We start from the raw sequence: 57,671 nt of genomic DNA on the forward strand, positions 1-57,671 counted from the left end.
TATCCGGTCTAAAGTGTTACCCATGTTTCCGGTTCATACCCTGCGCTTACCGGGCCTACCGATCCCGTCGGTCGGGTAAGGCGAAGCCGCCACCCGACAACAAACTACACCTGCCCCACATACAAATAAATTGCCAAAAAATGGCACACGCTGCCGCCCAGTACAAAACCATGCCAGATGGCATGATTGTATGGAATGCGCTTGCAGACGTAGAAAATGACGCCCAGCGAGTACACTACGCCTCCCACTGCCAGCAACGTAACCCCGCCAACCGCCAGCTTAATCGCCAGTTGATACACCACAATCAGCGACAACCACCCCATGGTCAGATAGGTCACCAGTGACAACACTTTAAACCGGTGTGCAATGGTTAGCTTGAAGAGGATCCCCAGCAGCGCCAGACTCCAGATGACAATCATCAGTCCGCGCGACAGCGGCGAGTTGAGCCCCACCAGCAGAAAAGGCGTATAGGTTCCTGCAATAAGCAGATAGATAGCACAGTGGTCAAATTTCTTGAGCCATATCTTGGCCCGTTGATGCGGAATCGCGTGATAGAGCGTCGACGCCAGGAATAACAGGATCATGCTTCCGCCATACAGGCTATAGCTGGTAATCGCCATCGCGCTGGCATTGGTATCAACCGCCTGTACCAGCAATAACACTAAACCGACTATCCCAAACACCAGGCCAATGCCATGGCTGATGCTGTTGGCTACTTCCTCCGCCAGTGAATATCCCTGTGCGATTAATGGTCTGCTCGCCATACAAAACTCCGGGAAACTAAAGATGATTATTCATCGCATGTCTATGCTAACTGAGAATGATTCCAGTGAACACCTGTTAGCTAAAATATTTTCAATGTGATTTTTTTACAATAAAAATCAAAAACATAGATATATTTTTCACCTGACATTTGTTCACATTAAAATTTATGCTTTACGAATCAATAGCATAAAATTAGATCCTGCCGTCTGGCTGCATGTTATGATGGTTAAACGAGGTCTGAATGAGAGTTTTGCCACTGTGAGTATGTTCACCCACTCCGCCATTGCCAGTCTCAATAACCTGGAGATGATGGTCTACAACTATGTCATTAAAAACCGTGACAAAGTGATGTACATGACCATCCGCGAACTGGCGGATGCGGCGGGCGTCTCAACCACCACCATCCTGCGCTTTTGCCGTAAGCTCAACTGTGAAGGGTATTCTGAGTTTCGCGTGCGCTTTAAGCTCTATCTTGAACAGAACGAACCTCAGCAGGCGAATTTCGGCGCCAGCGAAATTATCAGTTTCTTTAAAAGCGTGAATAATGAAGAGTTCGACGCTTTACTGGATGACGCGGTAAATATCATTCTCTCTTCGGAGCGAATTATATTTGTCGGCGCAGGGACATCAGGATCGCTGGCAAAATACGGTGCCCGTTTCTTTTCGAATATCGGAAAATTCAGCAACCATATTGATGATCCTTATTTCCCGGTCACCAATGATATGGCGAAAAATGCACTGGCAATTGTGCTCTCTGTGTCGGGCGAGACCGAGGAGATCCTGCGCTTCGCCAGCCAGTTCAGCCTGCATCACTGCAAGGTTCTCTCCATTACCAGCCATGAACACTCGCGCCTGGCAAAACTGGCGGACTTTAATCTCTCCTGGCACGTTCCCCAGACGCGTATTGCAGGCGTCTACGACATCACCACACAAATCCCCGTTATCTATATTCTGGAATCTCTCGGACGCAAACTGGCGAAGAAACTGGCGGAATAAAACATCCTGTTTTTTTGATGTGACAAATCACAATTTCCGCGAATTGTTATATCGTGACATTCAATTTCGCTTTGCTAGACTCAAAACCAATACGTCATTTATTGAGAATAGCAGCGATGAAAAAATTGACCTTACCGAAAGATTTTCTATGGGGCGGTGCCGTTGCGGCGCATCAGGTTGAAGGCGGCTGGGACAAAGGCGGCAAAGGGCCGAGCATCTGCGACGTACTGACCGGCGGGGCGCACGGCGTGCCGCGCGAAATCACGCAGGACGTAGTGCCGGGTAAATACTACCCAAATCACGAGGCCATCGATTTCCACGGCCACTACAAAGAAGATATCAAGCTGTTTGCCGAGATGGGCTTCAAATGTTTCCGCACCTCGATTGCCTGGACGCGCATCTTCCCGAAAGGAGACGAAACGCAGCCAAACGAGGAAGGGCTGAAGTTCTATGACGACATGTTCGATGAGCTGCTGAAATACAACATCGAGCCGGTGATCACCCTCTCCCACTTCGAAATGCCGCTGCACCTGGTGCAGGAGTACGGCAGCTGGACCAACCGTAAAGTGGTCGATTTCTTTGTACGCTTCGCGGAAGTGGTTTTTGAGCGCTACAAGCACAAGGTCAAATACTGGATGACCTTCAATGAAATCAACAACCAGCGTAACTGGCGTGCGCCGCTCTTTGGTTATTGCTGCTCAGGCGTGGTCTATACCGAACATGAAAATCCGGAAGAGACCATGTACCAGGTGCTGCACCACCAGTTTGTGGCGAGTGCCCTGGCGGTGAAAGTCGCGCGCCGTATCAATCCGGAGATGAAAGTCGGCTGCATGTTGGCCATGGTGGCGCTCTATCCGTTCTCCTGCAAACCGGAAGACGTGATGTTCGCCCAGGAATCCATGCGCGAGCGCTATGTCTTTACCGATGTTCAGCTGCGTGGCTACTATCCGTCTTACGTACTGAATGAATGGGAGCGCCGCGGTTTCTCCATCAAAATGGACGCAGGCGATGAGCAGATCCTCCGCGAAGGTACCTGCGACTACCTGGGCTTCAGCTACTACATGACCAATGCGGTGAAAGCGGAAGGTGGCACCGGTGACGCGATTTCTGGCTTCGAGGGCAGCGTACCTAATCCGCACGTCAAGGCGTCCGACTGGGGCTGGCAGATTGACCCGGTGGGCCTGCGTTATTCCCTGTGCGAACTGTACGAACGCTATCAGAAGCCGCTGTTTATCGTGGAAAACGGCTTCGGTGCCTACGATAAGGTGGAAGAGGATGGCAGCATCAACGATGACTATCGTATCGACTACCTGCTCGCCCACGTTGAAGAGATGATCAAAGCCGTCACCCACGATGGCGTGGATCTGATGGGTTATACGCCATGGGGCTGCATTGACTGCGTGTCATTCACTACCGGCCAGTACAGCAAGCGCTACGGTTTTATCTACGTCAATAAACACGACGACGGCACCGGCGACATGTCGCGTTCCCGTAAGAAAAGCTTCGAATGGTATAAAGGCGTGATTGCCAGCAACGGCGAGCAACTTTAACGCCATAACGCCGGGCGGCGCTACGCTTGCACCGGCCTACAAAACCTGCGAATCGTAGGCCGGGTAAGGCGAAGCCGCCACCCGGCGTTTATTTCCCGCCCGCCAGTTCAATAAAACTGCCCGTCACGTATGACGCCTTCTCGCTCAGCAGCCAGACTATCGCCTGCGCGACCTCTTCCGGCTGGCCGCCGCGCTGCATCGGCAGTAACGATTTCACGCGATCCACCCGCCCCGGCTCCCCACCAGACGCGTGAATATCGGTATAAATCAGCCCGGGCCGCACGCAGTTTACGCGGATACCCTGCGCCGCGACCTCCAGCGATAATCCGGTAGTCAGGGAATCTACCGCGCCTTTGGAGGCCGCGTAATCGACATACTCCCCCGGCGCGCCCAGACGAGACGCGGCAGAGGAGACATTGACAATCGCGCCACCCTTGCCGCCATGTTTGTGCGACATGCGCTTTACCGCCTCACGGCAGCAGAGAAAATAGCCCGTGACGTTGGTGCTCAGCACGCGATTAATGCGTTCAGCGGACAGATTTTCAATAGTGGATTGCTCAAACAGAATGCCTGCATTATTGACCAGCGCGGTAAGGGGCTCACCTTCGCGATCGAGGCTGTCAAACATGGCCATGACCTGCGCTTCATCGCTAATGTCTGCACGCAGGGCAAATGCTTTTCCACCCGCCTCAACGATCTGATTGATGACGTCCTTTGCGGCTTTGATATTGTGGTGATAGTTCACCGCCACGGTATAACCTTCGCGAGCCAGTTGCAGCGCGGTGGCTTTGCCAATGCCGCGGCTGGCGCCGGTGACCAGTGCAATTGCCATTGTCTTCTCCCAATAAAAAAGCCGGGTGGCGGCTTCGCCTTACCCGGCTTACGTTACTACAGCAAAACAATTACTGGTATTCGCTCATCGGCACACAGGAGCAGAACAGGTTACGGTCGCCGTATACGTCATCAAGACGCTTCACGGTCGGCCAGTATTTATTCGCCACGCCTGCCGGGAAGACAGCCAGTTCACGGGAATAACCGTGATTCCACTCGGCCACCATCTCGTGCTGGGTGTGCGGAGCGTTAATCAACGGGTTATCTTCCAGCGTCCATTCGCCGTCCTGCACGCGGTCTATCTCCATGCGGATGGCCAGCATCGCGTCAATAAAGCGGTCCAGCTCGGCTTTGCTTTCAGACTCCGTTGGCTCCACCATCAGCGTACCCGCAACCGGGAACGACATGGTTGGCGCGTGGAAGCCGTAGTCGATCAGACGCTTGGCGATATCCAGTTCGCTGATACCCGTCGCTTCTTTCAGCGGACGAATATCGAGGATGCACTCGTGCGCCACACGCCCATCGCGACCGGTGTAAAGCACCGGGAAGGCCGACTTCAGGCGAGTCGCAATATAGTTAGCATTCAGGATCGCGACCTGGCTTGCCTGTTTCAGCCCTTCCGCGCCCATCATGCGGATGTACATCCAGCTGATTGGCAGGATTGAAGCGCTACCGAACGGTGCAGCAGAGACCGCGCCCTGACGGGTCAGCATACCTTCTATCTGCACGACGCTGTGACCCGGCACGAACGGCGCCAGATGCGCTTTCACGCCGATAGGCCCCATGCCCGGACCGCCACCACCGTGTGGGATGCAGAAGGTTTTGTGCAGGTTCAGGTGCGACACGTCCGCGCCGATGAAGCCCGGAGAGGTAATGCCCACCTGAGCATTCATGTTCGCGCCGTCGAGGTACACCTGACCGCCGAACTGATGCACCACTTCACACACTTCGCGGATGGTTTCTTCGTACACGCCGTGAGTCGACGGGTAGGTCACCATGATGCAGGAGAGCTTATCGCCCGCCTGCTCGGCTTTCGCGCGCAGGTCGGCCAGGTCGATGTTACCGTTCTTATCACACGCCACGACCACCACTTCCATGCCCGCCATCTGGGCAGACGCCGGGTTGGTGCCGTGGGCAGAGCTCGGGATCAGGCAGATATCACGGTGGCCTTCGTTACGGCTTTCGTGATAGTGACGGATTGCCAGCAGCCCCGCATATTCACCCTGCGCGCCGGAGTTCGGCTGCATACAGAGCGCGTCATAACCGGTCAGTTTCACCAGCCAGTCGGAAAGCTGGTTGATCATGACATGATATCCTTCCGCCTGCTCTGGCGGGCAGAACGGGTGCAGCTCGGAGAACTCAGGCCAGGTGATAGGGATCATTTCTGCCGCGGCGTTCAGCTTCATGGTGCACGAGCCCAGCGGGATCATCGCCTGGTTCAGCGCCAGATCTTTGCGCTCCAGAGAGTGCATATAACGCATCATCTCGGTTTCGCTGTGATAACGGTTGAACACAGGATGCGTCAGGATAGCGTCATTGCGCAGCATGCTCTCCTGAATAGAGCGGCTGTCATGCGCGACCTCTTTGTCCAGCGCATCAATATCCAGACCGTGCGCATCGCCCAGCACGACATTAAACAGGTTGACGATATCGTCGCGCGTGGTGGATTCATCAAGGGTGATGCCCACGGCGTGATGAATGTCGCTACGCAGGTTAATTTGTGCGGCATCCGCACGTGCCAGCACCGCCGCTTTATCTGCGACGTCAACGCACAGCGTGTCGAAGTAGTGCTCATGACGCAGCTTCAGGCCTTTCTGCTGCAGGCCACAGGCCAGAATATCAGCCAGACGGTGGATGCGGCTGGCAATGCGTTTCAGCCCAACCGGGCCGTGGAAGACGGCGTACAGGCTGGCGATGTTTGCCAGCAGAACCTGAGAAGTACAGATATTAGAGTTCGCTTTCTCGCGGCGGATATGCTGCTCGCGAGTCTGCATCGCCATGCGCAGCGCGGTGTTACCGGCGGCATCTTTCGATACGCCAATAATGCGGCCCGGCATGGAACGTTTAAATTCATCTTTCGCGCCAAAGAATGCCGCGTGCGGTCCGCCGTAGCCCATCGGCACGCCGAAACGCTGGGCCGAGCCGAATACAATATCCGCACCCTGTTTGCCCGGAGCCGTCAGCAGCACCAGCGCCATAAAATCAGCGGCAACGCTGACCACCACTTTGCGGGATTTCAGCTCGGCAATCAGTGCGCTGTAATCATGCACTTCGCCGGTGGTACCCACCTGCTGTAACAGCACACCAAAGACGTCCTGGTGATCCAGCACTTTGTCAGCGTCGTCGACAATCACGTCAAAACCAAAGGTTTCCGCACGGGTACGCACCACGTCCAGCGTCTGCGGATGCACGTCCGCCGCCACGAAGAAGCGGTTGGCATTTTTCAGCTTGCTGACGCGTTTTGCCATCGCCATGGCTTCAGCTGCCGCGGTCGCTTCATCCAGCAACGAGGCGGAAGCGATATCCATCCCGGTCAGGTCGAGCGTCACCTGCTGGAAGTTCAGCAGCGCTTCCAGACGGCCCTGGGACACTTCCGGCTGATACGGGGTATAGGCGGTGTACCAGCCCGGGTTTTCCAGCATATTACGCAGGATAACCGGCGGTAACTGCACGTTGGTGTAGCCCATGCCAATGTAAGACTTATAGCGCTTGTTAAGGCCAGCGATGGCCTTCAGCTCCGCCAGTGCGGCGAATTCCGTGGTGGCTTCTCCCACCTGAGGCGGCGTGGCAAGCTGGATGTCTTTTGGCACGATCTGGCCGATCAGTGCGTTTAATGAATCCGCGCCAACCGTTTTCAGCATCTCCTGCTGTTGCTGAGCATCCGGCCCAATGTGACGTTCAATGAAAGCGCCACGGTTTTCAAGCTGGCTTAAAGTCTGTGTCATGAGCGATGGTTCCTGAAACGTGCAGTGAATTTAAGTTCCCTCTCCCCTCGGGAGAGGGTTAGGGTGAGGGGAAGATGGGCACCCTCACCCCTGCCCTCTCCCCAATGGGGAGAGGGATAATGGCTTACTCGTCTTCTAACAGGGCTTCGTACGCGGTCGCATCCAGCAGCGCGGCAACCTGAGATTCGTCACTGGCTTTGATCTTGAAGATCCAGCCACCTTCATAAGGCTCGCTGTTCACCAGCTCCGGCGAATCGCTCAGCGCGTCGTTCACGGCCACAATTTCACCGCTTACCGGTGCGTAGATATCGGATGCTGCTTTAACGGACTCCGCCACGGCGCAGTCATCGCCCGCGCTCACGGTTGCGCCCACTTCCGGCAGGTCAACAAACACCATGTCGCCCAGCAGCTCCTGCGCATGCTCGGTGATCCCTACGGTGTAAGTGCCGTCCGCCTCTTTGCGCAGCCACTCGTGTTCTTTGCTGTATTTCAGTTCTGCTGGCACATTGCTCATTGAAGTTCTCCTGATAAAAATAGTTAGGCGACCGGCTTACCGGCGCGAACAAAAATCGGTTTGGTCACGTTGACCGGCATTTCGCGGTTGCGGATTTGCACCACCGCCGTCTCGCCAATGCCCGCCGGCACGCGAGCCAGTGCAATACTGTAGCCCAGCGTCGGGGAGAAGGACCCGCTGGTGATCACGCCTTCGCGCGGATTGCCGTCGGCATCGGTAAAACGCACCGGCAGTTCTCCGCGCAGCACGCCTTTTTCCTTCATCACCAGACCAACCAGCTGTTCAGTGCCCTTCTCGCGCTGCATTTCCAGCGCTTCGCGGCCAATAAACTCACGGTCAGCGGGTTCCCATGCGATGGTCCAGCCCATGTTGGCCGCCAGCGGAGAGACGCCTTCGTCCATCTCCTGACCGTAGAGGTTCATCCCCGCTTCAAGGCGCAGCGTATCGCGCGCGCCCAGGCCAGCCGGCTTCACGCCCGCTTCCACCAGCGCACGCCAGAAATCAGCTGCTTTCTCGTTTGGCATGGCAATTTCATAGCCCGCTTCACCGGTATAGCCGGTCGTGGCAATAAACAGATCGCCCGCCTGCACGCCAAAGAAGGGCTTCATCCCTTCGGTGGCTTTACGCTGCTCGTCGCTGAACAGAGACGCGGCTTTCGCCTGCGCGTTCGGCCCCTGCACGGCAATCAGCGACAGATCGTCACGGACGGTGATGTCGATGGCATAAGGTTCGGCGTGTTGGGTGATCCAGGAGAGGTCTTTTTCGCGGGTGGCGGAGTTTACAACGAGGCGGAAGAAGTCTTCGGTGAAGTAGTAGACGATAAGGTCATCAATCACGCCACCCGAGGCGTTCAGCATACCGGTATAGAGCGCTTTCCCCGGTGTCTTCAGCTTCGCGACATCGTTCGCCAGCAGATAACGTAGAAACTCCCGGGTGCGGCTACCGCGCAGATCGACAATTGTCATGTGGGACACGTCGAACATACCGGCATCGGTGCGCACCGCGTGGTGCTCATCAATTTGCGAGCCGTAGTGCAGCGGCATCATCCAGCCATGGAAATCCACCATGCGGGCGCCGCATAACACGTGCTGTTCGTACAAAGGAGTCTGTTGAGCCATCTTGTCCTCGTTGAAAAATTCACCGTGAAACCCGGTATCGGCCTCGTTTCCGAATGCCGACGCAAACGTTCTCTTTTACCTGAACTTACCACCGAAACCGGCGGTTAACCATAAGGTAAAACGGGTCATCACATTAGCTTATGACCAAAAAACGCTGAAAAGCCTACAGAGTTATTCACTGGAAAAATGCGATTAACCCCGCACAAAATTAACAATAATCTAACAGGATTTAGCACATGGTGATATTTCATGCGGAAAAACGGGCCGAATTTCCGTCACATAAAAATCATGACATTAGATTATCTAATGCGAAAAATGACGTGGAATTAGAATATTTCAAACGAGGGAATTTTCCCGGCACAGAGGCCGGGAAAAGAAAGTGTGACGGGGGTCTATTTTATTTCAGCCAGTCCGGCAGGTCGTTAAGACCCATCGCCTGACGCAGGAGTTGAGGTTTGACGCCAGGGAGGGTATCGGCGAGCTTGAGCCCAATATCACGCAGCAGTTTTTTCGCCGGATTTGCCCCGGCAAACAGCTCACGGAAGCCCTGCATGCCTGCAAGCATCATCGCCGCACTGTGCTTGCGGCTGCGCTCGTAGCGACGCAGATACACATGCTGCCCAATATCTTTACCCTCTCGCTGCAGACGACGCAGCTCTTCTACCAGCTCCGCCGCATCCATAAAGCCGAGATTAACGCCCTGCCCGGCCAGCGGATGAATGGTATGGGCCGCGTCGCCCACCAGCGCCAGACGGTGCGCGGCAAACTGACGCGCATAGCGTCCGGTTAAGGGGAAGACCTGACGCTCGCTCTCAAGAGTACAAAGCCCCAGACGGTTATCAAACGCCACGCACAGTGCCTGGTTAAAGGCCTCTGGCGTCGCCTCCTGCATCTGCTGCGCTTTTTCCGGCACCAGAGACCAGACAATTGAGCAGAGATGCGGATCGCTTAACGGCAGGAATGCCAGAATGCCGTCGTTGTGGAAAATCTGGCGCGCCACGCCGCCGTGCGGCTCTTGGGTACGGATCGTCGCCACCATGGCATGATGGCGGTAATCCCAGTAGGTCAGCGGAATATCCGCTTTATTGCGCAGCCAGGAGTTAGCGCCATCGGCACCGACCACCAGACGCGCGGTGAGCATATCGCCACTTTGCAGGGTGATAAACGCCTCGTTTTCGCCCCACGCAACCTGCTGGATTTGCGCAGGCGCAACCAGCGTTACGTCGCTGCACTGCTGAGCTTTCTGCCACAGCGCGTGGTGGATCACCGCATTCTCAATGATGTGACCCAGATGGCTATAGCCCATGCTTTCGTCATCAAAAGCAATATGACCAAAGCTGTCTTTGTCCCATACCTCCATGCCGTGATAGCAGCTCGCACGCTGGGCTACGATATCTGACCAGACGCCAAGGCGCGTCAGCAGCTTTTCGCTGGCCGCATTTATTGCCGACACGCGGAGTTCCGGCGGGGCATCAGGTGCGACGGGCTGAGGCTGCTTTTGCTCCAGCACGGCCACACGCAGGCCGCTGCCTTGTAATCCGCAGGCCAGGGCCAGTCCAACCATTCCGCCGCCAACGATGGCAACATCAACATTTTGCACAGTGATAACTCCTTAACGCGCGACCCAACCCAGGGTCCGCTGCGCCAGCACGTCGCGTGCCGGAATGAACAGTTCCATCGCCATCAGCCCGAGGTTGCGACCGGCAACCAGCGGCGCCCAGCGATTGGCAAAGAGATGGACTAAACCATCGGTAACGCCGATTGTCGCCTCTTTATCGGCCTGACGTCGCTTCTGGTAATGGCTGAGTACCGGGTATGCGCCGCAATCTTTCTGTTCGCTCCACGCTTGCGAAAGCGCTTCGGCCAGGCTCATCACATCCCGCAGACCCAGATTAAAACCCTGACCCGCGATGGGGTGAAGCGTTTGCGCGGCGTTGCCGACCAGCGCCACGCGGTGCGAAACAGACTGTGATGCGGTAGTTAACGACAGCGGGTATACCGCACGTTTTCCCGCATGGGTAATGCGACCCAGCCGCCAGCCAAACGCTTTCTGCAGTTCACTGCAAAAACGTTCGTCGGACCAGGCCTTAACGTCTTCCGCCTTTTCCTGCGGATGGCACCAGACCAGCGAGCAGCGACCATCCGACATCGGCAGCATCGCCAGCGGACCGTGCTGCGTGAAGCGCTCAAACGCCCGGCCGTTGTGTTCTGCGGCAGTAGAGACGTTCGCAATGACCGCAACCTGCCCGTAAGGCTTCTGCTGCCACTCAACGCCGCACTGGGTTGCGAGCGCCGAGCGCGACCCGTCCGCCGCCACAAGAAGCTGGCCGTCGAGAACGGTGCCATTATCCAGCGTCACGCTGACCGTTTCTTCACTGCGGATAAAGCTCGCAACGCGTGACGGACAATGCAGGGTCACGCCTGGCGCGTCCTGCAACAGACGGAACAGGCGCAGGCCAACATCATGGAGTTCAACGACCTGACCCAGGGCGTCAATACGATAATCATGGGCATCCAGCGTCACAAACCCGGCATGGCCGCGATCGCTCACATGCACGGTATGAATGGCGGTGGCGCAGTCGGCAATCGCCTGCCAGATGCCAATTCGGGAAAGCTGTTGGCAGGTTCCCTGCGCCAGGGCAATGGCGCGAGAATCAAAGCCGGGGTGATTCTTCGTTTGTGGTGCAACCGCCTCAACGAGATGCACCGGAAGCCGCCCCTTCGTCAAATGCGAGATCGCCAGTGCCAGGGTGGCACCGGTCATGCCGCCGCCAACGATAATCACGCTCATACGCGTGCCGCTGCCATCAGCGCCTCGATATCGTCTGCGTGTTTCACCACGCTCGCGGTCAGGTTTTCGTTACCGGTTTCGGTGATGACGATGTCATCTTCAATACGAATGCCAATTCCGCGGTACGCTTCGGGCACATCGGCATCCGGCGCGATATACAGCCCCGGCTCGACGGTCAGCACCATGCCCGGTTCCAGCACGCGTGAACGGTCGGTACCGTACGCCCCCACATCATGCACATCCAGCCCCAGCCAGTGGCTCAGGCCGTGCATAAAGTACGGACGATGCGCATTTTCGGCGATCAGGGTGTCCACGTCGCCTTTCAGGATGCCAAGCTTCACCAGTCCGGTGATCATGATGCGCACAACTTCGCCGGTCACCTCCTGAATGGACGTGCCCGGGCGATACAGCGTGAGCGCCGTTTCAAGTGATTCGAGAACGATGTCATAAATTGCTCGTTGCGCGGGCGAGAACTTACCGTTCACCGGGAAAGTACGGGTGATGTCACCCGCGTAGCCCTGATATTCGCAACCGGCGTCAATCAGCACCAGATCGCCATCGCGCAGCGCACTTTCGTTTTCGGTGTAATGCAGAATGCAGCCGTTCTCCCCGCCGCCGACAATGGTGTTGTATGACGGGAAGCGCGCGCCGTGACGGTTAAATTCGTGGTGAATTTCGCCTTCCAGCTGGTATTCGAACAGACCAGGACGGCATTTTTCCATGGCGCGGGTGTGTGCCAGGGCGCTGATTTCGCCAGCGCGGCGCATCACGTTCAGCTCTTCTTCAGATTTGAACAGGCGCATCTCATGCACCACCGGACGCCAGTCCGTCAGCGTGGCCGGCGCGGACAGATTCTGACGCGAGCCTTTGCGCAGCTTATCCAGAGCGGTGAAAACAATCTCATCGGCGTACGCATATTCGCCCTGCGCGTGATAAAGCACGTCGAGGCCGTTGAGCAACTGATAGAGCTGCTGATTGATTTCGCTAAACGCCAGCGCGCGGTCGACGCCCAGCTTCTCCGGTGCGGCCTCTTGCCCTAAGCGGCGGCCAAACCAGATTTCAGCGGTTAAATCGCGTACGCGGTTAAAAATCACGCTGTGGTTGTGGGTGTCATTACTCTTAATCAGCACCAGGACCGCTTCCGGCTCGTTAAAGCCGGTGAAGTACCAGAAATCGCTATTCTGGCGATAGGGGTATTCGCTGTCGGCACTGCGCGTCACTTCCGGCGCGGCAAAAATCAGCGCCGCACTGCCGGGCTGCATTTTTGCCAGCAGCGCCTGACGACGGCGCAAATACTCTTGTTGCGAGATAACCATGACACCCTCCTGTGCGTTATTTTTCTTAATGTAAGGTTGGCTTACGAACTTCCGGCGCGGTCGGCTGTGAGCGCGTAAAGTTGTCGTGGCACAGCAGCGCCGCCACGCGCACGTACTCAATAATCTCTTCGAGGGACATTTCCAGCTCTTCCTGGTCTTCCTCTTCATCGTAGCCGAGCTGGGCGATGTTACGCAGATCGTCGATCGCTTCACCCGCTTCGCCGGTCACTTTATCAAGCTTAGGCTGGGTTACGCCCAGGCCAAGCAGATAGTGGTTTACCCAACCCGCGAGCGCATCGGCACGATCGAAGACGCTGACGTCATCACCTTCAGGCAGATAAAGCTGAAAAAGGAAGCCATCGTCCTCCAGCGAATCACTGGTTGCCGCATGCATTTTACGCAGCGATTCTGCCAGCTCGTGGCCAAACGCCAGCCCTTCGTTCGTGAGGTCGTGGATCAGCGGCTGCCATGAGCTGTCGCTGTTTCCGCCGCACAGTATGCCGCTGATCAGACCGTGCATTTCGGCAGGGGTAAGTCCGACTCCCTGCTGGTTCAGTAACTGGTTTAAATCCTTGTAACCAGGCATTTCGTTCTGTATAGACATACGCATTCGTCATCAAAGGGAGGATATTCATGATATGCTACCACTTTGGACCCTGGTGATACCAGAAAAGGGCTTGTATCTTCACATCAGGGTAGCTATAGTGTCGCCCCTTCGCAGCCCCCGGGGCAGTAAGCGAAGGCAGCGCAGTCAATCAGCAGGAAGGTGGCATGTCTGCACAACCCGTCGATCTCCAGATTTTTGGCCGTTCACTGCGAGTGAATTGTCCGCCTGAACAAAGGGATGCTTTGAATCAGGCTGCGGACGATTTGAATCAGCGGTTGCAAGATCTAAAAGAACGCACTAGAGTCACAAATACTGAGCAGCTGGTTTTCATCGCCGCGTTGAACATCAGCTATGAACTGACTCAGGAAAAAGCGAAGACCCGCGACTACGCGGCTAGCATGGAGCAGCGCATTAAAATGCTCCAGCAGACCATAGAACAGGCATTGCTTGATCAAGGTCGCAATCCCGAAAGACCGGGACCAAAGTTTGAATAACACTTCTCAGTTGACTATGGTAGAGTAACTGTGAAGACAAAATTTCTCTGAGATGTTCGCAAGCGGGCCAGTCCCCTGAGCCGATATTTCATACCACAAGAATGTGGCGCTCCATGGTTGGTGAGCATGCTCGGTCCGTCCGAGAAGCCTTAAAACTATGACGACACATTCACCTTGAACCAAGGGTTCAAGGGTTACAGCCTGCGGCGGCATCTCGGAGATTCCCTCTTTCTTCTTCTACCTACTACCATGACTCAATTCCCTGAAGTTTCTGCCTCACGCCAGGATATCCGTCAACTTATTCGCCAGCGTCGTCGTGCACTTACGGCTGAACAACAGTCGCATTTTGCCCAGCAGGCCGCCGCCCGCATGATGGCGTGGCCCCCGGTGGTTATGGCTAACACGGTCGCTCTGTTCCTGTCGTTTGATGGCGAGCTCGATACCCAACCACTTATCGACCAGCTCTGGCGCGCCGGGAAGAAGGTTTATCTGCCGGTGCTGCATCCTTTTAGCAAAGGCAATCTTCTGTTTCTGCACTACCATCCGCACAGCGAGCTGGTGGTGAATCGTCTGAAAATTACCGAGCCCAAACTCGACGTGCGCGACGTGCTCCCGCTGTCACAGCTGGACGTGCTGATTACGCCGCTGGTGGCGTTTGATGAACAGGGCCAGCGCTTAGGAATGGGCGGCGGTTTTTACGACCGGACGCTGCAAAACTGGCAGCAGTACGGGTTGCAGCCGGTGGGTTACGCGCATGATTGTCAGGGCGTGGAGGCGTTGCCCGTGGAGAAATGGGATGTGCCGTTGCCGGCGGTAGTGACGCCATCGACGTTGTGGGAGTGGTGAAACAGGCGTGCAGCCTGATGCCCTCACCCCAGCCCTCTCCCACAGGGAGAGGGTGAAAACAAAAAAAAACGGTAACGATAGTTACCGTTTTGCATTTACCTCGCCACCCGACACCATCAGTAAAGCAGACGCGCGCGAATCGTCCCCGGAATCGCTTTCATGCTCTGCAGCGCTTTCTCGGCAACATCTTCATCCGCTTCGATATCAATCACCACGTAACCCATCTGCGAGTTGGTTTGCAGGTACTGGGCGGCAATGTTGACGCTCTGCTCGGCAAAGATTTGGTTGATAGCCGTCAGCACGCCAGGACGGTTTTCGTGGATGTGCAGCAGACGGCGACCACCGTGCAGCGGCAGAGACACTTCCGGGAAGTTCACCGCAGAGAGCGTGGAACCGTTGTCGGAGTATTTGCTCAGCTTACCCGCCACTTCAAGGCCGATATTCTCCTGCGCTTCCTGAGTAGACCCGCCGATGTGTGGCGTCAGGATCACGTTGTCGAATTCGCAGAGCGGAGAGTTAAACGGATCGCTGTTGGTGGCAGGCTCCGTCGGGAACACGTCAATGGCCGCCCCCGCCAGATGCTTACGCTTCAGAGCATCGCACAGCGCAGGGATGTCGACCACAGTACCGCGTGCAGCGTTGATCAGCAGTGAGCCCGGTTTCATCAGCGCCAGCTCTTCTGTACCCATCATGTTTTTGGTGGACGCATTTTCCGGCACATGCAGGCTTACCACGTCGCTCATGTTCAGCAGGTCAGAGAGATGCTGCACCTGCGTCGCATTCCCTAGCGGCAGCTTGCTTTCGATATCGTAAAAGTAGACGTGCATCCCCAGAGATTCCGCCAGAATCCCCAGCTGAGTACCGATGTGGCCATAGCCGATGATACCCAGTTTTTTACCGCGCGCTTCGTATGAGCCCGCAGCCAGTTTGTTCCACACGCCGCGGTGCGCTTTGGCGTTAGCCTCCGGAATACCGCGCAGCAGCAGCAGTAATTCGCCAATCACCAGCTCCGCCACGGAACGGGTGTTGGAGAACGGGGCGTTAAATACCGGGATACCGCGTTTGGCGGCAGCATTCAGATCAACCTGGTTGGTACCGATGCAGAAACAGCCAATCGCAACCAGCTTCTCCGCCGCAGCAATAACGTCTTCCGTCAGTTGAGTACGGGATCGCAGGCCAATGAAATGGGCATCACGGATGGACGCTTTCAGCTCTTCGGTATCGAGCGCGCCCTTGTGAAATTCGATGTTGGTGTAACCCGCCGCACGAAGGCTATCAAGCGCTTTCTGATGCACGCCCTCGACCAGCAGGAATTTAATCTTGTCTTTCTCCAGTGATACCTTTGCCATTTCCCCGACCCTGTTTTTTATCTGAACTGATGTTGTGCTGGATTGAAATCCGCTGTAGCCAACATATCAAAAAAAACTATTGCAGCAATATGAACGTTTGCGTCGGCACTCTGAAGAAAAGTCATACAGGGCAAAATGGCAGAGCAAAATGCTAAGGAAATTTACAAACGTGGCAGGATCGGCAAAAGAGGTGGAAGAACGTGACACAAGTCACCGAATTTAGCTTTTCAAAAATTTTTTAGCGGGGGGAGCGCTCCCCCCGTCAGATCATTTTACGATGGTTTTCACACCGTCAGCGGTGCCGATCAGCGCCACATCCGCGCCACGGTTGGCGAACAGCCCTACGGTGACAACGCCTGGAATAGCGTTAATCGCATTTTCCAGGGCAATCGCGTCGAGAATTTCCAGGCCGTGCACGTCGAGGATCACGTTACCGTTATCAGTGACCACACCCTGACGGTATTCCGGACGACCACCCAGCTTCACCAGCTGACGGGCAACCGCACTACGCGCCATCGGGATCACTTCGACCGGCAGCGGGAAATTACCCAGAATATCGACCTGCTTGGAGGCGTCAGCGATGCAGATAAATTTGTCTGCAACGGAAGCGATGATCTTTTCACGGGTCAGCGCTGCGCCACCGCCTTTGATCATCTGCATGTGGCCGTTGATTTCGTCTGCGCCATCAACGTAAATCCCAAGACGATCCACTTCGTTGAGATCGAAAACGGTAATGCCGAGGCTTTTCAGCTTTTCCGTGGACGCATCAGAGCTCGAAACCGCGCCCTCGATCTGCCCCTTCATCGTGCCCAGCGCATCGATAAAGTGTGCCGCCGTTGACCCCGTACCAACACCGACAATGGTACCTGGCTGTACGTACTGGAGAGCGGCCCATCCTACTGCTTTTTTCAGTTCATCCTGCGTCATGATCGTTTTGCCTGTGGTGTGAAAACTCAGGGCGCATTATAGAACACGTCGAATGGATTTCGTCTGCCACAAAGGGAAAATTGTGTCATAGTGCAGATTAAGCAAAATTTAGGAGCCAGCCAGAGCAATGAAACGTCCGGACTACAGAACACTACAGGCACTTGATGCAGTTATTCGTGAACGCGGTTTTGAGCGCGCAGCGCAAAAGCTGTGTATCACCCAGTCCGCCGTATCACAGCGTATCAAACAGCTTGAAAACATGTTCGGGCAGCCGCTGCTGGTGCGTACCGTGCCGCCTCGCCCAACGGAGCAAGGTCAAAAGCTCCTCGCCCTGCTGCGCCAGGTTGAGCTGCTGGAAGACGAGTGGCTGGGTGACGAACAAACGGGCTCCACGCCGCTGCTGCTCTCTCTGGCGGTCAACGCCGACAGTCTGGCAACCTGGTTACTGCCCGCCCTTGCCCCGGTCCTGGCCGACTCCCCGATTCGCCTGAATCTACAGGTTGAAGATGAAACCCGTACCCAGGAACGTCTGCGTCGCGGTGAAGTTGTTGGGGCGGTCAGTATTCAGCCTCAGGCGCTGCCAAGCTGCCTGGTGGATCAACTGGGGGCGCTGGACTACCTGTTTGTAGGTTCAAAAGCCTTTGCGGAGCGCTACTTCCCTAACGGCGTCACCCGCGCCGCGCTGCTGAAGGCGCCTGCCGTGGCGTTTGACCATCTGGACGATATGCATCAGGCGTTCCTGCAGCAGAACTTTGACCTGCCGCCGGGCAGCGTGCCGTGCCATATCGTCAACTCGTCTGAAGCTTTTGTGCAGCTTGCGCGTCAGGGCACTACCTGCTGTATGATCCCGCATCTGCAGATTGAGAAAGAGTTGAAAAGCGGTGAGTTGATTGATTTAACGCCGGGGCTGTATCAGCGCCGGATGCTCTACTGGCATCGTTTTGCGCCGGAAAGCCGCATGATGCGCAACGTCACCGATGCACTGCTGGCGTATGGGCATAAGGTGTTGAGACAGGATTAAAAAGAAAAAGCCGGGTGGCGGCTACGCCTTACCCGGCCTACAGGTTACTGAGCCGGTTTCGGCTGTGCTGCAACGGGCTCCAGCTGGAACACCACATCCACCTGATCGTCGAACTGAATGGTTGGCTGCTCGTAAGTTTCCTGCGCAGAAACCGGTGCCGCGTCAGCCTTCATCATCCGTACCATCGGGCTTGGCTGATAGTTAGAGACGTGGTAACGCACGCTGTATACCGGGCCAAGCTTGCTCTTGAAGCCGGACGCCAGCTGTTCAGCCTGGTGAATGGCATCATCAATCGCCGCTTTACGCGCTTCGTCTTTGTATTTCTCCGGTTGCGCAACGCCCAGCGACACGGAACGGATTTCGTTCAGACCAGCCTTCAGCGCACCATCCAGCAGTGAATTCAGCTTGTCCAACTGACGCACGGTCACTTCAACCGTACGCACGGCACGGTAGCCTTTCAGGATGCTTTTGCCGTTCTGGTAGTCGTAATCCGGTTGGGTACGCAGGTTAGCAGAGCTGATGTCTTTCTTGGCGACACCGTTCTGTTCCAGGAAGGAGAGATATTGCGCAACGCGGTCGTCCGCCTGTTTTTTGGCAGAGGCGGCATCTTTTGCAGCCACGTTGACTTCAATTGCCAGGGTTGCAACATCCGGTACCGCGTCCACGCTTGCGGTGCCTGACGTGACAATGTGCGGGCCATCCGGCAGTTCACTCGCCTGCGCCGACACCGCACCTAAACTCACTAATGCCGCCAGGGCCATCACTTTAAACTTCACTGTCATTCCTCCATGTTGCGAAGAGTGCCCCAGAAACAGGGCGCATGCCAGCAAGCTTAGCGGGTCTGGCTCAGTTGTCCATAAGACAACGCTTAGTTGAACAAACCCTGAACATGATGAACGCCCTCTTTCGCCAGCTGGAAAGCGATAAACCACATCACCAGACCGACCAGCGTATTAATGATGCGCTGGGCTTTGGCGGTCCGCAGTCGTGGCGCCAGCCACGCCGCCAGAATCGCAAGACCGAAGAACCACAGGAACGACGCGCTGACGGTTCCCAACGCAAACCAGCGTTTAGGCTCAACGTCCAGCTGTCCGCCGAGGCTACCCAGCACCACGAAGGTATCCAGATAGACATGCGGGTTAAGCCAGGTCACCGCCAGCATGGTGACGATAATCTTCCAGCGCCCCTGCTTCATCACTTCAGCGCTTGCCAGTTCGAGGTTACTGCTCATCGCCGTTTTCAACGCACCGAATCCGTACCACAGCAGGAAGGCCACACCGCCCCAGGTCACCAGCGCCAGCAGCCACGGCGACTGCATCAGAAGTGCACTCCCGCCAAAAATCCCGGCGCAGATCAGCAGCAAATCGCTCACCGCGCACAACAGGGCAATCATCAGATGATACTGGCGGCGAATACCCTGGTTCATCACGAACGCATTCTGGGGACCGAGGGGAAGGATCATGGCCGCACCTAAAGCAAGCCCTTGAAAGTAATAGGATAACATGACGAAATTCTCACAGTAATGTTCTGGATGCAGACTATACTGCGCGAATCACATTAGAGGAAATGGATAATATTAATTGGGGATTAGCGGGGCTTATAAAAGTAAAGCCCGGTGGCGCTGACGCTTACCGGGCCTGGGTGTGACGTTACTCTGCTTCTTTGACTTTTTTGACGTTTACGTCCATCTGCGGATACGGGAAGCTGATGCCGTTGGCGTCAAACTCACGCTTAATACGTTCCAGCACGTCCCAGTATACGTTTTGCAGATCGCTGCTTTTGCTCCAGATACGCACCACGAAGTTGATAGAGGACGCGCCCAGTTCGTTCAGGCGTATAGTCTGCTCTTTATCCTTCAGAATACGATCGTCAGAGGCAATGATGTTGCTAATCAGTGACTTCACCTGATCGATATCAGAGTCGTACGCTACGCTGATAATCAGCTCGTTACGACGCACCGGTTCGCGGGAGAAGTTGATGATATTGCCTGCGATGATTTTGCCGTTCGGCACCACCACGATACGACCATCAACGGTACGCAGGGTGGTTGAGAAAATCTGCACTTGCAATACGGTCCCGGCTATTCCTCCAAGGTCAACGTATTCGCCAGAGCGGAATGGACGGAAAGTCACCAGCAGCACGCCAGCCGCGAGGTTTGACAGCGAACCCTGCAATGCCAGACCAATGGCCAGACCGGCGGCACCGAGCACGGCGATAACGGATGCCGTCTGTACGCCAACACGTCCCAGCGCCGCAATCAGCGTAAAGGCGATAATGCCGTAACGCACCAGCGCGGAGAGGAAATCAGCCACGGTAGCATCAATGTGTCGCGCGACCATCACACGGTTGACGGCGTTCGACACAATGCGCGCCACGATCATCCCGACGATGATGATGGCAATTGCCGCAACGATGTTCACCGCATAACTCAGCAGCAGTGCCTGGTTGCGCACCAGCCAGTTACCGGCGTTATTGATGCTGTCTACAACATCGAGTTGTTCCATTTATTCTTCCTTTTGTTAAACCAAAACACTAAATCCATCCCCCATGGAGACAGGCAGGTCAGTAAAGGGTAAACAAAAAGTACGCGTATTGCCAAGCAGATCACAAAAACAGGTATTGCAGGATATTGAAAAAGCATAAAAAAAGGCCCGCTATTGCGGGCCTTTTAACGCTTTCAGCAGCTCAAATTACAGAACGTCTACCGCGTTCAGTTCTTTGAATGCCTGCTCCAGACGAGTAATCATTGAAGTCTGTGCAGCGCGCAGCCATACGCGTGGATCGTAGTATTTCTTGTTCGGCTGGTCTTCGCCTTTCGGGTTGCCCAGCTGACCCTGCAGGTAAGCTTCGTTAGCTTTGTAGTACTGCAGGATACCGTCCCAGGTAGCCCACTGGGTGTCGGTATCGATGTTCATTTTCACAACACCGTAGCTGACGGAGTCTTTGATTTCCTGAGCAGAAGAACCGGAACCGCCGTGGAAGACGAAGTTCAGGCTGTTGTGAGGCAGGTTGTGTTTCTTAGAAACGTATTCCTGAGAATCACGCAGGATGGTTGGAGTCAGAACCACGTTACCTGGTTTGTAAACGCCGTGTACGTTACCGAAGGACGCTGCAATGGTGAAGCGTGGGCTGATTTTGCTCAGCTCGGTGTACGCGTAATCAACGTCTTCTGGCTGGGTGTACAGGGCAGAAGCGTCCATGTGGCTGTTGTCCACGCCGTCTTCTTCACCACCGGTGCAACCCAGTTCGATTTCCAGAGTCATGCCCATTTTGGCCATGCGCGCCAGGTACTTAGAGCAGATTTCGATGTTTTCGTGCAGTGACTCTTCAGACAGGTCGATCATGTGAGAAGAGAACAGTGGTTTACCGGTGGCTGCGAAGTGTTTTTCACCCGCGTCCAGCAGACCGTCGATCCACGGCAGCAGTTTCTTCGCGCAGTGGTCGGTGTGCAGGATAACAGGAACACCGTAGTGCTCAGCCATCTGGTGTACGTGGTGCGCACCAGAGATAGCGCCCAGGATAGCAGCCCCCTGAGGAATGTCAGTTTTCACGCCTTTGCCCGCGATGAACGCAGCACCACCGTTAGAGAACTGAACGATAACCGGTGCTTTAACTTTGGCAGCGGTTTCCAGTACGGCGTTGATGGAGTCGGTACCTACGCAGTTAACTGCTGGCAGAGCGAAGTTGTTTTCTTTAGCTACCTGGAACACTTTCTGTACGTCATCACCAGTGATCACGCCAGGTTTTACGAAATCAAAAATTTTAGACATGTTGCTTAGTCCTGTATCTTCGGCCGTTAGAAAAGGTGCGAGCTCTGATAAGCGCGCTGAAAATTGGGCAGGTTTCCCTGCCCTTGAATGGCTTACTTCTTAGCGCGCTCTTCGAGCATTGCTACTGCTGGCAGTACTTTGCCTTCCACGAATTCGAGGAATGCACCGCCACCAGTGGAGATGTAGGAGATCTTGTCAGCGATACCGAACAGATCGATAGCTGCCAGGGTGTCACCACCGCCTGCGATAGAGAACGCTTCGCTGTCTGCAATAGCGTTAGCCACGATTTCAGTCCCTTTGCGGAAGTTCGGGAATTCGAACACGCCAACAGGACCGTTCCACAGGATAGTTTTTGCGTTTTTCAGGATATCAGCCAGTTTCTGTGCAGAAACGTCGCCCAGGTCCAGAATCTGCTCTTCATCTTTGATGTCGTTAACAGATTTCAGGGTCGCGGTTGCGGTTTCGGAGAACTCGGTCGCCACGCGAACGTCAGTTGGAACCGGGATGTCACAGGTGCCCAGCAGGCGTTTCGCTTCGTCAACCAGGTCCGCTTCGTACAGGGATTTACCCACGTTGTGGCCTTGAGCAGCAACGAAGGTGTTCGCGATACCACCGCCAACGATCAGCTGGTCAGCGATTTTTGACAGGGAATCCAGCACGGTCAGTTTGGTAGACACTTTAGAACCACCAACGATAGCGACCATTGGACGAGCAGGTTCTTTCAGCGCTTTGCCCAGTGCTTCCAGTTCGTCAGCCAGCAGAGGACCCGCACATGCTACGTCTGCAAATTTACCGATACCGTGGGTAGAGGCCTGAGCACGGTGCGCCGTACCAAATGCATCCATCACGAAGACGTCGCACAGTGCAGCGTATTTCTTAGACAGGGTTTCGTCGTCTTTCTTTTCGCCTTTGTTGAAGCGAACGTTTTCCAGAACAACCAGCTCACCAGCAGCCACTTCAACGCCGTCCAGGTAATCTTTTACCAGGCGAACCGGGTTGGACAGTTTGTCTTTCAGGTAATTAACCACTGGCAGCAGAGAGAACTCTTCGTTGTACTCGCCTTCGGTAGGACGACCCAGGTGGGAGGTGACCATCACTTTCGCGCCCTGCTTCAGAGCCAGTTCGATGGTTGGCAGGGATGCACGGATACGCGCGTCGCTGGTCACTTTACCCTCTTTAACCGGTACGTTCAGATCAGCACGGATGAAAACGCGTTTACCAGCCAGATCCAGATCGGTCATCTTAATTACAGACATGGTGAATCCTCTCGTTGATTCTTAAAGTTTTGCAGACGCACGATGCGTCTTACCTGAAACCTTGAGCGGCCATTGCTAACGTGGTGTCGAGCATCCGGTTAGCAAAGCCCCATTCGTTATCACACCAGACCAGCGTCTTGATAAGGTGTGCGCCACTGACCCTCGTTTGCGTGCCATCAACAATAGCGCTGTGCGGGTCGTGGTTAAAATCTACTGAGACCAACGGTAATTCCGTATAGTCAACTATACCATGAAATGCTCCCTGTGCCGCTTTTTGCAGCAACAGGTTGACTTCACAGGCTTTTACCGGTTTTTTCACCGTCACGCTCAGGTCGATTGCGGTGACGTTAATCGTCGGGACACGCACGGCAATCGCTTCAAAACTGTCATTAAACTGCGGGAAAATTCGGGTGATCCCTGCCGCCAGTTTCGTATCTACCGGGATGATTGACTGGCTCGCCGCGCGAGTGCGTCGTAAATCCGGATGGTAGGCATCAATAACCTGCTGGTCGTGCATGGCGGAGTGAATCGTGGTCACGGTGCCGGACTCAATGCCATACGCATCGTCTAACAGTTTGATGACCGGAATAATGCAGTTGGTGGTACAGGAGGCGTTGGAAACGATGAGGTGTTCAGCCTGCAGCTCATGCTGGTTGACGCCAAACACGACGGTCGCGTCGAGGTCGTTACTGCCGGGATGAGAAAACAGGACTTTTTTCGCACCGGCTGCCAGGTGAGCTTCGCCATGTTCGCGATTGCCGTAAACCCCGGTACAGTCGAGCACCACATCCACGCCCAGCTCACGCCACGGTAGCCCTGCGATACTGCTTTCATGCAGCACGCGGATGGCATCGTCACCGACAAACAGCTGCTCTCTTTCCTGGCGAACATCCCAGGCAAAGCGGCCGTGGCTGGTGTCATATTTCAACAAATGCGCCATGCCCGCAGCATCCGCCAGTTCGTTGATTGCCACCACGGTTATTTCCGCACGACGCCCGGATTCATATAAAGCACGAACCACGTTGCGCCCGATGCGACCGAAGCCATTAATCGCTACGCGTACGGTCATAGATCTCCTGCAAAGCTATCCCTGAGTTTGAGGTGGCTGAAAGAGTAATCCAGCTACGCCCGAAGGGGAATCTTTGCTATCACAAACTGCGATTGATTGGTCAATTGTCGAACATTTAATCGACTGAAACGCTTCAGCAAGAATAAGCGAATCGAGGAATAAAAGGAATGGCTGTCCAGATGAATAAGCGTGCTATATGACATGCGTCACATTTTCGGTGGAATAATGCCGGGGAGGTAAAAGCAAAACGGTAACCCAAAGGTTACCGTTTTTAGTGTTTGCACCCTCTCCCTGTGGGAGAGGGCTGGGGTGAGGGCGTCAGCCCGCACCGTACAAGCAATTACAGCAGTTCTTTCGCCTTAGCGACAACGTTATCAACGGTGAAGCCGAACTCTTCGAACAGCAATTCTGCTGGCGCAGACTCACCGAAGGTGGTCATACCGACGATAGCGCCATTCAGGCCCACGTATTTGAACCAGTAGTCAGCGATACCCGCTTCCACTGCCACACGCGCAGAAACCGCTTTAGGCAGAACAGATTCACGGTAAGCCGCATCCTGTTTGTCGAACGCATCGGTAGACGGCATGGAGACCACGCGCGCCTTAACGCCTTCGGCAGTCAGTTTTTCCCATGCTGCAACCGCCAGTTCAACTTCAGAACCGGTCGCGATGAAGATCAGCTCAGGCTGGCCTGCACAGTCTTTCAGCACGTAACCACCGCGAGCGATGTTCGCCAGCTGCTCTGGCGTACGCTCCTGCTGTGCCAGGTTCTGACGGGAGAGGATCAGCGCAGTTGGGCCGTCCTGACGCTCAACGCCGTATTTCCACGCTACCGCAGATTCAACCTGGTCACATGGACGCCAGGTGCTCATGTTCGGAGTCACGCGCAGGGAAGCCACCTGCTCTACCGGCTGGTGAGTTGGGCCATCTTCGCCCAGACCGATGGAGTCGTGGGTGTAGACCATCACCTGACGCTGTTTCATCAGCGCAGCCATACGCACGGCGTTACGCGCATACTCTACGAACATCAGGAAGGTAGAGGTGTACGGCAGGAAACCGCCGTGCAGGGAGATACCGTTGGCAATCGCGGTCATCCCGAATTCACGTACACCGTAATGGATGTAGTTACCGGCAGTGTCTTCGTTAATTGGCTTAGAACCAGACCACAGAGTCAGGTTAGATGGCGCCAGGTCAGCGGAACCGCCGAGGAATTCAGGCAGCAATGGACCAAATGCTTCGATCGCATTCTGGGACGCTTTACGGCTGGCGATTTTAGATGGGTTCGCCTGCAGCTTAGCGATGAATTCGTTCGCTTTCGCGTCGAAGTCAGACGGCATTTCGCCTTTCATACGACGGGTAAACTCAGCCGCTTCCTGAGGGAAGGCTTTCGCATAGGCGGCGAATTTCTCGTTCCAGGCAGCTTCTTTCGCCTGGCCCACTTCTTTTGCATCCCACTGAGCATAGATCTCAGATGGAATTTCGAATGCAGGGTGTTTCCAGCCCAATGCTTCACGGGTCAATGCGATTTCCGCGTCGCCCAGCGGTGCGCCGTGGGAGTCATGCGTACCCGCTTTATTCGGAGAACCGAAGCCGATGATGGTTTTGCACATCAGCAGGGACGGTTTATCGGTGACCGCGCGCGCTTCTTCTACTGCACGTTTAATCGAGTCAGCATCGTGGCCATCAACGCCACGCACAACGTGCCAGCCGTAGGCTTCGAAACGTGCTGCGGTGTCGTCAGTGAACCAGCCCTCAACGTGACCGTCGATGGAGATGCCGTTGTCATCATAGAACGCAACCAGTTTACCCAGCTTCAGGGTACCTGCCAGGGAGCACACTTCATGAGAAATGCCTTCCATCATGCAGCCGTCGCCCATGAACGCGTAGGTGAAGTGGTCAACAATGTCATGACCAGGACGGTTGAACTGCGCCGCCAGCGTCTTCTCAGCAATCGCCATCCCCACTGCGTTAGCAATACCCTGACCCAGTGGGCCGGTGGTGGTTTCTACGCCAGCGGTGTAACCCACTTCCGGGTGACCTGGAGTTTTGGAGTGCAGTTGGCGGAAGTTTTTCAGCTCTTCAATAGGCAGATCGTAGCCAGTGAGGTGCAGCAGGCTATAGATCAGCATAGAGCCGTGGCCGTTAGACAGCACGAAACGGTCGCGGTCAGCCCATGCCGGGTTCTGCGGGTTGTGGTTAAGGAAATCACGCCACAGGACTTCGGCGATATCTGCCATACCCATAGGGGCACCCGGGTGGCCGGATTTGGCTTTCTGTACTGCATCCATGCTCAGCGCACGAATAGCATTAGCAAGCTCTTTACGTGAGGACATTTTAACTCCAGATCGGACTGTTAAAGGCCATGCCCTTGACGACAGCGCGTTTTGGGCTACGCCGGAAAAAAGTGCCAACAATGTAACCCAAGCCGCAGGGCATGTACATGGACCATTCTTTTGCAGCTTAAGAAATCTCTGGATCATGCTCGCATGTTGCGCAATCTGCTCGCCCGCGCCTGTAGATATTCCTTATACTTATCCCGGCCCCGGCTTCGTTGCGGGTGCACTTTTCGGATTTTATTGAGATTAACAAGTACGGAAGCAACTTCATGAAAATGCGTGCAATAGTGCTGGCCCTGGGTACAACGCTCATGCTGAGCGGCTGTCAGAATATGGATTCTAACGGTCTGATGACGTCAGGTGCAGAAGCCTTTCAGGCCTACTCCCTGAGCGATGCGCAGGTTAAAGCGCTGAGCGATCAGGCCTGTAAAGATATGGACGGAAAAGCCACGATTGCGCCGGCTAACAGTACCTACACACAGCGTCTGAATAAGATTGCTTCCGCGCTCGGCGATAACATCAACGGTCAGCCGGTGAACTATAAGGTTTACATGGCTAAAGACGTCAACGCCTTCGCGATGGCAAACGGCTGCATCCGCGTCTATAGCGGGCTGATGGATATGATGACCGACAACGAAGTGGAAGCGGTTATCGGCCATGAAATGGGTCACGTTGCGCTCGGCCACGTGAAAAAAGGGATGCAGGTTGCCTTAGGCACCAACGCCATCCGTGCGGCGGCTGCCTCTGCGGGCGGTATCGTGGGCAGCCTGTCTCAGTCACAGCTCGGCGATGTCGGAGAAAAGCTGGTCAATTCCCAGTTCTCCCAGCGCCAGGAGTCCGAAGCGGATGACTACTCTTACGATCTGTTGCGCAAACGCGGGATTAATCCGTCAGGTTTAGCCACCAGCTTCGAAAAACTGGCGAAGCTGGAAGCGGGACGCCAGAGCTCCATGTTTGACGATCACCCGGCCTCAGAAGAACGTGCACAACATATTCGCGACCGTATGGCCGCAGATGGAATTAAATAATTCTGGAAGGAGGCAAATTTGCCTCCTTTTTATTTCGCATGAATTGCCAACTTAATCGCACGTATCGGTAACTCCCGCAAAACCCTCTCCATATCCGGCTTTTAGCGCAGAAACGTCTGGACACATAATTATTGCAATCATTAACCATTCGGGTAATTATCCGACCTGCAGTAATTCATTTTAATATATTAAGACAGAGACGTTCCCTCCGTGAAAAAAGAATTATCGTTAATTGCTTTAGGTTTATTCGCCGCATTACCCGCCGCTGCAAGCCAGCAATCCGACAGTCAGGGTTTTATTGACGACAGCCATCTGGACCTGTTTTTACGCAATGCGTATATCAGTCGCGACTATCATCAGGGCCAGCAGGATAAAGCCGAATGGGGCCAGGGTATTATTGCCACCTTCACATCCGGTTATACCGAAGGGCTGGTGGGCTTTGGTGTAGACGGCATTGCACAGTATGGCGTTCGTCTGGACGGTGGCCGTGGAAAAAGCGGTGCGGGCGGTATCGACTTCTTTAAACAGGAAGAGGATGGCCGGGCAAAATCCGATTTAGCGAAATTTGGCGCAACCGCCAAAATGCGTATCTCAAATACCGTGCTGAGCTACGGTAGTCAGCGTCCTGAGCTGCCGATCGTGAATGCCGACAACTCCCGCCTGCTGTTTGAAAGCTACACCGGCACCCTGCTGACCTCAAAAGAGATCGACGGTCTGGAAGTCAACGCCGGTTACTTCACCGACGAGCAGCGCAAAAGTGATGACCGCCACGACAGCGGCCTGAAGAGCCTGACCTTCGGTGGCGCGAGCTACCAGTTTAACGAGCAGTTCAGCGGTGCGGTGTATGCCTCGCATAATGAAGAGGTAATGAACAAGCAGTACCTGGGCCTGAACTTCAAACAACCGTTCAGCACCGGGCAGCAGCTGGTGCTCGACTTTAACGGCTATAACTCGCGTCTGGAGCAGGGTTACGCCGACAGCCTCGACACGGGCCGCAGCAACACCATCTGGAGCCTGGCAGCGAGCTATATCTGGGACATTCACACGTTCAAGGTGGCATACCAGCAGAGCAGCGGCAGCACCGGCTACAACTACGGTGGCTACCGCGACCAGGGCGGTGTGGGTGACGGCGGCAACACCATCTGGCTGGCTAACTCCTACTGGTCTGATTTCAACGGCGAAGACGAACGCTCATGGCAGGCATCGTACGGTCTGGACTTTGGCGGACTCGGCCTGCCGGGCCTGAGCTGGACCACCGCCTACGTGCGTGGCGATAACATCAAAACCTCTGAAACCAGCAACGGCAAAGAGCATGAGTGGTTCAACCAGATCCAGTACCAGGTGCAGGATGGTCCGGCGAAAGATCTGAAGCTGAAGCTGCGCTATTCCGTGCTGCGTGTCTCCAGCAACGCCAGCGATTACAACGTGGGTGGGGATGAGATCCGTGCTTACGTGGAATACCCGTTTAACGTGTTCTGATGAAAAAAGCCGGGTGGCGGCTTCGTCTTACCCGGCCTACGGTTTTTCGCTGTTATTGAGTGAGAAACCGTAGGCCCGGTAAGCGCAGCGCCACCGGGCGATATCCACGATATCAATACAGCGTCTTCTGCGGCGGCCCGGCAAACTTCAGGGCGCCAATCTGCCCCATCCGCACTTCCACTACCGACGGTCCCGGCATCGCCAGCGCTTCTGTCATAACGGCATCAAAATCCTCGGCACGCTCAACGCTCCATGCCTGCAGGCCAATCGCCTGCGCCAGCAGAGTGAAGTCCGGCGTATGCAGCTCGTTGTAATACTGACGCCCGCCGAAATACTTATCCTGAATACCACGCATTACGCCGTACCCCCCGTCGTTCATGATCAGCAGCGTCACGTTGGCTTTCTCCTGGGCCAGCGTCGCCAGTTCGCCGAGGTTCAGACTCAGACCACCATCACCCACCAGCCCCACAACCTTGCGCTGCGGGTTAGCTATCGCGGAGCCAATGGCCATCGGCAGCCCCATACCAATGGCTCCGGCCAGCGAGTGAATGTTCATCAGCGGGCCGTTGGCGCGGAACAGGCGGCTGCCCCACAGGCTGCCGGACACGGTGATATCGCGCACCAGCAGGCCGTCCTGCGGAAGCGCTTTCTCGATGGCATCGTTAAGTCTCGCATAGGGGCCGCACTGATCGCGCAGGCCCTGCCCGGCTTGCTCAACCGCCTGTTGAACCAGCGCGTCCCACTGCGCGTTGCCCCACTCACGCCCCTGTACGTTTTCGGCCAGCGCGCTAAGCAACGCGGAACAATCGGCTATCAGCGTGTTATCCATCAGATAATTACGGCTCGCCGCCGCCGGGTCGATATCTACCTGTACCCGTGGAGACGGCAGCGCCAGCGTCCATGAGCGGGTTTCGTTGCTGCGCAGGCGTGAACCGGCGACCAGCGTAAAGTCACACTGCGCGATGAGCGCTTCAACGGATGGCGAGTTGTGAAACGCCCGCAGGCTGCCGCGATGGCTGTCCGGCAGCACGCCGCGCGCGTGGGTGCTGGAGATGACGGTGATGCCTGCATCCGCCAGCTTTTTCACCGCATCAGCGCATCTCAGCGCTCCGCCGCCCAGCCACAGCAACGGCTGTTTTGCCTGCTTCAACTGCGCCCAGAGTGCGTCAACTATCGCGGGGTCCACGGTGGCGACAGACGTCGGTTTCACCGGTGCGGTCACCAGCGAAAGCGGAATGTTGGCACTCTGAATATCAATCGGGATCTCAACAGAGACCGGCCCGCACGGCGGCGTCTGCGCGTCCTGAATCGCTTTGTGCAGGATAGCTATCGCCTGGTTGGCGTTGCTGATGCGGTACGCCCGTTTGGAGCTGGCCTTCAGGAAGGTCAGCTGGTCGCGGGTTTCATGGATAAATCCGGTATCGGCATCCAGCCAGGCTTTTTCGACCTGTCCGGTTAAATGCAGCAGCGGCGTGCAGGCGTTCATCGCTTCTACCAGCGCGCCTACCGCGTTACCGGCACCCGCACCGGTGCTGGTCAGCGCCACGCCGAGACCGGAAAAACGTCCGTGGGCGTCGGCCATGGTCACGGATCCCGCTTCGCCGCGCGCGGGCACGAAGCGAATGTTGCCGCGCTGCCCGACCGCATCCGCGATCGGCAGGTTGTGAATGGAGATGACGCCGTAGATGGCCTCAACCTGATACTGCTCCAGCGTTCTGGCGATGGCGTCGCCGACGGTTATCATTTCGCTCATTGCTCACCCTTTCTCAGTCGCACCAGTGGTTGACGCTGTTACCCGTCGCCAGATAAATGCTCTTTTGCTGCATCCAGGCTTTCAGCCCCTGAATGCCCTTTTCGCGGCCCAGACCGCTCTCTTTAAAGCCCCCGAACGGGGTTGAAATCGCAAAGACTTTGTAGGTGTTGATCCACACCGTGCCCGCCTCAAGCTGTTCGCTCAGTCGCAGCGCGCGCCCGGCATCGCGCGTCCAGATCCCCGCCGCCAGGCCGTACACCGAGTCGTTGGCCTCGCGGATAAGCGTGGCCTCGTCGCGAAACGGCATCGCCACCAGTACCGGGCCGAAGATCTCCTCCTGACACGTGCGGGCGCTGTTGCTCAGCCCTTCGATGAGGGTGGGCAGGAAGAAACTGCCGTTTGCCAGCTCAGGATCGGCCGGGATCTCCCCGCCGCACAGCACGCGGCCCCCTTCGCGCTTCGCCAGCTCGACGTAATCCTGCACGCTCTGACGATGTTTAGGGTTAATCAGCGGCCCGACATGGGTACCGTCAGTAAACGGATGTCCGACGCGCAGCCCGCGCGTGAGCTCAAGCAGCCGCGACATCAGCGGCGCGTAAATGCTCTCGTGGATAAACAGCCGTGAACCGGCAATGCACGCCTGCCCTGCCGAGCTAAAAATGCCGTAGCAGATGCCGCGCGCGGCCTGCTCGATGTCTGCGTCTTCCAGCACGATGGTCGGTGATTTTCCGCCCAGCTCCAGCGATGCCGGGATCAGCTTTTCCGCCGCCACGTGTGCAAGATGGCGGCCCGTAGTGGTGCCACCGGTAAAGGAGATTTTGCGCACCTTAGGGTGACGCGCCAGCGCATCGCCAATCACCGAGCCTTTACCGGGTAGCACGCTCAGCAGCCCGGCGGGCAGCCCGGCCTGTTCAAAAATACGCGCCAGCTCCAGCGCCATCAGCGGCGTGGCCTCGGCAGGTTTGAGGATCACTGCATTTCCGGCGGCAATCGCCGGGGCAACCTTTTGCATTTCGCTGGCAATCGGCGAGTTCCATGGCGTGATGGCAGCCACCACGCCGAGCGGTTCATAGCGGCTCAGGGTCAGCAGATCCGGCTGGCGTGGCGTCGGGAGTTCCCCTTCCAGCAGCTCGCAGGCAGAGGCAAAGTAGCGCGCCGTCCCTGCCGCACTCATCACCAGCCCACGCGCCTCCGCGAGCGGCTTGCCGTTATCGCGGCTCTGCATTTTCGCCAGTTCGTCGACGCGGAATTCAATCAGATCCGCGACCTTATGCAGGATCCTCGCGCGCATGTGCGGAAGGCTGCTGCGCCACGCGGGATCGCGCCACGCCCGCTCGCCGGCCTCGATTGCGTCATTCAGATCGTCGAGACTTGCCGCATTCAGCGTCGCATTGATCGACCCGTCTGCCGGGAAATGGCTCTGCATCGGATTGCCACCACCATCTCGCCAGTGGCCGCCGATAAAAATCTTCAGATCGTCCATCGTCGCTCCTCAGCTCAGGGCCAGCTCGCGGCAGGCGCGTACCGCGCTCAGTGCTGCAAGGGTGGAGGTTTTAGGGTTAGACGCCAGCGGCAATCCGCTCAGCTCAAGATGGAACTCGCCGAACACGCCTTCGACATGCAGCGTGTGGGTATTACGCTTCGTTGCCGGGTCGACCATCAGCTGCACGCGCGTCTCGTCCATCCCGACGCCACCGAGCGCCACCGTCGCCGCCACGTTGGCGTTCGCCGGGAACAGGCGCGCCGCCTCGCGGGCGCTGCCTTCAAAGAAAACGCTCGCCTCAGACACCGCGTTAAGGTCGATAAGCTGCTCAGCATAACTGCCGCGCCAGCTGGCCGGGCTTTTGCGCGACTGATAGGTCACGCGTTCCAGCCCGCCCTCTTTCGCCGCCGCAAGCCCGTCGATACCGGCAACCGCGCCGGAGAGCAACGTCAGCTTGCCGCCAGCACTGAGCAAACGCTGCTCCAGCGCGCTGTCCGCCAGCGCGCCGGTGGAGATCACCGCCAGATGCCAGCCGCGACGCAATATGTCCTCGCCGTACTGCGCCACCGCCTGCTGGCTGGCGCACTCCAGCACCAGATCGGGCGTGTCAGCGCACGCCACCGGCGTACCGAGCGCCATCACTGCATCACCAAACTGTGTGTGAATCGCCGCATGATGAGATTCACGCGCCACGATCCAGCCAATAGCCACGCCCGCGGGTAAACGCTCAATCACCGCCTGCGCCATGGCGCCAAAACCAATTAACATGATCTTTTTCATAATGTGTCCTTACAGGTGGCGGCAGAAGCCGCCGGAAACGTCCAGCGCGGCGCCGGTGGTGAATGACGCCAGCGGCGAGGCGAGGAACAGCAGCGCCTGCGCGGGCTCCTGCGGCTTGCCGAGACGCGCCATCGGGATGCCACGTTTACGCGCGATCTCCGCCGTCCACTCCGGCCAGCTCTGACTTTTGTCCGTCCGGCTCTCAAAGCGGCGCTGCCACTGCCCGGACTCCACCATGCCGAGCAAAATGGAATTCACGCGGATACCTTTACCCACCAGCTCTTTTGAGAGCGTCAGCGTCATATTCAGCAGCGCAGCACGGGCGGCAGAAGTGGCGATCATGTGCTCCTCCGGCTGCAGCGCCAGCAGGGAGTTCACGCAGGTAATGGAGGCGATATCGGACCGCTCCAGCAGAGGCTGAAACGCCTGCACCGGGTTGATCACACCGAACAATTTCAGTTCGGCTTCGTGCAGCCACGCTTCGCGCGGGGTATCGCTGAAATGCGCCACATAGCCCTGCCCGGCGTTGTTGATCAGCATGTCCGCTGCGCCAAAGCGGGCCTGAACGGCATCCGCAAAGCCCTGAACTTCGGCAGCGTTTAGCACGTCGCAGCGGTAGGAGAAAATCTCGCCGTCGGGGTATTCGTTTTGCAGCGTCGCGTGGGCGCTGGCGAGCCGGTCCGGGTCTCGGCCGCAGAAAGCCACTTTTGTCCCCTCGCCCAGCAGCAGGCGCAGCGTTTCAAAGCCAATGCCAGAAGAACCGCCGGTGACTACCGCTACGCGCCCGTCAATTTGTGCATTCATCGCGCACCTCTTCGTTAATGCGTAAAAGCTGTTGGTTAAAAAACGCCGCGTTATCGAGATAGCTGGCGTGCCCGGCCTGGGGAATGGCGGTAAACGGCATGCCGTAGCGCAGTGCCAGCCCCTGCACCAGCTCGGGCTGCGTGATCGCATCCTGCTCGCCGCACCAGACCTCAAACGTGCCGGAGTAACGTTTAAGCCAGCCGTGAATATCGTCGTGTGCCAGCATCCACGCGGCGGCAAGGTAGCCTTCAGGACGCAGCTTGCGCATGCCCGACGCGACGGTGGCGATATCTTCCCCGCGGGCGCCGGGGCGCAACAGCTTCGCCGCGCGGGTCTGGGCAAGGATTTCACCGCCCAGCGCCATCTGCTGCTCGCGGCTGCGCCAGACCTGCTCGCGTTGCTCCGGTGCGGCCTGACCGTAGCCCTGCGCGGCATCTGCCAGCACCAGATGCCGCACCCGGTCGGGAAACTTCGCCGCAAAGGCGCTGGCGACCAGCGCCCCGAGAGAATGGCCGACCAGTACCGCCTGCCAGACGCCCGCGCGGTCAAGCATTGCCGCCAGTGCATCGGCGTAATCTCCCGCACTCGCCCGTTCTACGGTCAGCATCGGGCTTTCGCCATAACCGGGCATGTCCCACGCCAGCACGCGAAAACCCTTCAGCGCCATCTGCTTATGCCAGGAGGCAGCACCCGAGCTGATCCCATGCAGCAGCATCAGCGGAATGCCGCTTCCCTGTTCACGAAAACCCGTCATCATGCCCCCTTAGTTCCGCTTCACTTTTGAAAGCGGATGATCGGCGGGATAGGTCGGGATTTCCGGCTTGTTGGTCCCCAGCATGACGCACATCAGCGCCTCTTCTTCCCCGTGGTTAAACAGGCCGCGATAGATACCCGGCGGGACGGAGATCAGGTCACGCTCGCGCAGCACGGTTTCGGTGTAGTGTTCGCCGTCCTGGATCATCAGCGTGATTTGCCCTTTAAGCATGAAGAACACCTCTTCCACGTCGTCATGCAGGTGCAGCGGCCCTTCACACTTCGACGGCAGCACCATGGTGGAGAAGGTGAAATGGTCCGCCTGCACGGTGTTGGTGTCGTTCGCCACGCCCGTTGCACCGGTGCCGATGTAGCGCATCTGCGCCCGGCGATATTTCGGGTCATAGTCGGCCTGGAACTTCAGCGCGTTCCAGTCGTACTTACGGCCTTCAAAGCGCGCGATGCGCGACTCGACCCACTCTTCCATCGTCAGGTGCTCAGGTTTGATGCCTGATTTATGGGTTACGGTTGAATCAGTCATGACACTCTCCTCAGTAACGTCTCAGCAGCGGCAGTAACAGGACGCAGCCCACCGCCGCCATCACCGCCAGAAAAATCAGCCCGGAATCCATGCTGTGGGTGAAGGCGATAAGCGCCCCCATCACCGCTGGCGACAGTGCGCCCGCGAAGTTTCCCAGCCCGTTGAAAATGCCGCCCGCCGTCGCGCTCACCCGTGGATGAGTGGCCTTCGCCAGCAGGGCAAAAATGTTGGGTGCGCCAGTGCCCCACATAAAGGTGCTGAAGCTCATCGCGGCGATGATGGTCAGCGGGGTGTCGAGGTGCATGACCGCCGCCAGCCCGACAGCCGCGCCCGCCATGGAAATAAAGCAGGCTGCCGCACGCTTATCGACCCGGTCAGAGAGCCACGCGCCAATCACTTCGCCCGCCAGCATGGCGATGAACGGCATCGAGGACAGCCAGCCCGCATGCTCCAGGTGAATGCCTTTGCCTTTGATCAGGTAGCCCGGCAGCCAGCCATTGATGCCCCACAGGTAGGTCAGGAAGGCGATGTTAAAGATGCAGATGATCCAGAAGTGCGGGCTGACGAACAGCTCGCGCCGCGCGGCACGCCGCTCATCCTGAGACGCCTGCGTGGTGCCAGGTTTCGCCTCCAGGCGGATACCACGCAGACCGACGCGCACGAAAATCAATACCGGCACGGTAAGCATCGCCATCACGAAGAAGGTGCTCTGCCAGCCGAAGGTGTTCAGCAGCCAGAGGGAGAGCGGAAAACCAATCGCCGCGCCCACCGGCGTGCCAAGTAGCCACAGCATGGTGGCGCGCGCCTGCAGATGCTGCGGGAAGTTGTGACGCACAATGGCGAAGGCCAGCGGGAACAGGGGCCCCTCCGCCACCCCCAGCAGAATGCGCAGCACGATCATCAGCGTATAGTTGTGGGTAAAGCCCATCGCCACCATCAGCACGCACCAGATCGCCATCATCCCGGTCAGCAGGCGCAGCGGCGCGATTTTATCCCCCAGCCCGCTGAGAAAGACTGACGAAAAACCGTAGCTCAGCAGAAAGGCGCTCATCAGAATGCCGAGGCGCGTGGTGTCGAAATCGATCCCCATCGCCTGCTGGAAATGGCTGTCAGAAAACAGCGCCGCAATACTGATTTTGTCGAAAAACGCCAGCAGCACGCAGGCCAGCAGCGACAGCGGGATAGCCCAGCGCACTGCTTTTTCAGGCGTGCGGGTTCCCTCACCGCCTGCCTCAACGGGCGCGGTGTTGGTCTCTAATGTGGTCATCTCTCCCCCTACGGGTGCGGGTTAGCTATCGCAATGACATCAGTGAAAAAGTCGGGTCGGCGAGCGGTACGTCCGATAAATCCCGCCCTGCCGCCATCCAGCGTTTCGCCAGCTTGACGGTGCGCGCATCGTTAAACGCCACCAGCTGCGTCAGTCGTCCGTTTTCATCCAGCGAGAAAAAGAGCGAATCTTCACGCGCTATCGTGTTGCTGCCCGGATGCGGAATGCCGAGGATCTGAATATTGTGCTGGTATTGATCCGACCACAGCCATGGCGCGTCGTCGTAGCCTGGCGCATCGGGGTTGAGCATCGCTTTCGCCGTCGCCACCGCCTGATTCTGGGCAAATGCCCACGACTGAATGCACAAGCCGTAGTGGTGATGCTGAGCCACATCGCCAGCCGCAAAGATGAACGGATCCGAGGTACGCCCCTGAGCATCCACCACGATCCCGCGCCCGGTATGAAGCCCCGCATCGCGCGCCAGTTCCAGATTGAGATCGACGCCGATCCCGACCACCACCGCATCAAAGGTTTCGCGCTGGCCATCACAGTGAATAACCGGCAGGCCATTGTCGTCCTCCAGCTCCAGCGCGCCGCAGCCGGTACGGATGTCGACGCCCTGTTCGCGATGGATGGCCGCTAAGCGTTGCGATACTTCTCCGCTCACCGACCGCATGCACAGCGCGGGCTGCTGCTCGAACAGCGTGACCGCCACGCCGTTTTTGCGCGCGGAGGCGGCAATCTCAAGGCCGATCCAGCCGCCGCCCACAATCGCCAGGGTTTTACTCTGCGCCAGACGCCCCTTCAGACGCTGCGCATCCTGCCAGTGGCGCAGGGTATAGACCTGCGGATGCGCCGCCCACGCCTCGCCCGGCAGACGCGCCCGCCCTCCGGTGGCGATCAAAAGAATGTTGTAACTAAGATGCGTACCGTTGCTTAAACGCACCGTTTTTGTCTGACGGTCGATCTGCTCCGCACGCAGTGGGCGGTACCAGGTCAGATCCAGCGCCTGCTGTGCCTCTTCGGAAAACAGCCGCGGGAGCGCCGCGTCAGGCTCCAGCAGAGACGCCTTCGACAGCGGCGGACGTTCGTAGAAATCCCACGCTTCTTCCGCCACCACGCAAATCTCGCCCTCGAAGCCCTCGTCGCGGAGGGTTTTTGCCGCCCAGCCGCCCGCCTGACCACCGCCGATAATGACAATGCGCGACGTCATACCGCCTCCGGCTTTTTCTGCTGACGGCGCGTGTCGTGGTCGATGCCGCCTTCCACCGCCCATTCGGTGAAGGAGACCAGCGAATGCTCCAGCTCGCGCGGTTGCCAGTTTTCGGTCAGGTAATCATCATTGGTGTAATACTCAAACGCGCCGCCGGTCGGGCTGTTGACGTACCAGAAATAGGCCGACGACACCGGATGACGGCCCGGCCCAATAAACGTGCTCCAGGCGTTTTTATTCATCGCAATCCCGCCGCCGATCACCTCGTGGATGTCGCGCACCGTAAACGCAACGTGGTTTAGCCCACGCTTGCGGTTCGGTAATTGCAGCAGGAACAGGTTGTGATGGCCGCCGCGCACGCCGCAGCGCAGGAATACGGCGCGGTTGATGTAGCGGTCAGAGACCTGGAAGCCGAGCACCTCGCGATAAAATGTCTCCACCGCGGCCAGCTCCTCAACGAAAAACACCACGTGCCCGACGTTAATCGGCTGGGCGCGATCGTAGACCGGGCTGGGGGTGTCGATTCGGCGAGCGTCTCCCCACTGGTTAATCGGCTCAACGTTCAGCTCCACGTCGGTCTGCTGGCTGACCTGCACGCGCAGCGTCATGCCGTTCGGATCGCGGCACTCCAGGGCGTCGCCCACTTCACGAAAGCCAGGCTGCCCGGCAAGCTTCGGGCGCAGCGCATCGAGGTCTACCGGGGTGGCCACCGCCCAGGTCATACGGCGCAGGGTGTTGCCCGCTTCAAAGGCTGGCGGCAGGTCGGGGCTGTCGATCGGATTAAGCTCCACGCGTGCGCCGCTCAGGGTGGTAAAACGCTGGCCGCTGGCATCGCCCGTCAGGCCAAAATCACGCATAAATTTGGCGCAGTGCGTCAGGTCTTCCACGCCAAATTCCAGCTTTTCAATTCCGGTTACACTCATCGTTCGTTGCCTCATCTGGCCCAAATTGGGCGTAAAACATGCCCGACGCACTGAAGCGCCTGACGTTAACTCACTGATTTAACTGGCCTGTGACAGGTACCCTAAGAAGCCAGAAATTTTATCTGCCGCGAGGCGAACCTCGTTCTGGAGCCGCTCGCGGTCGGTCTGCGGGATCTCCTCCGACGGCACCAGAATGCTGACCACCGCCGCCACGCGCTGGCTTCGGTCATACACCGGATAGACGATGGAAGAGATGCCGTGGCGGAAGAAAGACTCGCCAATCACATATCCGCGGGCTTTGTCCTGCTGCACCATCTGCCACAGGGCTTCGCGGTCATGAAGCTGCCCCGGCGTGTTGCCCGGCAGCCGCTCGTGCGGGAACAGCTGTTCAAAATCGGCGCGGGAAATATCGGTCAATAACATGCGCCCAAGCGAGGTACAGTGCACCGGCAGACGGGTGCCAATGCTGACCTGATTGATACGCGACCCGGCGGCGCTGACGCGGGCAATGTAAATAATGTCGCGTCCGTCGCGGATCGCCAGATGGCTGCTGCACTGGCTGACATCGCGAAGCTGCTCGATCACCGGCTGGCCTACCTGCGCCACATCCAGCGAGGCGATGTACTCAAAGCCCAGGCGCAGCACGTTCATGCCCAGCGAGAAGGTATTGGTGCGCGCATTGCGCTCCAGAAAACCCATATACTCCAGCGTCTGCACCACGCGGTAGGCAGTGGCCTTCGGCATATCCACCAGCCGGTGTAGCTCGGCAAAGGTCAGCTCGCGATGCTGCTCGCCGAAGGCCAACAGCAGCTGCAAACCGCGTTCAAGCCCCGGCACCAGATACTTCACTTCCTGATCGTTTGCCATAATCGCCATACCTTAGTTAAAGACAAAACCGCCGTTGACCGGGATCAACTGCCCGGTGATAAACCGCGACAGATCGCTTAAGAGCCAGACCACGCTGCCGGTGACATCCTCCGGCTGCTGCGCGCCCGTTAACGCGCGGCCATTTTCGTAGAGCTGATGGCGTTCGGCGGGCACATATTCGGTGGCCTCGACGCGGGTCAGCCCCGGCGCGATAGCGTTGATTCGAATGCGTTTTTCCCCCAGCTCGCGCGCCATTGAGCGGGTCATCGCAATCACCGCCCCCTTACTGGCCACGTAGGCCATCAGGCGCGGCGCGCCCCACAGCGCGGTATCGGACGCCACGTTCACAATCCCCGCCCCTTCGCGCAGCAGCGGCACGGCGGCACGCGTCACCAGCCAGGTGCCCTTGACGTTCACGCTCATCACCCGATCCCAGAGATCCGGATCGTAATCCAGCATGTTTTTACCGCCCACGCCGGTCGCCATTGCCGCGTTGTTCACCAGACCGTCAATCTGCCCCAGTTTGCCAATGGCGCTGAATACCTGCTCGATGGACTGCGGATCGGCCAGATCGATAACGTGCGATTCGGTTACATACCCTTGCTCGCTCAGACGGTGGGCGCTTTCGGCCAGCTCGCCTTTGAGGATGTCGCACATCACCACGCAGGCACCTTGCGCAGCGCAGGCGCTGGCAAAGTGGTAACCCAGCCCGCGCGCGGCGCCGGTCACGACGATGCGCTTCCCGCTCAGCAGTCCGTTCATCAGGCGGCTCCCTGCTGCGCTTCGCGCATCGCCAGCTGTTCTTTCGCGGCCTTTTGCATCATGCGGCGCAGGCGCGAGAGCCCGACGTCGTGCTGGTAGAGGTATTCATGGTCACGGGCATTTGGCGCCAGGCTTTCCAGCACCACGCGGTCCTGCTCCAGCACTTCCCAGTGCAGTTTTTCCAGACGATTGCGGTACATAAAGCGCCACATATCGCGCTGCCAGCCCTGCACGCGGCGAATGCGCCAGAAGAAAACGCGGCAGTTGTCGTTATCTTCCGGCACCACCATGCCGACGATAAAGAAATGGCCGCCCGGTCCGAAACGCTTCTTATACGGAATGGAGAGACGCATCCAGCAGGTGCCGCTGTTGCCCAATTCCACCCAGTCGAAATTGACGCCGCTCTGCCCCTTTTTCTCGAAGATGAAGCCGGTTTTGGTCGGCTGAAGCACCATGTCGGCCTTGCGATCCCCTTCCGCCATCGAATGTGATGACGAATGCAGATAGGTGCCGTGCATCGGGTCCATGACGTTTTCCAGCGCGTACTGGTAATTGCATTTCCACGCGGCGGTGCAGAGGAAGTTGCTGAAACTGTCCGTGTCGGCGAGCTCATCCGGGAAAGTCAGCTCGTCCGGCTGCTGGTCAGCAGTGACGCCGAACCACAGGAAAATGGCGCCGTGCGCCTCCTGCACGTTATAGCTGCGCACGCACTGCTGGCCGACCAGCGGGCATTTGTCCACGGCGGGCACATCTTTCACTTCGCCATTGCCCGCCACTTCCACGCCGTGGTACCAGCAGGCAATACGGTCCCCAAGGTTCCAGCCCATCGACAGGCGTGCGCCGCGGTGCGGACAGCGGTCTTCCAGCGCCTGCACCTGGCCGTCTTTATTGCGCCAGACCACAATCTGCTCGCCCAGGCGGGTAATCCCCACCGGCGCGGACTGCACTTCCCAGCTCGCCAGTACCGGATACCAGAGGCCGCGCAGACCTTTATCCAGATAGTTTTGTACGGTAGTCGTCATCGCGTTGTCCTCAGTAGCCGTTAACCTGTAAGAATGCCTGGAAGCTGGCGTCGCTCCAGGGCTCGCCCTGCTGGTCGTGCATGCGCACCGCGTTCAGCCCGTTCACCAGCTCCGGCAAGGTTTCAACGCCCTGCTCGAAGAGATCTTCCAGCGTCGCGATCAGGTTCATCTCCCAGTTTTCCGGCTCGCGGCTGCGGGTTTGCCAGATCAGGTTCTGGTAATCGCCTGGCTTATGAATGGCACCGTTACCGCCTTCTGCAGGCGGAGTAAACTGGCGGCTTTCCGGCAGCGCCGGGTTGTAGTTCAGGGTGTCGCTCATGCCACGCTCTCCTCGACGAAGGTAATCTGGATTTGGTTTTCAAAGACCCGAACCGGGTAGCGGTTAAGGTTGCGACCACCGGGGCCATGCAGGCACTGGCCGGTTTTGACGTCGAACACCGCCTCGTGTAGCGGGCATTCCACCTTGCCATCTTCGACGAAGCCCTGGCTCAGCAAGGCATATGCGTGCGGGCATACGTCTTCCAGCGCGTAATATTCACCGTCAATCAAATAAACGCCGATCTCTTTACCGTCGACGTTGCCGCTAAAAGGGAAATCTTCCTGTACTTGTTCTGCGTCACATACGCCTATCCAGCTCATCACGATCCTCCAGGCTTTTGTTTCATATATGAAACTCTGTTTCTTATTTAATACGGTCAATATAAAAGCGATGAATGTTTCGTCAAGCGCGAATGTGACGAATTTGTTAACCAAGAGGTAATTAATTAACTAAGTGTGCAAAGGATCACGAAAAAATGCAGCGATATGAAATTTTCATTATTGCCGCGTGAAAGAATACGATTTTTCGATAGTCTAAAATTTCAAAAAACAGATATTGACTTCTTTTCTTTTTGCTCATTAAAAATAAAAAGGTGGCACGTCATCGTGTTTCACCTGTGAAACTTATTTTTACTTTATTCTTAATAAACAAAGAGTTTCACAGGTGAACCATTTTACACCCGTGACAATCACCCTGATAAAAAATATTCACACGCGCAGACATAAGGCAGGCATCATGACGGCAAGATGGCAAGGTACAATTGCACTGTTATTACTCATCATTATTTCCTACATCGACCGTGTGAATATCTCGGTAATGATTTTACACCCGGAATTTGCCGCACATTTTCAGTTAAATGAAAACAGAATGTTACAAGGAATGCTCATGAGCTGCTTTCTGCTGGGTTATGGTTTTTCGGCTTTATTATTAACGCCAGTTATTGAAAGCAAACTTCATTATCGGCAGGGATTATTAAGCAGCATTGCGATTTGGGCCGCGGTCTGTGCGATTTCGCCCTTGCTCGGCTCGCTGATGGGGATGCTCATTGCGCGCGTGATTCTGGGGATTGCGGAGGGGCCGCTCTTTTCATTAAAAACGCGCTTTATCAGCGAGCGCTTTAACGCAGAAGAGATCGGCAAACCCAACGCGGTGACCGCGCTGGGTGTCTCGCTCGGGCTGGCGGTGGGCTTTCCACTGATCACCTGGCTGATGGCGCATCTGGGCTGGGCGGGATCGTTCTACGCGTTGGCCGTCATGAATCTTGTGCTGGGTGGCGGGTTAATCTGGCGCTTCCTGCCAGCGCCCCAGAGCCGGGGGAAGATGAAAAAGCCGGGATGGGTGCAGACCTTCACCCTTGCCTGGCAAACGCCGCTGCTGGGCTGGATCCTGTTGGTTGAAATCGCCACGCTGAGCTATCTCTGGGGGAGCAGCGCCTGGCTGCCCGCATGGCTGCGCGATGAACATCACTTCTCACTGCATGCTACGGGCCTGCTTGCAGCCATTCCCTTCCTGCTGAGCCTGGGGTCGAAATTTTTGGGCGGCGTGCTGCTCGACAAAATGCGCCCGGAACAGGCACCGGTGCTGTTTGTGGTGGGAGGCGCGTTAACGGCGCTGTCCGTGGTCGCGCTGATGCTCAGCCATCAGCCTGTCTGGTTGGGGATGTTTATGTTGTCCGCCAATGCTTTCTGGGGACTTCAGGGAGCTGCGATCCCTGCGGTGATCCAACATCATGCCGCGCGGGAAGCGGTGGGTAGCGCGTATGGGATCATTAATGGCATAGGGAATATCTGTGCGGCGTTTATTCCGCTACTGATGGGGGTGGTGATGAAATCGGTCGGGTCGGTCAGCTCTGGCTTTTCGGTCCTGGTCGTGTCGCAGGCGATCACCCTTCTGGCCGGAGGAATGTTGCTGCTGCGCATGCGTCGCGCAGCAGCAATCAGCGCCTAAGGCTTATTCGCCTTTTTTCGCCGCCTGAATGTAGAGCATTTCCAGTGCCAGGGTCGCTGCCGCCAGGGCTGTGATTTCGGACTGGTCATAGGCTGGCGCCACTTCCACCACGTCCATCCCGACGATGTTCAGATCCTTCAAGCCGCGCACCAGCTTGATGGCGCGGTCGGACGTCAGGCCACCGATCACCGGCGTACCGGTGCCTGGCGCAAAGGCAGGATCCAGGCAGTCGATGTCGAAGGTCAGGTAGACTGGCATATCGCCGACAATCTGCTTCACCTGCGCGATGATGTCATCCACGCCGCGATCGTTCACCTGGCAAGCATCCAGCACGGTGAAGCCGTTGTCTTTGTCGAACTCCGTACGAATACCGATCTGCACGGAGTGGTTCGGATCGATTAGGCCTTCGTTCGGTGCAGTGTAGAACATAGTTCCGTGGTCAAACTCGCAGCCGTTCGCGTAGGTGTCGGTATGCGCATCGAAATGGACCAGCGCCATTTTGCCAAAGTGTTTCGCGTGGGCGCGCAGCAGTGGCAGAGTCACAAAGTGGTCGCCACCGAAGGAGAGCATACGCTTACCGGCAGCCAACAGTTTCTCGGCGTGGGCCTGCAGCTTTTCGCTCATCTCACGCGCGTCGCCGAAGGCATACACGAGGTCACCGCAGTCAACCACGTTCAGGCGCTCGCGCATGTCGAAGTTCCACGGGAAGCGGTTGTGCTCCCAGGCCAGGTTGGTGGAAACCTGACGGATCGCCGCCGGGCCATGACGTCCACCGGCACGACCCGAGGTTGCCATATCGAACGGCACACCGGTAATCACCCAGTCAGCATCGCTGTCGTAGGGCTGGAAGTTCATCGGAAGGCGTAAAAAACCAAACGCGTTAGATACCAGAGAGTTGTCGTACTGATGACCTAAAGTGCTCATGTCCTGACCTCTTAAAAGTCGTTGCATTAGATACAGATGAAAAAAAATCCCCTCCGCGTCGTTAAACCCGACGAGGAAGGGATTGATGTCCTTACTGCTTTTGCCTAATGCTAGCCTCTGGAACGTGAAGATTCAAGCTCACTTTTCAAAACATAAATCAATTGTGTTGCCAGACTTTTACGGCTCCTAATTATTCACCATACCGATAAAATTCATTTTTAGAATTGATATTATCTTACCCCCCCCATTTCTTCGCATTAGTTGCGTTTAAAAGTTTGAAGCAAAACTTAATTCATAAATTTAATAAATATACCATTTTAAAACTAGGAATATATTTAGGCTGGGACGATAGCGGTGGAGGAGATGACCTCTATACAATAGCCCCCCCCCCAATGAAATGATATGGATATTTTTATGAATAAGTTATCTAAGCTGGCAATCCTGGCCGTTCTTTCAACCATCGGTACCGCCGCGGCAGCAGAAGATGGCACGATTACTTTTGAAGGTACTATTAGCGACGCAACCTGTACTATTACCGGCGGTGACGCACAGGGCGAATCTGAAAGCCCAGACTTTACCGTTCATTTACCTTCTATTAGTACAACCGCGCTTGCAACGGATGGACAGCGCGCGGGCGATACCCCATTCCACATTACGTTAAGCGGCGCAAACTGCACCAATGGCAAAGTTGCCAGCGTATTCTTCGAACTGGCGCAAAGCACCAATATCGATGCCACCACCGGTAACCTGAAAAATACCGTGGCTAAAGCGTCAGGCGGAGCGGAGAAAGTTCAGGTTGGTTTACTGGATTCTTCAAAAGCAAAACTGAACCTGAATACTGCAAACGATAGCGCTAAAACCGTTACGGTTGCCGGTAATACGGCTCGCTTTGATTACTGGGCACAATATGTGGCGACGGGTGGTGCATCTACTGCCGGTCAAGTCTCAACCGACGTTGTGTACTCCATTAAATATCAGTAATCGCGCGCACCGCGGGTTTATCCGCTAAAAGTATCACCTAAAGGATTAGGCCAGATGTTAAAAAAACTTGTTATATCTTCTGTATTCATGATGACGCTGGCCTTTTCCTTTGCGGCCAGTGCAACGATTCAAATTATGACGACCCGCGTGGCATTCAACGCCGGGGAGAAAGAACAAACGATTCGTATTAATAACGTCAGCAAAGCGCCTGAACTGGTTCAGGTGTGGCTTTCCAGCACCGATAAGAGTGACGGCATCGCCAAAGAAGATTTGCCTTTCTTTATCACCCCACCGGCGGCCAGAATTAACGGCCAAAAGGGGAAAGTTTTCCGCATATTCCAGACGGAAGGCGCCGCCGCGAAATATCCAAAAGATCGTGAAACGGTTCTGTGGCTCAATGTCCTGGATATTCCGCCTGAAATGGCGGAAGACGTAGATAAAAATCAGCTAAAGATGGCGTTCAGAACGCTGATTAAATTTTTCTATCGCCCGGTTGGTCTGAAAGGTAATCCGATGAAAGCGGCGGATGAATTAACCTGGCAATTGAAAAAAGCAGCCAACGGTTATGACGTCGTTGGAACAAATAATTCGCCTTTCCATGTAAGCATGACAAATGTCTGGCTCAGAGATGCTCAGGGTAAAGATGTCATGATTGATGGCGAGATGATCGCGCCATATAGCACGCTGGTATATCACTTCCCGCAGGTTAACGCCGTGCAGGGGAAAGGGACATTCCAATACAATTATATTACCGATCTGGGTGCCTATATTAAGCGCACGTATAACTTCTGATTAGTAATCATATTGACCAGGACGGTGATATGTCGATGTTTTACAAGAAAACTAACATTTTGCGGGTGATTAGTGGCTTTGTCATTTCGGTGACCATTGCGCCACTCGCAGTATATGCCAGTGATACCAGTAAGCCGATGACATTTTCTCGTGGGTTTATGAAGTATTACGATAGCGGAATCGATCTGACACAATTTGACGGCGTTGAAAAAATACTGCCGGGGAAATATACGCTTGAGGTTTACAGCAACCTCAAGCCGGTTAATACCTGGACCGTTACCTTTGTGGCTGCAAATAATGAGCAGGGATTCAACGCCTGCATGACGCCCGAAATGGTCGTCCGCTTTGACGTCGACACATCAAAACTTCCCCCCGACTGGAAGCAGAATACCTGCATTATTCTCCCTGAGCTGATTAAAGGCGCGACGGTTAATTATAATGCGGTAGAAGAACAGCTGGATGTCACGATTCCTCAGGCAGTGCTGCTGAATACGCCTGCGGGTTACGTAAGCCCGGAGCTATGGGATAACGGCGTACCGGCGCTGATGTCCTCCTATACCCTTAGCGCCACCAGTTCACGTTATCGCCCCGCTCAGGACAACGCGACCTATCTCTACAGCAATTTGCACAACACCCTCGCACTGGGGGCATGGCGTTTTACGACCTACGACAGCCTGAGCTCCGGCAGCGACACTGAAAATACCGGCGTACAGCATATCCAGGCCTATGCAGAGCGGGCGATTGCGCCGCTGCAATCGCAGATTGTGCTGGGCGATCTGAACACCACCGGTGATTTTTTTGACACTACCGCCCTGCGTGGCGTTCGTCTCGCCACGGACGATCGCATGCTTCCCGACTCGGTACGCAACTATGCCCCGGTGGTGCGCGGCATCGCCAACAGCAACGCCACGGTGACCATCAAGCAGGCTGGCAACACCCTGTATGAAAAAGTGGTGCCGCCTGGGGAGTTCGCCATCAGCGATCTCTATGCGACAGGCTATAACGGCGATCTTGAGGTCACCGTTAAAGAGACAAACGGCAAAGAGTCCTACTTCGTGGTCCCCTACTCAAGCGTGCCGCAGCTGCTGCGCGAAGGTTACTCCCGCTACTCTGTGGCTGCGGGTGAAATCCGCGATACCTGGCTGAAAGAGGATCCGAAAGCGGTTGAGGGCACGTTTCAGTACGGCTTATTCAATAACTTTACCGGCTACGTTGGCGGACAGAGCGCGTTCGAAGGTGATTATGCGGCGCTGATGACCGGTTTTGCGATTAACACCCGTCTGGGCGCATTAGGCGTAGACGTGACGCGCTCTTTCACCCGCTTCGAGGGGCAGCCGGACACCGCAGGCTGCGGCACGTTCTGCAATATGAGCCTGCGCATTAGCCTGGCGAAGACCCTCCCGACAACCGGGACGAACTTCAGCCTGATTGGCTATCGCTACTCCAGCGCGAATTTCTACTCCCTGAGCGACGCGGTCAGCCTGAAGCGCTCGATTGAAGCCGATGAAGAAGACTTTCTCCCGGAACGCTATCGCGAGCGACTGGAAGCCAACATCAACCAGACGCTTCCCGCCGGTTGGGGAAGCTTCTACGTCAGCGGGTTTGTGGGCAACGTCTGGAATAACGAGCAGGGCCGGAATGAAAAGTCGAACTTCGTGCTGGGCTACAACAACCAGTTTGGCATCACGACCTGGGGGATCTCCCTTGGCCGCACCAATAACGACGATGGCGACCACGAAGATACGCTCTACCTGAACGTGAGCATGCCGCTTGGCCACCACTACGAGAAGCAGGCTCGCCTGGGGGCCAACTTTAGCTATAACAGCGAAGAAGCCAACTTCCGTACCTCGCTGAACGGCTCCGCCGGGGAACGCTCACAGTTTGGCTTTGGCGGCTATTTCAGCCAGTCCAACACGCCGGAAACTAACTTCGGCATGAACCTCTCCTACACGGGCGAGAGCGCCTCGGGCGGGATGACCTACAGCCAGTCCCGAGACTCCTTTATGGGAGGGGTCAACCTGAACGGCGGCGTGGTGGTGCATGAAGGTGGCATCAACTTTGTGCCGACCCTCGCAGACACCATTGGCATCGTGGAAGCAAAAGGCGCAGAAGGCTCTCGCATCTACCCGGATTCCCAGGCCGTCATCAAAGACAACGGCTACGGCATTGTCGGGTATCTGGTGCCTTACAAGTACAACGAGGTGTACGCCGACCCGAAAGGCACCGCGTATACCGTCGAGGTCGACGACACCCGCCGAACCATCGTGCCAACCTCCGGCGCGGCAGTGCTGATCAAAATGGACACCCAGGCCAATCGCCAGAGCTTTGTGCGCTTTATGCTGCCTTCCGGCGAAGTGATCCCATTTGGTGCGTCGGTACTGGACGAATCGCACAACGCGATCGGCATGGTCGGGCAAAACGGCGTGGCGATGGTGGCGCTTAAGGAAGGCCAAAACGTCTTTACCCTCCAGTGGAAGAAAAATAAAAAGCCCGCGCAGTGCGGTGCGCGTTATGTGAAGCAAGGCACTGAGGACCGACCAACCGAGGAAGAAGCGTTTAAGGCTATTGAAATTACCTGCATCAATAACGGGGCAACACCATGAAACGGATTTTTACGGCTGCGCTGATTCTTTTATCCACGGCGTTTATCTCTTTAACGTGCAACAACGCCTATGCGGCGTTGTGCACCCTCACGTCCCCGTTGGCGACGCTGAATATCATGGACGACATCACGCTTAACGTCATAAAGCAGCGTGAAGTCGGCAAGGTTTTATGGAGCAAAACCTATCAGGTGCCGGACGTCAGCTACACCTGCGACGCGTCCACCCAATCTTCATGGCATTCAAGCTATTCGCGAAGCTATATCCGGTCGCAGATTGATCATGTCTATAACACCGAAATCCCGGGGATAGGCATTCGCATGCGGTGGCCCACGCAGACCGAATCTTCATGGCTGCCGGGTAACTCGGGTTCGCCGACCACGTGCTCCACCGGTTGTGGGGTGAAAAACAGTACGGTTCTGGTGGAAATGGTCCAGACCGGTTCGATGCCTGAAGGGGAATACTTTATTCCAGCGGGTAAGGTGGCCGAAGCAATGGTGATCCCGTCCGCCGATGAAAGCGAAAAACTGCCGATTATGGCCATCAACTTTGGTGTTGCCATTAAGGTGGTTACCGCCTCGTGCTCCATTTCCCCCTCAGCGACGAACGTCGATTTAGGCACCTATAACATCGCCGATTTTCAAAACGACGATACTTTTCAGGGCGTTAAAAAAGACTTCAGTATCACCGTGGGCTGCCCTTCTACGGAACAAATTGGCATCACCTTCAACTCCTTAATTAACACCCCTTTAGGCGCGTTGACCGGTGTGATCGGCGTTGAAAGCGGCGATGGCTATGCAAGCAATTTTAGTATTCGCCTTTTTGAGAAGAACTCAACCGCGATCACGCTGGGTAAGGAGAAGGTCTATACCGCCTCCACGCTCACCAAAAACTATCAGGCACAAATCTATGTTGGCGGCGGGGTCGATCGTAAGACGGCCCTCACCCCCGGCAAAGTTGTCGGCGCCGTTCAATACACCGTTGTCATTAAATAACGCTCAGGGAGAGAGTGATGTGTTGTCATTTTAAAATCAAAAACGTCCTGTTTTTACTGCCTTTATTACAGGTGGCCCATGCCGCCATACTGCCCTCAGTTCAGAACAAGCAGGAACTTGACCGCCTGGAGCGGCAGAGTAACCAGTATCTGATTGAAGAGGCGAAAAGAACGGAAGCGTTGCTGCAACAGCAGCGCGCAATTCGCGGCGAAGACGCGGAGACCGGCCTGCCGGCAAATTCATCGTGGAAGTTCAACGTAACCCGGATCGAGATCCTCGACGATCATCTGTTCGACGGATCGCCGCAGCGCGAGGAGATCGTCCAGCGTTATCTGGGTAAGGATCTGGGTAAATCTGACATTTTCACCTTAGTGAAAGAGTTAACGGATTTTTATATTTCCCGTGGCTATGCCACCACTCTTATCAGCATCGACCCCGGCAACATCAAGAGCGGTACGCTTAAGCTTCGCGTGCTGTGGGGAAAGATTAACGATTTTAAGGTGAACGGCCAGACACCGGGCCTGCGTGATAGCACGCGTCTTTTTACCGCCTACCCGTTTGCCAAAGACAAGATCCTCAATATGCAGGATGTCGACCAGATGGTTGAGAACCTGATGCGGGTCTCGGAGAGGGATAATATTAGCGTTGAACCCTCAATCATTAATGGCTATTCCGATCTTAACCTGATTCATCAGCCCTCATTTCCGATTGACGCGGCGGCGGGGTTAAATAACTCCGGGAGCAAATCAGAAGGCTGGCAGCAATATTACGGCAGCCTGACGGCAAAAAATATTGCCGGATTAAACGACATTTTTAATGCGTATTACTCCTGGAACGATCTGAAAAATAATAATGATAAACAGGACTCCTGGTCATTTAGCTACAGCGTGCCGCTGGGCTATTGGGGGTTTGATACCAGCTATTACAAATCCGAATACGAAAAAGGCATCGACGGCGGCTTCGGCATTTACGATTCCGATGGCACGTCAGAGCGTGCATCCCTGCGTATCAGCCGCATGCTGATGCGTGGCGCGACGGGCAAAACCAGCGCCTGGATGAAAGTCGAACGCCGGGATAACTACAACGGCATCGAAAACGCGCGCATTGACGTTAGCTCAAAAACCTACACCTCGCTGGCGTCGGGCCTGACCTACGTTGGCGCCATGGGCGGTGGCTGGTTCTATGGCGATCTGAGCGTCACCGCGGCGGTGCCGTGGTTTGGTTCAGCCCGCGACGGCGACAAAGACCTTGAGGGTTTCGACGTCGATTATCTGAAATACAACGGCATTGCCTCCTGGACGCGCCCGCTCGCTAAGTTTGGCCGACTCGGCATGACCTACGAGCTGAACAGCGGTTTTCAGTACACGCCGGATGTGCTGGTGAGTGATGCCAAAGTGACTATCGGCGATGAATACACCGTTCGTGGTTTCAAAGACGATAACGTGATGAGCGACAGCGGCGCGTGGATTGCCAATAGCCTGCAGTTTCCTTTCGATATTGGACTGGCCGGTATTTACCAGCTGACGCCCTATATTGGCTACGACGTTGGCTTCACAAAAGATAATTGCCCGAAAGGCGTCAATGTCTGCGACAGCCAATTCATGATGGGCGCATCAGTGGGCGTTAAAGCCACTGGCAGCCATTTCTCTTCCTACGTTATGGCAGGGTGGCCCGTTAAAAAACCAGACTCAATGGAAGAAGAAACCGTCGATAATACGGTGGTTTATTACAAAACGGAAATTAACTTCTAACAAAGGGAAGAATAATGAAAAACAAAAACACACGCAGCGGAAAAATAACCACGCGCAATTTGCATAAGCGGCTCTGCCCATTATATCTGTCTTTGGCCGGCATTTTCTCGGCCCCCGTCGATGCGGCAACCACGCCTGATAATCGTCAGTCGAAAGGCCCTACCATGGGCCAGGCGGCCAACGGCACGCCCGTGGTGAATATTGCCGATCCTAATGCGAAAGGCATCTCCATGAATAAATTCAACGAATTTAACGTTGAAAAACAGGGGATGATCTTTAACAACAGCATGCAGGACGGCGTAACGAAAATTGGCGGCTATGCGGTAAAAAATGCCCAACTGCAGCACGAAGCCAGCGCCATTATCAGCGAAGTAACGGGTGCGAAAGCGTCCTACATTAACGGCACGATGGAAGTTTTCGGTAAAAAGGCCGACATCATCATTGCCAACGAAAACGGCATTAGCGTGAACGGCGCAACCACCATCAATGCCAACAGCCTGACCCTCAGCACCGGTAAAGTGCAGGCAAATAACGACGGTTCCTATAAGCTGGCGGTCGAAAAAGGGGCGGTATCCGTCACCGGTCAGGGCATTAATACCGACGGGCTGGGCTACTTTGACATCGTTAGCCGCAGCGCGCAGCTGGAAGGCGAAATTGCCGGTAAAGCAGACATCAAAGTGCTGGCGGGCCAGAACGACTACGACCTTGCGACCCGTAGCCACACCGTGCGTAACAAAGGCGACGGACGGGGTCCGGCCGTGGCTATCGACGGTAGCGCGCTTGGCTCCATGTACGGCGGAAAGATCCAGCTAATCAGCACCGAATCCGGGGCGGGCGTCCGTCATGCCGGCGGCATTATCGCCAGCAGCGATCTCGAGATCAGCGCGGATGGCGACATTACGCTCGCCAGCCTGTCGAGCGAGAAAAATATGTCGCTCTCCGGCAAGAATATCACCCTGAACAAATCCACTTCCGGCGTTCAGGCAAAAAACGACATTATCATGAACGCCCTGGCGGGCATCACGCTGAATTACGACGTGATCGCCTCAACCGGCAAAATCCGCATTGATGCCAGCTCGCTGGTGCAAAACGCCGCCTCGCTGGTAACCAACAACACCACCACCACCGTTCCGGCGATTCAGATTAACGTCGCGGGCCAGTATACCCTGAACGGCAAACTGCAGGCGCTGGACGCCAACGGCAAGGTCATTGCAGACGGCGTCGTGACGCTGAAAAACGGCGATTTCGTTGTGAAGGTCAACGGCGTTGAAGTGCCGTTTGCCTCGCTGATCTCGGATACCCAGGTGATCAGCCACAGCGGTGACGTACAGATTACCGCAGGCAGCATGAATAACGGCGGCGGCAGCGTCCTGGCGAAAAAAGGCACCCTGCAGTTCACCCTGAAAGAGGCCTTTGTGAACAGCGGCTCCGTCAGCGCGACGGGGGACCTGACGATTGCGTCCGGCTCACTGAAGAACGACGGCGTGCTGTACGCATCCAATAACCAGACGCTCCGCGTCGGGAACCTGGACAACAACGGCCGCATCTTCGCGGAAAAACGGCTGGTGATGAACGCCAGCGCGCTGAACAACCGTGGAAACATCGGTGCGACCACTGACGCACTGCAGGTCACCACGACCGGCAACTTGACCAACAGCGGCACCCTCGTGGGTGATGCGGCAGCCGTCAGCCTGAACGTGGGCGGCGACGTCGACAACAGCGGTAACATCATCAGCAACGAAAAAGATGTCACCCTCACTGCCAGCGGTAAATCCATCAAGAACCAGGGCAAAATCGAGGGGAAAAACGTTACCCTGACCGCGTCCAACGCCGACGCGACGCTTGAAAACAGCGGCACGCTGAACGCCAGACAAAAAGCGCAGGTGAAAGCGGCGAAGCTGAATAACAACGGCGGAACCCTGAGCGCAGCGGGCGATGTTGCGCTGAACGTCAGTAAGCAATTAAATAACACCCACGGCGGCGAGATCCTGGCGGGAGAAAACCTTACGCTGGACGGCGCGCAGACGACTGCACTGACCAACGACAATAGCCGGATCCAGGGGAAAAACGTCACCCTGACCAACATGTCCACTCTCACCAACACGGGCGACGCCGTTCTGCTCGCGAGTGGGGCGATGGATCTGTCCGGCACAACAACGCTGACCAACTCGGCCTCCGGCATTCAGGCGACGTCCATCCTGCTGGACCACATCGGTACGCTGAATAACATCAGCGATGCCACCCTCTACAGTAGCGGCAATCTCACTCTGTCCAACATCGGTACCCTCACCAACGATGCGTCTCAGGTGGTTGCAGACGGTGCGCTGGCGATGCTGAACATCACAAACGTATCCAACACCAACAGCGCCGCGATGGTCGGTAGCGGCAGCGTAACAATCAGCAATGTGGATACGCTCAACAACAGCAACAGTGCGGTGATCCAGTCTGAGCATGCCCTCAGCATGAACAACGTGGGTACGCTGAACAACAGCACTGACGCGGCGCTCCTCGCCTCGGGCAACATGACCCTGGACGGTGTGAATACGCTGAACAATGCCTCGGTGATCCTCAGCGATGGCAGCATTACGATGCAGAACGGCGACACGCTGCACAATAACGGCGTCGTGCAGGCGGGCACCGATCTGATTATCCGCAATATCCGAAGCCTGATGAACGACGGGAGCGACCATGTGCTCATGGCCCTGCGGAACCTGACGATCGAGGATGTGGATTCCCTGACCAACTCCAGCCAGGCGGTGATCACGGCCAGCATGAACACGGTGCTGAACGCCGTTGGCGTACTGACTAACCTCTCCGGTGGGGTGATTCAGGCCGTTGATGGGGCGTTAACCGTCGCGGCAAATTCGCTCCTCAACAGCGGCAGTGAAAATGGTTCGAATTCGACTCTGGTGGCGGGCGGCGATGTGATCGTGACGTCAGAGAATGTGACCAACGAGAGTGGCGCGGCCATTGTCTCGACGGATAACAACCTGACGCTGAACGTGAAGAACACCCTTAACAACAGCGATGAAGCCGTGCTCGCAGGGGCAAAAACGACCTCGCTGAATGTTCAGACAGGCAACATCAAAAACACCACTGAAGCAGTCATTGCGGGCACGAATATTGCTGTTGCGACCAAAAACCTGCAAAACGATGCCAACGCCTCCATCACCGCCGACCGGGATCTGCAGCTGACTCTCGCCAGCCTGAACAACACGGCCGGTATTCTTGAGGCCGGACGCGATCTCACGCTTAGCGTCGACAACAGCCTGACCCTCGACGCCAATAACCAGAATATCTACGCCGGACGCACGATGGCGCTCACCACGCACGGCGACTTTACCAATAGCACCCAGATGGAAGCGATTGGCGATTTGACCGTGAATGCAGACGGTAATTTCACCAACGCCGTCTCTATCGTGACCGGAGGCGATCTCAACGTCACCGCGGGCAATATCACTAACAATGCCGGTAGCCTGCTGTGGACGATGGGCGATATGAGTCTGGAAGCCCGTAACGGTACTTTCTTCAACGGCGTGTCGGGTAACGTGCTCAGCATGGGCGATATGTCGATTATCGCGAAGGAGATCCATAACCAGGCCGGGATCATTCGCGCAGAGAAGGACGTGAATTTAGACGCGGAATCCATCAGAAACGAAAGTAGCTATACCGGCGACGAAATCTCCATGACGGGTTATCAGAACGCCAGTGCGGTATATAGCACCGTAGAGCATCTCGCGACGAAATCTAACACCATGATTAACTTCTCAATGCCGGTTGTGACCTCGGGATTGAGACTGGATCATCAGGCCGAGATCAGCGCGGGCGGCAACATTAATATCAACCAGCGCAATATCTACGACAGAAAACAGATTACAAACAAAGGTGGCCTGATTCAGGCAGCGAAAGATATTACGGTTACCGGTGATATCTACAACTCACCGGAATACGGTGAAATGTCCATTTATGATTATCTGCAGCTGCCGTTAGAGATGCAGGGCGGGCTCACCTATCAGTGGCATTTAGGTGCCTATCATACGTCAACGTGGAACTTTGATACCCTTTACCAGTTCCTCGACTTCGAGTTTGGCAATGGCGCAGCGGCCGGTAAGACAGGCAGTGATGACCCTGAAAAAGCGCTCTGGTACAACGCCGTCGTGATGACCGGCAACGAGTCCACGCTTTTCAACAAAATGATGTCCGACATCTTCGGTGAAACCTGGCAAACCACCGACTACGGTACAATGTGCGGTATCTGGGCGAGCGTAACAGCCTCCAATAATGAGGCATTAAAAAACAATAAAACCTACTTCGTTCCTTCTGAAAAAGGCGAGATCACTGCGGGCGGTAACTTTACGCATAACGGCGGCACGCTGGATAACGGTATTGCGGACGCTGGGGTGATTAACAGCCACAGCGACGTAAGCGATATCGACGTGGGTGAATACACCGTGGATACGGTCATTGCCGGTTACGATGTCCAGGTGAATACCAAAAAAATTGACGAGCTGGCGATGGGCATTAGCCCGATGCCAACCATCAAGGATATGGTCTCCATTCCGGGCATGTTTGAAGTCTCAACCGACTTTAAGAAAACCGCCGAAGCGGAAAAAAATGGCACGGCGTATCCGGGGCCAGCCAACAATATCGTTCCGATCTTTGAAACGCGTCCGTCTATGATCGATCAGAGCGCTTACACAGGATCGGATTACTTCTTCGAGCAGGTGGGCTATGACCCGCAGAAGCCGGTTAACGTTATTGGTGATAACTACTTCACCTCAGAATTGATCCGCCGTGAGATCAACAGCTCGGTGGGCAGTTTCTTTTCGATCCGTGATGGTCTGGAAGGCGACGCGCTGGTGCAGGCCCTGATGGACAATGCAGGCGTGGCCGCACAGGACAGCGAGCTGGGGCTGGTTGTCGGTCAATCCCTGACCGAGGAGCAGCGCAACGGACTGGACGCCGATATCGTCTGGTTCGTCAATCAGACGGTGAACGGCGTGGACGTGATGGTCCCGGTCGTGTACCTGTGCCCTGAAACGCTTCGTCAGATGGAGAGCGGAGACGTTAACGGCGGCACCGCGACCGTTCATGCCGGTGGCGATATGAACGTCGACGCGAACAGCATCAATAACGCCAACGGTACAATCTCATCCAAAGGCGACATGACGCTGGTCTCTGATGGGGATATCAACAACGTTAGCAACGGCATGAGCGCGGGTATCTCTGCGGGCGGCGACATCAATATGTCCAGCACCAGCGGCAATATCAATAACAACGGCGCGGCGATTAACGCTGAGGGCGACGTGAACATGTCCGCAGCTCAGGGTGACATCACCATGACGGCCAGCGTAGGGCGCGATGAGAGCGGCAAGCAGGTGATCCACGCCTTTGAGGACGGCGTTACCGCAGGCGGCAGCATTAACATGGAGGCTAAATCTATCACCTCCAACGCGTCGGATATTACGGCGGGTCAGGATGTAAGCATGAAGGCCACCGACGGCGACGTCACCTTCAATGACCTGCATGAAATTGACGCCACGCGTATCATTGATAACGACGTCAGAAGCGCGCTCAACTACACGATGTCTGATACCTCAACCACCACGGGCAAAGCCATTGGTGCGAATGTTTCCGCTGGCGGCAACATGAGTATCGAGGCCAAAAACGACGTAGTGATGGAAGGGGGGACCTACAACGCCCAGACCGGCAGCATCACCGCTGAAAATGACGTGACGATCAAAACGTCCCAGGACGTTGCTCACGAAGAACAGCACAGCTCGTCACGCGAGTTTGTCATCAGCGCGGGCGTCAGCGGCGGCGGCCAGTCGGTTAACACCAGCTACGGCACCATGGACGGCGGCAGCACCGAAACGACCTCCGGCGACTATGTCAGCGCAGGATCAGAATCCGACACCTCCGCTATCGGCAAGAAGCCTGGCCGTGCGCCGGTCAATGATACGGCTGGCTTCACGTTTGGCATGAGCACCTCCAGTGACTCGTCCGTCACCGACAGCAAAAAGAACACCAATGCCGCAATCAACTTTGGCCAGTCCGGGACGATTGAAGCCGGTAAGACCGCTGACATCGGCGGGGCGGATCTCAGCGCGGGCAATGCCCTGACCATCAACGCCGAGGACGTCGCGACCACGAAATATGAAGATGAGATGAAAAACACCTCATCCCA

At 56.2% G+C, this 57,671-nt stretch carries 47 protein-coding genes and 1 other RNA gene (1 of these 48 running past the window's edge); 15 read left to right on the forward strand and 33 right to left on the reverse strand.

The annotated features are described in order from the left end of the window. Nucleotides 1–104 precede the first annotated feature (104 nt). Complete coding sequence (trhA, locus tag ACOTYN_RS19510; protein WP_023331242.1) at nt 105–764, reverse strand: PAQR family membrane homeostasis protein TrhA; 660 nt, start codon at nt 762–764, stop codon at nt 105–107. A gap of 265 nt (nt 765–1,029) precedes the next feature. Here trhA and ACOTYN_RS19515 point away from each other — a divergent pair, with 265 nt between their 5' ends. Then, complete coding sequence (locus tag ACOTYN_RS19515; RefSeq protein WP_014885139.1) at nt 1,030–1,761, forward strand: MurR/RpiR family transcriptional regulator; 732 nt, start codon at nt 1,030–1,032, stop codon at nt 1,759–1,761. A 116-nt stretch (nt 1,762–1,877) separates the two neighbouring features. Then, nucleotides 1,878–3,311 carry a 6-phospho-beta-glucosidase gene (locus ACOTYN_RS19520; protein ID WP_332958532.1) on the forward strand — a complete coding sequence of 478 codons (1,434 nt, stop codon included), beginning with the start codon at nt 1,878–1,880 and terminating at the stop codon, nt 3,309–3,311. Nucleotides 3,312–3,399: 88 nt separating this feature from the next. Here ACOTYN_RS19520 and ACOTYN_RS19525 read toward each other — a convergent pair whose 3' ends face one another. The 8 genes from ACOTYN_RS19525 to ACOTYN_RS19560 all read right to left on the reverse strand — a co-directional run bounded on the left by ACOTYN_RS19525 (nt 3,400) and on the right by ACOTYN_RS19560 (nt 13,430). Next, nucleotides 3,400–4,143, reverse strand: coding sequence for an SDR family oxidoreductase (locus ACOTYN_RS19525; RefSeq protein WP_014885141.1), 744 nt, complete (start codon nt 4,141–4,143; stop codon nt 3,400–3,402). A gap of 70 nt (nt 4,144–4,213) precedes the next feature. Then, a complete protein-coding gene (gene gcvP / locus ACOTYN_RS19530; protein ID WP_071922914.1) occupies nt 4,214–7,087 on the reverse strand; it encodes an aminomethyl-transferring glycine dehydrogenase in 2,874 nt (957 codons plus the stop codon). A 124-nt stretch (nt 7,088–7,211) separates the two neighbouring features. Beyond that, nucleotides 7,212–7,601 carry a glycine cleavage system protein GcvH gene (gene gcvH, locus ACOTYN_RS19535; RefSeq protein ID WP_014885143.1) on the reverse strand — a complete coding sequence of 130 codons (390 nt, stop codon included), beginning with the start codon at nt 7,599–7,601 and terminating at the stop codon, nt 7,212–7,214. Between the two features lie 23 nt (nt 7,602–7,624). Further along, on the reverse strand, nt 7,625–8,719 hold the full coding sequence (gene gcvT / locus ACOTYN_RS19540; RefSeq protein WP_014885144.1) for a glycine cleavage system aminomethyltransferase GcvT: 1,095 nt from the start codon (nt 8,717–8,719) through the stop codon (nt 7,625–7,627). A 397-nt stretch (nt 8,720–9,116) separates the two neighbouring features. Beyond that, nucleotides 9,117–10,319, reverse strand: a complete 1,203-nt coding sequence (gene ubiI / locus ACOTYN_RS19545; protein WP_023337733.1) for an FAD-dependent 2-octaprenylphenol hydroxylase — start codon at nt 10,317–10,319, stop codon at nt 9,117–9,119. Between the two features lie 12 nt (nt 10,320–10,331). Next, nucleotides 10,332–11,510: a 2-octaprenyl-6-methoxyphenyl hydroxylase gene (ubiH, locus tag ACOTYN_RS19550; RefSeq protein WP_071922913.1), complete on the reverse strand. Its 1,179-nt coding sequence runs from the start codon at nt 11,508–11,510 to the stop codon at nt 10,332–10,334. Further along, nucleotides 11,507–12,820, reverse strand: a complete 1,314-nt coding sequence (gene pepP / locus ACOTYN_RS19555) for a Xaa-Pro aminopeptidase (protein ID WP_086527817.1) — start codon at nt 12,818–12,820, stop codon at nt 11,507–11,509. The genes ubiH and pepP overlap by 4 nt, the downstream gene beginning before the upstream one ends. A 31-nt stretch (nt 12,821–12,851) precedes the next feature. Next, nucleotides 12,852–13,430, reverse strand: coding sequence for a YecA family protein (locus ACOTYN_RS19560; RefSeq protein WP_014885148.1), 579 nt, complete (start codon nt 13,428–13,430; stop codon nt 12,852–12,854). Between the two features lie 167 nt (nt 13,431–13,597). On the opposite strand from ACOTYN_RS19560, the gene zapA reads away from it, so the two are divergent. The 3 genes from zapA to ACOTYN_RS19575 all read left to right on the forward strand — a co-directional run bounded on the left by zapA (nt 13,598) and on the right by ACOTYN_RS19575 (nt 14,773). After that, on the forward strand, nt 13,598–13,927 hold the full coding sequence (zapA, locus tag ACOTYN_RS19565) for a cell division protein ZapA (RefSeq protein ID WP_006811891.1): 330 nt from the start codon (nt 13,598–13,600) through the stop codon (nt 13,925–13,927). A gap of 41 nt (nt 13,928–13,968) precedes the next feature. Further along, nucleotides 13,969–14,152: non-coding RNA, 6S RNA (ssrS, locus tag ACOTYN_RS19570), on the forward strand. A gap of 24 nt (nt 14,153–14,176) precedes the next feature. Then, complete coding sequence (locus ACOTYN_RS19575; RefSeq protein WP_045269626.1) at nt 14,177–14,773, forward strand: 5-formyltetrahydrofolate cyclo-ligase; 597 nt, start codon at nt 14,177–14,179, stop codon at nt 14,771–14,773. A 116-nt stretch (nt 14,774–14,889) separates the two neighbouring features. On the opposite strand, the gene serA is transcribed toward ACOTYN_RS19575, so the two are convergent. After that, nucleotides 14,890–16,122: a phosphoglycerate dehydrogenase gene (gene serA / locus ACOTYN_RS19580; protein ID WP_332958537.1), complete on the reverse strand. Its 1,233-nt coding sequence runs from the start codon at nt 16,120–16,122 to the stop codon at nt 14,890–14,892. A gap of 267 nt (nt 16,123–16,389) precedes the next feature. Further along, entirely contained in the window at nt 16,390–17,049 is a 660-nt protein-coding gene (gene rpiA / locus ACOTYN_RS19585; RefSeq protein ID WP_014885151.1) for a ribose-5-phosphate isomerase RpiA, read from the reverse strand. Between the two features lie 127 nt (nt 17,050–17,176). Here rpiA and argP point away from each other — a divergent pair, with 127 nt between their 5' ends. Then, complete coding sequence (gene argP / locus ACOTYN_RS19590) at nt 17,177–18,070, forward strand: DNA-binding transcriptional regulator ArgP (protein ID WP_008499727.1); 894 nt, start codon at nt 17,177–17,179, stop codon at nt 18,068–18,070. A gap of 44 nt (nt 18,071–18,114) precedes the next feature. Here argP and ACOTYN_RS19595 read toward each other — a convergent pair whose 3' ends face one another. The 7 genes from ACOTYN_RS19595 to tkt all read right to left on the reverse strand — a co-directional run bounded on the left by ACOTYN_RS19595 (nt 18,115) and on the right by tkt (nt 26,497). Continuing rightward, nucleotides 18,115–18,846, reverse strand: coding sequence for an oxidative stress defense protein (locus ACOTYN_RS19595; protein WP_014885152.1), 732 nt, complete (start codon nt 18,844–18,846; stop codon nt 18,115–18,117). Nucleotides 18,847–18,938: 92 nt separating this feature from the next. Continuing rightward, entirely contained in the window at nt 18,939–19,574 is a 636-nt protein-coding gene (gene argO / locus ACOTYN_RS19600; protein ID WP_023331253.1) for an arginine exporter ArgO, read from the reverse strand. A 145-nt stretch (nt 19,575–19,719) separates the two neighbouring features. Next, nucleotides 19,720–20,574 carry a small-conductance mechanosensitive channel MscS gene (gene mscS, locus ACOTYN_RS19605; RefSeq protein WP_071922912.1) on the reverse strand — a complete coding sequence of 285 codons (855 nt, stop codon included), beginning with the start codon at nt 20,572–20,574 and terminating at the stop codon, nt 19,720–19,722. 186 nt (nt 20,575–20,760) lie between these two features. Then, nucleotides 20,761–21,840: a class II fructose-bisphosphate aldolase gene (gene fbaA / locus ACOTYN_RS19610; protein ID WP_014885155.1), complete on the reverse strand. Its 1,080-nt coding sequence runs from the start codon at nt 21,838–21,840 to the stop codon at nt 20,761–20,763. A 92-nt stretch (nt 21,841–21,932) separates the two neighbouring features. Next, complete coding sequence (gene pgk / locus ACOTYN_RS19615; RefSeq protein WP_014885156.1) at nt 21,933–23,096, reverse strand: phosphoglycerate kinase; 1,164 nt, start codon at nt 23,094–23,096, stop codon at nt 21,933–21,935. A gap of 49 nt (nt 23,097–23,145) precedes the next feature. Beyond that, entirely contained in the window at nt 23,146–24,165 is a 1,020-nt protein-coding gene (gene epd / locus ACOTYN_RS19620; protein WP_332958540.1) for an erythrose-4-phosphate dehydrogenase, read from the reverse strand. Nucleotides 24,166–24,505: 340 nt separating this feature from the next. After that, complete coding sequence (gene tkt, locus ACOTYN_RS19625; RefSeq protein ID WP_014885158.1) at nt 24,506–26,497, reverse strand: transketolase; 1,992 nt, start codon at nt 26,495–26,497, stop codon at nt 24,506–24,508. A gap of 272 nt (nt 26,498–26,769) precedes the next feature. On the opposite strand from tkt, the gene ACOTYN_RS19630 reads away from it, so the two are divergent. Next, the gene (locus ACOTYN_RS19630; RefSeq protein WP_023331256.1) at nt 26,770–27,528 is read left to right on the forward strand and encodes a M48 family metallopeptidase; all 759 of its coding nucleotides are present in this window, start codon (nt 26,770–26,772) and stop codon (nt 27,526–27,528) included. A gap of 210 nt (nt 27,529–27,738) precedes the next feature. Further along, nucleotides 27,739–29,007 (forward strand): OprD family outer membrane porin, encoded by a 1,269-nt coding sequence (locus tag ACOTYN_RS19635; RefSeq protein WP_023331257.1) that lies wholly within the window; start codon nt 27,739–27,741, stop codon nt 29,005–29,007. A gap of 112 nt (nt 29,008–29,119) precedes the next feature. Here ACOTYN_RS19635 and ACOTYN_RS19640 read toward each other — a convergent pair whose 3' ends face one another. The 14 genes from ACOTYN_RS19640 to ACOTYN_RS19705 form a co-directional block, all read right to left on the reverse strand. Next, entirely contained in the window at nt 29,120–30,760 is a 1,641-nt protein-coding gene (locus tag ACOTYN_RS19640; RefSeq protein ID WP_071922911.1) for a thiamine pyrophosphate-binding protein, read from the reverse strand. A gap of 13 nt (nt 30,761–30,773) precedes the next feature. Beyond that, nucleotides 30,774–32,243 carry an aldehyde dehydrogenase gene (locus ACOTYN_RS19645; RefSeq protein ID WP_332958543.1) on the reverse strand — a complete coding sequence of 490 codons (1,470 nt, stop codon included), beginning with the start codon at nt 32,241–32,243 and terminating at the stop codon, nt 30,774–30,776. A gap of 9 nt (nt 32,244–32,252) precedes the next feature. Next, the gene (locus ACOTYN_RS19650; RefSeq protein WP_023331260.1) at nt 32,253–33,023 is read right to left on the reverse strand and encodes an aspartate dehydrogenase; all 771 of its coding nucleotides are present in this window, start codon (nt 33,021–33,023) and stop codon (nt 32,253–32,255) included. Between the two features lie 9 nt (nt 33,024–33,032). Then, on the reverse strand, nt 33,033–33,827 hold the full coding sequence (locus tag ACOTYN_RS19655) for an SDR family oxidoreductase (protein ID WP_050862337.1): 795 nt from the start codon (nt 33,825–33,827) through the stop codon (nt 33,033–33,035). Then, nucleotides 33,811–34,581: an alpha/beta fold hydrolase gene (locus ACOTYN_RS19660; protein WP_023337743.1), complete on the reverse strand. Its 771-nt coding sequence runs from the start codon at nt 34,579–34,581 to the stop codon at nt 33,811–33,813. Before ACOTYN_RS19660 ends, ACOTYN_RS19655 begins: the two co-directional genes overlap by 17 nt. 9 nt (nt 34,582–34,590) lie before the next feature. Beyond that, nucleotides 34,591–35,121 carry a cupin domain-containing protein gene (locus tag ACOTYN_RS19665; RefSeq protein WP_014885166.1) on the reverse strand — a complete coding sequence of 177 codons (531 nt, stop codon included), beginning with the start codon at nt 35,119–35,121 and terminating at the stop codon, nt 34,591–34,593. A 10-nt stretch (nt 35,122–35,131) separates the two neighbouring features. Further along, nucleotides 35,132–36,388, reverse strand: a complete 1,257-nt coding sequence (locus ACOTYN_RS19670; protein ID WP_023338769.1) for an MFS transporter — start codon at nt 36,386–36,388, stop codon at nt 35,132–35,134. 25 nt (nt 36,389–36,413) lie between these two features. Next, nucleotides 36,414–37,601 (reverse strand): NAD(P)/FAD-dependent oxidoreductase, encoded by a 1,188-nt coding sequence (locus ACOTYN_RS19675; RefSeq protein WP_063434450.1) that lies wholly within the window; start codon nt 37,599–37,601, stop codon nt 36,414–36,416. Beyond that, nucleotides 37,598–38,524 (reverse strand): VOC family protein, encoded by a 927-nt coding sequence (locus tag ACOTYN_RS19680; RefSeq protein WP_047344485.1) that lies wholly within the window; start codon nt 38,522–38,524, stop codon nt 37,598–37,600. Before ACOTYN_RS19680 ends, ACOTYN_RS19675 begins: the two co-directional genes overlap by 4 nt. A gap of 78 nt (nt 38,525–38,602) precedes the next feature. Next, a complete protein-coding gene (locus tag ACOTYN_RS19685; protein ID WP_014885170.1) occupies nt 38,603–39,391 on the reverse strand; it encodes an IclR family transcriptional regulator in 789 nt (262 codons plus the stop codon). A gap of 12 nt (nt 39,392–39,403) precedes the next feature. Further along, complete coding sequence (locus tag ACOTYN_RS19690) at nt 39,404–40,153, reverse strand: SDR family oxidoreductase (protein ID WP_014885171.1); 750 nt, start codon at nt 40,151–40,153, stop codon at nt 39,404–39,406. Then, the gene (locus ACOTYN_RS19695; RefSeq protein ID WP_014885172.1) at nt 40,153–41,175 is read right to left on the reverse strand and encodes an aromatic ring-hydroxylating oxygenase subunit alpha; all 1,023 of its coding nucleotides are present in this window, start codon (nt 41,173–41,175) and stop codon (nt 40,153–40,155) included. The genes ACOTYN_RS19690 and ACOTYN_RS19695 overlap by 1 nt, the downstream gene beginning before the upstream one ends. A 10-nt stretch (nt 41,176–41,185) precedes the next feature. Next, complete coding sequence (locus tag ACOTYN_RS19700) at nt 41,186–41,494, reverse strand: recombinase-like helix-turn-helix domain-containing protein (protein ID WP_014885173.1); 309 nt, start codon at nt 41,492–41,494, stop codon at nt 41,186–41,188. After that, complete coding sequence (locus ACOTYN_RS19705) at nt 41,491–41,814, reverse strand: Rieske (2Fe-2S) protein (RefSeq protein ID WP_014885174.1); 324 nt, start codon at nt 41,812–41,814, stop codon at nt 41,491–41,493. Before ACOTYN_RS19705 ends, ACOTYN_RS19700 begins: the two co-directional genes overlap by 4 nt. A gap of 415 nt (nt 41,815–42,229) precedes the next feature. On the opposite strand from ACOTYN_RS19705, the gene ACOTYN_RS19710 reads away from it, so the two are divergent. Next, the gene (locus tag ACOTYN_RS19710) at nt 42,230–43,441 is read left to right on the forward strand and encodes an MFS transporter (RefSeq protein WP_071922907.1); all 1,212 of its coding nucleotides are present in this window, start codon (nt 42,230–42,232) and stop codon (nt 43,439–43,441) included. Between the two features lie 3 nt (nt 43,442–43,444). Here the strand turns inward: ACOTYN_RS19710 and speB are convergent, their stop codons facing one another. After that, on the reverse strand, nt 43,445–44,365 hold the full coding sequence (gene speB, locus ACOTYN_RS19715) for an agmatinase (protein ID WP_002434404.1): 921 nt from the start codon (nt 44,363–44,365) through the stop codon (nt 43,445–43,447). Between the two features lie 414 nt (nt 44,366–44,779). Between speB and ACOTYN_RS19720 the strand changes: the two genes are divergently transcribed. The 6 genes from ACOTYN_RS19720 to ACOTYN_RS19745 all read left to right on the forward strand — a co-directional run. Next, on the forward strand, nt 44,780–45,346 hold the full coding sequence (locus tag ACOTYN_RS19720; RefSeq protein ID WP_228371844.1) for a fimbrial protein: 567 nt from the start codon (nt 44,780–44,782) through the stop codon (nt 45,344–45,346). A 54-nt stretch (nt 45,347–45,400) separates the two neighbouring features. Further along, a complete protein-coding gene (locus ACOTYN_RS19725) occupies nt 45,401–46,138 on the forward strand; it encodes a fimbrial biogenesis chaperone (protein WP_014885177.1) in 738 nt (245 codons plus the stop codon). A 29-nt stretch (nt 46,139–46,167) separates the two neighbouring features. Further along, nucleotides 46,168–48,741 (forward strand): fimbria/pilus outer membrane usher protein, encoded by a 2,574-nt coding sequence (locus ACOTYN_RS19730; RefSeq protein ID WP_071922905.1) that lies wholly within the window; start codon nt 46,168–46,170, stop codon nt 48,739–48,741. Next, entirely contained in the window at nt 48,738–49,733 is a 996-nt protein-coding gene (locus ACOTYN_RS19735) for a fimbrial protein (protein WP_071922904.1), read from the forward strand. The genes ACOTYN_RS19730 and ACOTYN_RS19735 overlap by 4 nt, the downstream gene beginning before the upstream one ends. 17 nt (nt 49,734–49,750) lie before the next feature. After that, nucleotides 49,751–51,484: a ShlB/FhaC/HecB family hemolysin secretion/activation protein gene (locus ACOTYN_RS19740; RefSeq protein ID WP_071922903.1), complete on the forward strand. Its 1,734-nt coding sequence runs from the start codon at nt 49,751–49,753 to the stop codon at nt 51,482–51,484. A 14-nt stretch (nt 51,485–51,498) separates the two neighbouring features. Continuing rightward, nucleotides 51,499–57,671 carry part of the coding region annotated (locus ACOTYN_RS19745) for a hemagglutinin repeat-containing protein (protein WP_421634771.1) on the forward strand (this coding region is incomplete at its 3' end). Its footprint extends 1,909 nt past the window's final position, so 6,173 of the 8,082 annotated nt are shown.

This window comes from Enterobacter cloacae complex sp. IR5458, assembly GCF_049238025.1.
In the GTDB taxonomy this organism is placed as follows: Bacteria; Pseudomonadota; Gammaproteobacteria; order Enterobacterales; family Enterobacteriaceae; genus Enterobacter; species Enterobacter kobei.

What these genes read in the sequence shown, in the direction of transcription:
- speB (WP_002434404.1), bottom strand. Translation starts at nt 44,365, where the DNA reads ATGAGCACTTTAGGTCATCAGTACGACAACTCTCTGGTATCTAACGCG.
- ACOTYN_RS19515 (WP_014885139.1), top strand. Translation starts at nt 1,030, where the DNA reads ATGTTCACCCACTCCGCCATTGCCAGTCTCAATAACCTGGAGATGATG.
- serA (WP_332958537.1), bottom strand. Translation starts at nt 16,122, where the DNA reads ATGGCAAAGGTATCACTGGAGAAAGACAAGATTAAATTCCTGCTGGTC.
- zapA (WP_006811891.1), top strand. Translation starts at nt 13,598, where the DNA reads ATGTCTGCACAACCCGTCGATCTCCAGATTTTTGGCCGTTCACTGCGA.
- ACOTYN_RS19685 (WP_014885170.1), bottom strand. Translation starts at nt 39,391, where the DNA reads ATGGCAAACGATCAGGAAGTGAAGTATCTGGTGCCGGGGCTTGAACGC.
- argO (WP_023331253.1), bottom strand. Translation starts at nt 19,574, where the DNA reads ATGTTATCCTATTACTTTCAAGGGCTTGCTTTAGGTGCGGCCATGATC.
- trhA (WP_023331242.1), bottom strand. Translation starts at nt 764, where the DNA reads ATGGCGAGCAGACCATTAATCGCACAGGGATATTCACTGGCGGAGGAA.
- ACOTYN_RS19560 (WP_014885148.1), bottom strand. Translation starts at nt 13,430, where the DNA reads ATGTCTATACAGAACGAAATGCCTGGTTACAAGGATTTAAACCAGTTA.
- ACOTYN_RS19665 (WP_014885166.1), bottom strand. Translation starts at nt 35,121, where the DNA reads ATGACTGATTCAACCGTAACCCATAAATCAGGCATCAAACCTGAGCAC.
- fbaA (WP_014885155.1), bottom strand. Translation starts at nt 21,840, where the DNA reads ATGTCTAAAATTTTTGATTTCGTAAAACCTGGCGTGATCACTGGTGAT.
- ACOTYN_RS19705 (WP_014885174.1), bottom strand. Translation starts at nt 41,814, where the DNA reads ATGAGCTGGATAGGCGTATGTGACGCAGAACAAGTACAGGAAGATTTC.
- ACOTYN_RS19525 (WP_014885141.1), bottom strand. Translation starts at nt 4,143, where the DNA reads ATGGCAATTGCACTGGTCACCGGCGCCAGCCGCGGCATTGGCAAAGCC.
- ACOTYN_RS19655 (WP_050862337.1), bottom strand. Translation starts at nt 33,827, where the DNA reads ATGAATGCACAAATTGACGGGCGCGTAGCGGTAGTCACCGGCGGTTCT.
- epd (WP_332958540.1), bottom strand. Translation starts at nt 24,165, where the DNA reads ATGACCGTACGCGTAGCGATTAATGGCTTCGGTCGCATCGGGCGCAAC.
- gcvH (WP_014885143.1), bottom strand. Translation starts at nt 7,601, where the DNA reads ATGAGCAATGTGCCAGCAGAACTGAAATACAGCAAAGAACACGAGTGG.
- ACOTYN_RS19630 (WP_023331256.1), top strand. Translation starts at nt 26,770, where the DNA reads ATGAAAATGCGTGCAATAGTGCTGGCCCTGGGTACAACGCTCATGCTG.
- ACOTYN_RS19690 (WP_014885171.1), bottom strand. Translation starts at nt 40,153, where the DNA reads ATGAACGGACTGCTGAGCGGGAAGCGCATCGTCGTGACCGGCGCCGCG.
- gcvT (WP_014885144.1), bottom strand. Translation starts at nt 8,719, where the DNA reads ATGGCTCAACAGACTCCTTTGTACGAACAGCACGTGTTATGCGGCGCC.
- ACOTYN_RS19650 (WP_023331260.1), bottom strand. Translation starts at nt 33,023, where the DNA reads ATGAAAAAGATCATGTTAATTGGTTTTGGCGCCATGGCGCAGGCGGTG.
- ubiH (WP_071922913.1), bottom strand. Translation starts at nt 11,510, where the DNA reads ATGAGCGTGATTATCGTTGGCGGCGGCATGACCGGTGCCACCCTGGCA.
- ACOTYN_RS19645 (WP_332958543.1), bottom strand. Translation starts at nt 32,243, where the DNA reads ATGGACGATCTGAAGATTTTTATCGGCGGCCACTGGCGAGATGGTGGT.
- ACOTYN_RS19670 (WP_023338769.1), bottom strand. Translation starts at nt 36,388, where the DNA reads ATGACCACATTAGAGACCAACACCGCGCCCGTTGAGGCAGGCGGTGAG.
- ACOTYN_RS19675 (WP_063434450.1), bottom strand. Translation starts at nt 37,601, where the DNA reads ATGACGTCGCGCATTGTCATTATCGGCGGTGGTCAGGCGGGCGGCTGG.
- ACOTYN_RS19720 (WP_228371844.1), top strand. Translation starts at nt 44,780, where the DNA reads ATGAATAAGTTATCTAAGCTGGCAATCCTGGCCGTTCTTTCAACCATC.
- argP (WP_008499727.1), top strand. Translation starts at nt 17,177, where the DNA reads ATGAAACGTCCGGACTACAGAACACTACAGGCACTTGATGCAGTTATT.
- ACOTYN_RS19700 (WP_014885173.1), bottom strand. Translation starts at nt 41,494, where the DNA reads ATGAGCGACACCCTGAACTACAACCCGGCGCTGCCGGAAAGCCGCCAG.
- rpiA (WP_014885151.1), bottom strand. Translation starts at nt 17,049, where the DNA reads ATGACGCAGGATGAACTGAAAAAAGCAGTAGGATGGGCCGCTCTCCAG.
- ACOTYN_RS19680 (WP_047344485.1), bottom strand. Translation starts at nt 38,524, where the DNA reads ATGAGTGTAACCGGAATTGAAAAGCTGGAATTTGGCGTGGAAGACCTG.
- pgk (WP_014885156.1), bottom strand. Translation starts at nt 23,096, where the DNA reads ATGTCTGTAATTAAGATGACCGATCTGGATCTGGCTGGTAAACGCGTT.
- tkt (WP_014885158.1), bottom strand. Translation starts at nt 26,497, where the DNA reads ATGTCCTCACGTAAAGAGCTTGCTAATGCTATTCGTGCGCTGAGCATG.
- ACOTYN_RS19740 (WP_071922903.1), top strand. Translation starts at nt 49,751, where the DNA reads ATGTGTTGTCATTTTAAAATCAAAAACGTCCTGTTTTTACTGCCTTTA.
- ACOTYN_RS19725 (WP_014885177.1), top strand. Translation starts at nt 45,401, where the DNA reads ATGTTAAAAAAACTTGTTATATCTTCTGTATTCATGATGACGCTGGCC.
- ACOTYN_RS19575 (WP_045269626.1), top strand. Translation starts at nt 14,177, where the DNA reads ATGACTCAATTCCCTGAAGTTTCTGCCTCACGCCAGGATATCCGTCAA.
- gcvP (WP_071922914.1), bottom strand. Translation starts at nt 7,087, where the DNA reads ATGACACAGACTTTAAGCCAGCTTGAAAACCGTGGCGCTTTCATTGAA.
- ACOTYN_RS19730 (WP_071922905.1), top strand. Translation starts at nt 46,168, where the DNA reads ATGTCGATGTTTTACAAGAAAACTAACATTTTGCGGGTGATTAGTGGC.
- mscS (WP_071922912.1), bottom strand. Translation starts at nt 20,574, where the DNA reads ATGGAACAACTCGATGTTGTAGACAGCATCAATAACGCCGGTAACTGG.
- ACOTYN_RS19640 (WP_071922911.1), bottom strand. Translation starts at nt 30,760, where the DNA reads ATGAGCGAAATGATAACCGTCGGCGACGCCATCGCCAGAACGCTGGAG.
- ACOTYN_RS19735 (WP_071922904.1), top strand. Translation starts at nt 48,738, where the DNA reads ATGAAACGGATTTTTACGGCTGCGCTGATTCTTTTATCCACGGCGTTT.
- ACOTYN_RS19710 (WP_071922907.1), top strand. Translation starts at nt 42,230, where the DNA reads ATGACGGCAAGATGGCAAGGTACAATTGCACTGTTATTACTCATCATT.
- ACOTYN_RS19660 (WP_023337743.1), bottom strand. Translation starts at nt 34,581, where the DNA reads ATGACGGGTTTTCGTGAACAGGGAAGCGGCATTCCGCTGATGCTGCTG.
- ACOTYN_RS19520 (WP_332958532.1), top strand. Translation starts at nt 1,878, where the DNA reads ATGAAAAAATTGACCTTACCGAAAGATTTTCTATGGGGCGGTGCCGTT.
- ACOTYN_RS19695 (WP_014885172.1), bottom strand. Translation starts at nt 41,175, where the DNA reads ATGACGACTACCGTACAAAACTATCTGGATAAAGGTCTGCGCGGCCTC.